The sequence below is a fragment of the Thiomonas bhubaneswarensis genome (genome assembly GCF_001418255.1).
GTDB classification, from domain to species: Bacteria; Pseudomonadota; Gammaproteobacteria; order Burkholderiales; family Burkholderiaceae_C; genus Thiomonas; species Thiomonas bhubaneswarensis.
Genome location: NZ_LIPV01000007.1, coordinates 171,229 through 214,138, shown reverse-complemented (window position 1 = coordinate 214,138; position 42,910 = coordinate 171,229). Strand labels below are relative to the sequence as shown.

The following is a 42,910-nucleotide window of genomic DNA, read 5'->3' as shown; positions in this document are numbered from 1 at the left end:
TGGCCACGCTCGAATGGGTGGCATGGTTCAACCACCACCGGCTGCTCGAGCCCATCGGCTACATCCTGCCAGCCGAGGCCGAGGCCAACTACTGGCGAGGCCAAGACCAGACCGTGCCCGCCATCACGGCTGCCCACGCGACAGCGCAACAGGAGGATTGAGCCATGGAACATGGCCCAACCAGGGGGCGCCTCCGGCGGCCCCTGCGGGGGGGCTGAATGAGAGAGAATCTGAAAACCAACCATCCGCTTGACTGTCAGGCCAACACGGCCCGACTCAAGCCAACAAGCCTCCTCGAAACCCGGTGCGGTTCAGTCAAGAAAACTTGGGGCGGCCCTGCGTTTTCTTGAGAGAATGTCGTCATTCGTTGGCAAATGGGTCATGGAACCAAGAGCTTGCTGATTGGGCCATGGTAAGAGAGTATTGATTTCAAGATGTCTTCCCCTGCGCGTATCCTGATGGTGGTGGATGGTCGCTACCCGGCCACCGGCGGCGCCGAAATGCAAGCTCGGCTGCTGAGCCGTTCGTTTGCTGCGGCGGGGCATCATGTGCGCGTGCTCGTGCCCCGCCTCGATCGCTCGTTGCCCACAGTCGATGACGTTGACGGGGTGCCCGTAGTTCGTCTGGGCTATCCGCGCATCAAGGGTGCAGGCGCTATCCTGCTCAACCTTCGCTTCGCTTTCTGGTTGCTGCGCCATCAGGGCGAATTCGACGCCGTCCACATCCACATGATGCATAACCTCGCTGGCGCCGCGGGTTGGATCAAACGCTGGCTGAAACCGACCGTGATCGTCAAGGTCTCCGGTGCGGCAGAGTTTCAGGGAGGTATCCTGGATCCCTCTCTGAGCGGCAATCTCGTACACCGAGTCTTGCGTGGAGGTGCTCAGCGTCTCGACGGCTATCAGTGCATCAGCCAAAGAACCGCCCAGATCATGGAGCAAGCGGGTTTTGAGAAGAGCCGCCTGTATTTATTGCCTAACGCCGTCGATCTGGCCCGATTTGCTCCACCGCCATCGAGAGATCAGTCCACATTGCGCGCCGTCTTCGTTGGGCGCCATGTTCCGGTGAAGGGCCTGAATGTGCTGCTGGCGGCCTGGGCTAAGGCAGCGCTGCCCGCTGGCGCACAATTGACCGTGGCCGGCGACGGCCCAGAGAGGAACCGATTGGTGGCGCTGGCGAATCAACTGGGTATTGCCCAAAGCGTGGCTTTCCCCGGGCTGGTGCATGACGTGCCGACACTGCTGCGCGCCCACAATCTGTATGTCCAGGCCTCGCACCAGGAGGGATTGCCCAATGCGGTGCTGGAGGCCATGGCCAATGGTTTGCCCACAATCGCCACGCGCATCAGTGGGCACGAGGACGTCGTTACCGATGGCGTCACGGGCCTGCTGGTTCCGGCCAATCAGGTCGATGCGCTTGAGCAGGCTTTGTCAAAACTCGCAGGCGAGCCCGATGCCAGACAGACCATGGGGGCTGCTGCGAGGCATTTTGTCGAACAGAAATATTCCACGGAGTCCGTCATGGAGTCGCTTCTCGCGGTTTACCGTCGAGATAGTGCTTCGATTCCTCAGCATCCGGGCCTGAATATCCATGCAAGTCAGTAAACAAGCCGTGATTGCCACTAAATCGGAGAAACGAGGCGTTCTGGCTCGTTTGTTTCAGCACACATCGAATTATTCGATTGGCAGTGTGCTCGTGATGCTGGCTAGCATCATTTCTTTTCCGATTCTGACGCGTATTTTCACGGTGGCCGAATACGGCACCATGGCCCTGGTGACTTCGACGATTCTGTTTCTGGTCGGCGTGGGCAAGTTGGGTTTGCAGCATTCCGTCGTGCGTTATTACAGTGAAGTCGAGGCGGGAACGCGGTCGAACACGATCAAACAATTTTTTTCGACCGTTCTGTTCGGAATGATTGCGGTGGGACTGGTCGTAACCCTGCTGAGTATCGTAGGTGTGTACTTAACGCCCACTGCATGGCTGGCCAATGAGCAAACAAAATATCTCATTGTCTTGGCGTCGCCGCTCATATTCATTCGGGTTGTGGATAGTGCCATGTATAATCTTTTGCGGGCACAGCAAAAGAGTGGCATTTACAGCGCCTATTTTACAGTCAGAAAATACCTGGGTCTTGCACTCATTTTTTTCGTGCTGTTTTACGTCTCGCGCACGCTTGAAGGATTCTTTCTGTCGTCCATGGCGGGCGAGCTGATCGCCGTATCGGTGATCATTTTTTATTACGCTCGCCAGCGCGTCTTTGCAGTTGGCGAATTCAGCAAGCCGCTGTTCATATCCATGCTTGTTTTTGGCTTGCCGCTGCTGGCGAGCGAGCTTTCCATGCTTCTTTTGAACATGAGTGGACGCTATATCATCAACTACAAGCTGGGGCCGGAACCTCTGGGTGCGTTTTCGGCGGCCTTCAATTTCAGTGATTATTTGCAAGGAGTACTTACGGCATCTTTTGCTCAGGCTGTCGTGCCGATGTATTTCAGAATGTGGGAGCAGCAGGGCCGTGAAAAAACTGTGGCCTTCATTCAACAGGCTCTCAAATACTACATTGCGCTCGCGTTGCCTGTCTTGGGAGGCATGGCTGCCGTGGGGCCCGAGCTGCTCAGGTTGCTGGCGTCATCCAAATATGAAGTCAGCGCTTCGCTGATTGTTTTCATCGTTGCCGGCATGCTGATTTCCGGCGGTACGCCGATTTTCAGCGCGGGCATCTACATCAACAAGCTGACCAAGGTTGTGATGTATTCGGTTTTGACCGCAGCAGCCGTTAACATTGGTCTGACACTCGTTCTGGTCGGGCCATACGGTATCGAAGGCGCGGCCTTTGCGGCGCTTGTGAGCTATCTGGTTTATACCGTACTGGCGGCGTATTATGGCCGTAAGGTTGTCAAGATCACCATCCCATGGGTAGATTTGACGAAGTTCGGAATCTTTACATTGATCATGTATGCAGTGGTGATCAGGGTGAGCCCTGCCGACCTTGTAGTGAGGATTTTCTCGCAGATGGCAGTAGGAGCCTTGATTTACGGTATTTTGATTTCGATTTTCGATAAGGAAATTCGAGGTCTGTTGCAGAAGGGCCTTGCCAAGCTGCGAGGAGCCGACTGAGCCCGCGTGGCGGCAGTGAGGTTGAATACAATCGGGCTCCTTTGATTCTGAGTTGGTGACTTGCTCCCTTTCGGCACCTTCTATGAATGGTGCGCGGGCTGAGCGGCGTTCCTTTTCGACCTCATCCTGCTTGGGGGCTCCTTTGCGTCGGCGCGCCGAGTGCAGCCCAATCGATCTTTTGCTCCCGTATGCCGTTTGCACTATCTGTGGCGCCCATGCTCGATTGGACGGATCGACATTGCCGCTTCTTTCACCGTCTGATCACACAAGAGACCCTTCTCTACACCGAAATGGTGACGACGGGGGCCTTGCTCTTCGGCGATGTGCCGCGCCACCTCGATTTCGACGCTCAGGAACATCCCGTTGCGCTTCAGTTAGGCGGGAGTGAGCCCGCCGACCTGGCTAGGTGCGCCAGGCTGGCGCTGGAATGGGGCTACGACGAGGTCAATCTGAATTGCGGATGCCCGAGTCCGCGCGTGCAGCGCGGTGCTTTCGGTGCCTGTCTGATGGCCGAGCCGACCCTGGTGCGGGATGCCGTGGCGGCCATGCGGGATGTGGTGTCGGGCGCCATCCCCATCACCGTGAAACACCGTATCGGCATAGACCACGAGGATAGTTACGGCTTCGTGCGCGATTTCGTCGGAACCGTGGCCGAAGGCGGCTGCAGAACTTTCATCGTTCATGCACGCGCGGCGTGGTTGGACGGCCTGAGTCCGAAGGAGAACCGGGATGTTCCGCCGTTGCGACCTGAGTTCGTCTCGCAGCTTCGGGCCGACTTTCCCGAACTGTCGTTCGTCTTGAACGGCGGCATCAAGACCGATGAGCAACTGCGAGAGTGGTTACCTCGGGTGGACGGCGTCATGGTGGGGCGCACCGCCTATCAAGACCCCTGGAGCATGGCGCACTGGGATCGTGATTATCTGGGGCAGTCACAGCGCGCCCTGCCTGAGCGCGAAGCCGTCGAAGACAGCATGGCCCGTTATATCGCCGAGTGGAAGGGCAAGGGTCTGCACCCGCAGGCCATCACCCGGCACATGCTCAATCTGTGGAAGGGACAGCCCGGAGGGCGCCGATGGCGGCAGGTCTTGAGCGATGCCAGGCTGCTGGCAAGCCTCTCGGTCGCTGAGTTGTTTGCCACCGCGCGTCGGGCTCGGCTTTCGGCCGAAATCGACGAGCACGCCTCCGAAGATCAGCCGCTGACGACATCGGCCTGCGTCTGAGCAGCAGGCGGCGACGAAGCCTGAGCTGGGCCGTACGCCGCTGCAATCACCTGTTCGGCAGCGCGATCAAACGCTAGCGCGTCGATGCCTTGCAAACGGACCACGGGTGCCGCAGGAAAATGTTCGAAGTTGTTGGACATCGACCTGAGATAGCTCGGGTCGTAGTGGTGCCGCAGGATGTCGGTTGTGAATGTGGCGAGATCGCCCTGATCGATCTGCTCCTGCCAGCGCGATATCGTCTCTGCACCTCGCAAGGCGCGCAGACTGGCCAGACGTTCGAGCAATAAGGGCGGGTCGAGGGAAAGCCTGGCGTAATCGGCCAGCAGCAACTCGACTCGCAGGGGCGTGTCGAGTTCCAGATGAATGCACCTTCCCTGGCGCATCCGCGTCATCAGCACATCGGGGACATGGAGCGAGCCGATTTTCTTGCTTTCCGCTTCCACAAACACCGGACGCCGAGGGTCGAAGCTGCTCAGCGCAGCCCAGATACCGGTTTCGAACAGCTTCTGCGACGGTTGTGTCTGGCCAGGCTCCAGCCCGAGTACCGAGCCTCGGTGCCGAGCCAGCGCTTCGAGATCGAGTACCTGCTCACCCGCGGCCTGCAAGGCCTGCAGCAAGCGGCTCTTGCCGCTGCCCGTTCGACCGCAGATGACGTGAAATGGCAATTGCCCGGGAAGTCGCTCCAGATCGGCGCGAAGGTCTCTGCGCAAAGCGCGATAACCGCCTTGCACCAGGACCACCGAAAAGCCGATGCGCGCCAGAATGTGGGCCATCGCGCCCGAGCGGTTGCCGCCTCGCCAGCAATAGATGAGCGGCGCCCACGACTTCGGCAAGTCTTGCGCATGTGCTTCGATGTGGTTGGCGATGTTGCGCGCAATCAGCGCCGCGCCGCGCTTGTTGGCCATGAAGGGATCGACCTGGGTGTACAACGTGCCAACCTCGGCACGTTCGGCGTCGTCGAGGACGGGCCAGCTCAGAGCGCCGGGCATGTGATCGAGTGCGAACTCCGATGGGCTGCGGACATCGATCACGGCGCTGAAGGTGGACAGCTTCTGCAGCGCCTCGGCAGCGTCGATGACGCGAGGGTTCATGGCGCGCGCTTCTCGGCAGACCGAGCAAGAAGAGGTTTGAGATGGGGCCAGACCGTATCGAGCATGGTGGGTTGCGCTTGCGCGGTGGGGTGGATGTTGTCGGACTGAAACCAGTCAGGGTGCGAGACGACGCCCGACAACAAGAACGGCACGAGTGCCGCATGCGTCGATAGTGCAACGGCGGGAAAGAGGGCCGCGAAACGCTCGGTGTAGGCCGCGCCGTAGTTGGGCGGGATCTGCATGCCGATCAACAGAACCGCTGCGCCAGCCTTCTTGCAGAGGGTGACCATCTTGGTGAGGTTGTTCTTGGTCTGCTGCAGCGACAGCCCGCGCAGGGCGTCGTTGCCGCCCAGTTCGATGATCACCACGGCCGGCTTGTCGCGCGCCAGAAGCGCGGGCAGGCGCGCGAGGCCGCCTGCCGTCGTGTCGCCGCTGACGCTGGCGTTGATCACGTTCCAGCGCGGCCGACCTGCGTCAAGCCGCTGGCGCAACAGGTCTACCCAGCCTTTGCCCGTTTCAAGGCCATAACCTGCGGACAGGCTGTCTCCGACCACCAGCAGGGCAGGGCGGCCGGGGGACGCCGCCTGCGCATAAGCGGCGAAACCCAGGCAGGCGGCCAGCGCCAAGACCTTGCGCCGCGACAACGAGAGCGGGCTTCCTACAATCGGCTGCATTCCATCTTTCCTACAAGGCTTCCATGACGGTCGATGTGATTGTCGCGCAAGATCTGGGCAAGACCGTTGATGATGTCGGCGACGCTCTGACCATTCTGCATTCGGTACAACTGCGGGTTCCTGCTGGGCAAAGTGTGGCCATCACGGGCGCCTCGGGCTCGGGCAAGTCCACGCTCCTGGCTCTGCTCGCCGGCATGGACCGGCCCAGCACCGGACAGGTGAGGATCGATGGCGTCGATCTCGACAGTCTCGACGAAAACGGCCGGGCCGACCTGCGTGCGCAGAAGATCGGCTTTGTGTTCCAGAATTTTCAGCTCATCGACCACTACACCGCGCTGGAGAACGTGGTGCTGCCCCTGGAGATTGCCGGACGTTCGCAGGGCGCAGTGGACGCGGCAACGGCTCTGCTGCATGCGGTCGGACTGGGGCAGCGCATGCATCATCGGCCGACCTTGCTCTCGGGTGGGGAGCAGCAGCGCGTGGCCCTGGCCCGTGCTTTCGTCGGTCGGCCCAAGCTGGTTCTTGCCGATGAGCCGACGGGCAACCTCGATGCCGTGACGGGCCAGCGCATTATGGATCTGATGTTTAGCCTGCGTGCTGAAGCCGGGGCAACGCTGGTGCTGGTCACGCACGACCCGGCTCTGGCCGCGCGCTGTGATCGGGTCTGTCTGCTGCAGGCGGGGCATCTAATCGAACAACCACAGGCGGTGCTGGCATGAAGCCGCTCTATGGTTTTCATGCCGTCGGCGCGCGGCTGCGCGCGGCGCCCGGATCGGTGCACGCGGTGTACGTCGATGCCAGCCGCCGCGATGCGCGCATGCAGCAGTTTCTGCGCAAGGTCGAGGCGTCGGGCGTGACGCTCAAGACCCTCAGCGCCGAGCGTCTGGACGCCCTGGCCGGCACCGATCGTCATCAGGGCGTGGTGGCGCAGGTGGATGACCTGCCGAGCAAGCACGATATGCACGCCGTGCTCGATGCGGTGCAAGGGCCGCCGCTGGTTCTGGCGCTCGACGGCGTGACCGATCCGCACAACCTCGGCGCCATGCTGCGCACCGCCGATGCGGCTGGCGTGCACCTCGTCATCGCGCCCAAGGACCGTGCGGTTGGGATCAATCCCACGGTGGCACGGGTCGCCAGCGGCGCGGCCGAAACCGTGCCTTACCTGATGGTGACCAACCTGGTTCGAAGCCTGGGTGAGTTGCAGGATCGTGGCCTGTGGGTCATGGGTACCGACGAAACGGGCACCGATGAAGTGTTTGCCGCCAACTGGAAGCAGCCGGCGGTGCTCGTGATGGGGGCCGAAGGCTCGGGCATGCGGCGCCTGGTGCGAGAGACCTGCGATCAATTGCTGCAGATTCCCATGCTGGGCGCGGTCGAGAGCCTCAATGTTTCGGTCGCTGCCGGCGTTTGCCTTTACGAGGCCGTGCGCCAGCGACGTCTTTGAAGGGCAACCTCGGTCAGCGCCCTTCGCCTGCGCGCTCCAGCCTGTGGTGCATGCGCTGCAAGCCCAGCCAGACGAGCAGCGCGATGACGGGAATGGACACACCCTCGGCCAGTTTGGGCTTGATATGCAGCCACGGTTCGGCGGCTTCGAACAGATGGCCCACCAGCGAGGCCATGTAATACGTGATGGCCGCAACGGACAGGCCCTCTACCGTCTGTTGCAGCCGAAGCTGCAGATACTGCCTGCGGTTCATCGAAGCGAGTAGGCCGCGATTCTGCTGCTGCATGGCCACTTCCACGCGCGTTCTTAGCAGGTTGCTGCAACGCGACACCCGCTCGGACAAGGCTTGTTGCCGCCGCGCCGCCCAGGCGCAGGTCTGCATCGCCGGGGCCAGACGGCGTTCGAGGAACTGCCCGATGGTCTGCAGGCCGAAAATCTGCTTTTCGTGCAACTCCCCGACGCGACGGTTGACCAGGTCGTAGTAGGCGTTCGCCGCAGTGAACCGTCCATGTGAGGCGGCATAAAGGCCTTCCACGCTCGACGCCAGTTGGGTCAGTCGGTCGAGGGTGCGGTGATCGCGCTGCGGGTCGGCGTCGTCGTTGCGGCCGATCGCGTCCATGATGCTCACCAGATCCTGTTCGTACTGATTGAGTTGAGGCGTGAGCTGCCGTGCCACCGGCAGGGTCAACAAGGACAGCATGCGATAGGTCTCGATTTCGAGCAGGCGCTGCACCAGACGCCCGCGGCGGCGCTCGGACATGGATTTGCTCAGCACGATGAACCGGGTGAAGCCATCCGGGGCCATGCGCAGATCGGTGAACACCTGGGCGTTGCCGTCGGCCACATCCGATCCGACCAGGGCATCGATGTCCAGTACCGCCGAGAAATCAGGAACCGCGTCGCAGGCGATTTCGCCTTCGGGCATGACGGCAACATGATTCGCACAGAGTCTCTGCCCCGGAATCCGCGCGCGCCACTCGGCGGAAATGCGGTCGCACGCGCAGCGATCAAACATCGGATCTTCCGCGCCGAGCTGTTCATGGGTGATGAAGGTGTAGCTGACGAACTCACCGTGGCGCTCCCACCTCAAGCGCACCGGCCCGATCTGTTCGGTGTGGAACATGCTTGCGGGCGAAGGTTGTGGCAGGTGCAGATTGCCGAGCAGCTCGCACAGGTGTTCGAAAGCCAGCTGCGACTCGGCCGGATCGACCAGCATGACCAGATGACTGACCTGCGCAGGTGCGCCAACCCGTTCGAAGGGGCGGGCATGGATCTCATTGTGAAGCTGCTGACGCAGAGGATGTTCGAGCATGAAGGGAGAAGATTGGGGTTGATTCGAGCAGCGGCGCGATGGCCGAGATGTCGCGAAGCTGCTATGATGTTCAGGTTTTGTGCAGCGCAGAATGTCTTCGCCTCGTTTTGCAGCCTTGAGTCGTGAGACGTGGCTGTCGTGGCGTAGGTCAGCGCAGGCACGAAACACGTTCGATGGTACCGAAGTCGTGCGCGGCGATGCGTGCGAAGGTGCCAACTCGCAAACCGGCTCAACCAGGTGTTGGCCGCCGTCAAGTTGCTCAAGGCGACTTGGCGACGTGCTGATCGGGGCCGGATTTCAGACCCAACTTGGATTGGAAACAACATGTCAGTATCGATGCGTCAAATGCTGGAAGCCGGGGTGCACTTCGGTCACCAAACCCGCTTCTGGAACCCCAAGATGGCCCCGTTCATTTACGGCCATCGCAACAAGATCCACATCGTCAACCTCGAAAAGACGTTGCCGATGTACCTGGATGCCCTCAAGTTCGCGCGCCAGCTCGCTGCGCGCCGTGGCACCATTCTGTTCGTCGGCACCAAGCGCCAGGCCGGCGAAATCGTGCGCGAACAGGCCGAGCGTTGCGGCATGCCTTATGTCGACCAGCGCTGGCTCGGCGGCATGCTGACCAACTTCAAGACGGTCAAGACTTCGATCAAGAAGCTCAAGGACATGCAGGCCCAGGCTGCCGAAGGCGTGCTCGAGCAGATGAGCAAAAAAGAAGCGCTGACCTTCCAGCGTGAAATGGAAAAGCTGGAAAAGTCCATCGGCGGCATCCAAGACATGGCGGCTCTGCCCGATGCGCTTTTTGTCATCGACGTGGGCTACCACAAGATCGCCATTTCCGAAGCGAAGACTCTGGGCATTCCGGTGATCGGCGTGGTCGACACCAACCACTCTCCGGTCGGCGTGACCCATGTCATTCCGGGCAATGACGACTCCGCCAAGGCCGTGACCTTGTACGCGCAAGGCATGGCCGATGCGATTCTGGAAGGTAAGAACGATGCGGTCAATGAGGTCGTTCAAGCCGTCGCCGAAGGCGAGGAAGAGTTCGTCGAGGTCCAGGAAGACTCCCCCGCCGCCTGAGATCCTCAGAATGACCTTGCGGCAACGGCCCGATTCACTGGCCTGATTCCGACCCGGGGCTGCGATGAACAGCCCCTTTTTTTCAACCGTATTTCTCGTATTCGACTTCAAGGAGTTCAACGATGGCTGCGATTACCGCAAGCATGGTGGCAGAACTGCGTGCCAAGACCGACGCCCCGATGATGGAGTGCAAAAAAGCGCTCACCGAGGCTGATGGCCAGATGGATCGTGCCGAAGAGATTCTTCGCGTCAAGCTGGGCAGCAAGGCCAGCAAGGCGGCGTCGCGCGTGACCGCCGAAGGCATTGTGACGGCCTACATCAACGGCACCACCGGTGCCCTGATCGAACTGAACTGCGAAACCGATTTCGTCGCCAAGAATGACGACTTCCTCGCGTTCGGCAAAGCCCTCGCCGAGTTGATCGCCGCCCAGAACCCCGCCGACGTGGCCGCGCTGTCCGCGCTGACGCTCGACGGCGAAACCATCGAAGACCGCCGCAGCAAGCTGATCGGCAAGATCGGCGAGAATATGACCATTCGCCGCTTCAAGCGCTTTGCAGGCGACCACAAGCTGGTGAGCTACCTGCACGGGACGCGCATCGGCGTGATGGTCGAGTTCTCCGGTGACGATGTCGCGGCCAAGGACGTGGCCATGCACATCGCCGCGATGAAGCCGGTGGCGCTGTCGTCGTCGCAGGTGCCTGCCGACCTGATCGAGAAGGAGCGCTCCATCGCGACGCAGAAGGCGGCCGAATCGGGCAAGCCCGCTGAAATCATCGGCAAGATGGTTGAGGGTTCGGTGCAGAAGTACCTCAAGGAGGTCTCGCTGTTCGATCAACCGTTCGTCAAGAACGACAAGCAGACGGTCGAGCAGATGCTCAAGGGCGCCAACACCACCGTCCATGCTTTCACCATGTACGTGGTCGGCGAGGGCATCGAAAAAAAGTCGGAGAATTTTGCGGAGGAAGTGGCGGCGCAGATGGCTGCAGCCAAGCAAGGCTGAACGCCGTCGCGAGACTGACCGGGGCCGACCGGCACCCGGCAGCCTGACCGCGGGTTCAGCGTCCTTTCGTTGTTTTCTCCAAGTCCAGCCTTCGCCGCTTCTCTGCTCTCCCAGGAGTCATCATGTCCGGATACAAACGTGTGCTGCTCAAACTCTCGGGTGAGGCCCTCATGGGGGATGATGCCTACGGCATCAACCGCGCCACCATCGAGGCCATGGTGCAAGACATTGCCGAAGTGGTGAACTCCGGCGTGCAACTGGCCATGGTCATCGGCGGGGGCAATATCTTCCGGGGCGTGGCCGGTGGCGCCGTGGGCATGGACCGCGCGACGGCAGACTACATGGGCATGCTGGCCACGGTCATGAATTCGCTCGCCTTGGGCGACGCCATGAAGAACGCCGGTCTGAACCCGCGGGTGATGTCGGCCATTGCCATCGATCAGGTGGTCGAGTCCTACGTGCGGCCCAAGGCGCTGCAATACCTGGAAGAAGGCAAGTCGGTGATCTTCGCCGGCGGCACCGGCAATCCGTTTTTCACCACCGACACCGCCGCCGCGCTGCGTGCCGCCGAGATCGGCGCCGAAGTGATGCTCAAGGCTACCAAGGTCGATGGCATCTATACCGCCGACCCGGCGAAAGACCCGACTGCCGAACGCTATGCCCGCATCAGCTTCGATGACGCCATCGCCCAGCGCCTGCAGGTGATGGACGCGACCGCCTTCGCCCTTTGCCGCGAGCAGAAAATGCCCATCCGCGTGTTCAGCATCTTCAAGCCGGGAGCGCTGATGCGCGTGGTTCAGGGCGAAGACGAGGGCACCGACGTCTTCGTCTGAGTACCATCGCAGTCGTTGAGACCCGCGCCGCTTTCCGCGCAGCGGGTTTTGTTTTTTCCCGATCAGTTTGTGGAGTGCAACATGGGAATCGCAGAGATCAAGAAGACCACCGAAGAAAAAATGCACAAGTCGATCGAGTCGTTGAAGCTCGATCTGGCCAAGGTTCGCACCGGACGCGCACATACCGGCCTGCTCGACCATGTGATGGTGGACTACTACGGCACGATGATGGCGATCAATCAGGTGGCCAACATGAACCTGGTCGATGCCCGCACCATCAGCGTGCAGCCTTGGGAAAAGAAGATGGTGCAGGCGGTCGAGAAGGCCATCCGCGAGTCCGATCTGGGGCTCAATCCCCAGACCCAGGGCGACATCATTCGTGTGCCCATGCCTGCGTTGACCGAAGAGCGCCGTCGTGATCTGGTCAAGGTCATCAAGCAGGAGGGTGAAGGCGCCAAGGTGGCTGTACGCAATCTGCGCCGGGATGCGAACCAAAGCCTCAAGGATCTGGTCAAAGCCAAGGAAATCTCCGAAGACGACGAGCGCCGGGCGCAGGACGAAGTGCAGAAGATCACCGATCGCTGCATCGCCGATATCGACAAGCAGCTGGCGCAGAAGGAAGCGGAGATCATGGCTGTCTGAGATGACGCCATGACAAGAAGCATCGCTCACCGCTGCCAAACGTGAAGCTACTCACCTCGACGGCATGACCAAGAAACCCGCAGCCAAACGCGACCCCGCAACGCTGCCCCAACATGTGGCGGTGGTGATGGACGGTAACGGGCGCTGGGCACAGCGTCGTTTTCTGCCGCGGTCGTCCGGGCACAAGTTCGGCGTGGATGCGCTGAAGAAAATCGTTCGTCACTGCGCCGAGATCGGCGTGGCGCACCTCACGGTGTTTGCGTTTTCATCCGAGAATTGGACGCGTCCGGCCGAGGAAGTGCAGACCTTGATGGACCTGTTCGTCAAGGCGCTGCAAAAGGAGTCGCCGGAGCTGGCGCGTCAGGGCGTGCGCTTGCATGTGGTGGGCGATCTTTCGGCTTTTTCCGCCGAGATGCGAGCCTTGATCGACCAGGCCGAAGCCCTGACGGCCGAGAACCGCAAGCTCGTTCTCAATGTCGCGCTGAACTACGGCGGCCGGTGGGATATCTTGCAGGCGGCGCAAGCGGTATGGGCAACTCAGGATCAGCCCACCGCCGAGGCGCTGGCGCGGCACATGGCGCTGGCGCATTCCCCCGACCCCGATCTGCTGATTCGCACCGGCGGCGAGCATCGCATCAGCAATTTCCTGCTCTGGCAACTGGCCTACACCGAGCTGTATTTCACTGACGTGCTCTGGCCCGATTTTGGTCCCGACGCGTTCGATCTCGCCCTGGCCGACTATGCCAGCCGCCAGCGCCGCTTCGGTGGCGTTCCAGAGCCCAAATCGCCCGCGGCCGCATGAAGCGGCTGCGCCCAGCGTCATGTTGCGACAGCGCGTTCTGACCGCTCTGGTGTTGGTGGCGCTGCTGCTGCCGACCCTGTTTCTGCAAAGTCCGCTGCCCTTTGCGCTTCTTGCACTGATCTTCTGCGCGGTCGGCATGGGGGAGTGGGCGCGTCTGGCGGGGTTCCAAGGGCGCTTCTCGCTTTTGCTGTGGACGCTGGCCTGGGTGGTCTGCTCCGCCGTCCTGCTCTGGCTGATGCAAATGCGCGGGTGGCAGATCACTGCGCAATGGGGTGGCTTCTGGGCGGTGTGCAGTCTGGCCTGGCTGGTGTTGCTGGGTTCGAGTCTGCCGCTGGCGCGTGTGCCTGCCGTATTGCGCGCGCCCATCGTGCTTGCTTTGCTGGGTTTTGCGCTGTTGCAGGCTGCGTGGCTCGCGCTGGTGGCTTTGCGCGTCGAGGGCTCGGTGTTCATGCTGTCCTTGCTGGCCCTGGTCTGGGTCGCGGACATCGCGGCCTATTTTGGTGGCAGAGCCTGGGGGCATGCCAAGCTGGCACCAGCCATCAGCCCTGGCAAGACCCGCGCGGGGGCATGGACGGCGCTGGTCGCAACCCTTTGCTACGCCGCGCTCTGCGCAGGCCTGACTGCGATTCATCCCAATTACTTCTCGCAGTTGAGTGCGCGATTCGGTTGGGCTGGATCGGCGACTCTGGTCGTCGTCCTGCTGATCTTCGCGATTGCAGGCGACTTGTTCGAATCGCTGCTCAAACGCGCGGCGGGCGTGAAGGACAGCGGGCGGCTGTTGCCCGGACACGGCGGCGTGCTCGACCGGATTGACGCGCTCCTTCCCGTTCTGCCGCTTGCGCTCTTGCTGCTGGCCCTATGAAGGCGGTCACCGTTCTCGGATCGACCGGGTCGATCGGCACCAACACCCTGGCCGTGCTCGCTCTCCACCGCGAGCAGTTCCGCGTGTTTGCCTTGGCCGCGCACCGCAACGCTGACAAGCTGTTCGAACAGTGCGTCGAATTTCGCCCGACCTACGCGGTACTCGCCAGCGCGGATGCGGCCATGCGCCTGCAGCATCGCCTGCGCGCAGCGGGCTGCCCCACCGAGGTGCTGAGCGGCCCCAGGGCGCTGGACGACGTGGCTGCCGCGAACGAAGTGGATCTGGTCATGGCCGCCATCGTGGGCGCGGCGGGTCTGTCGGCCAGTCTTGCCGCGGCACGGGCCGGCAAACGCCTGCTGCTAGCGAACAAAGAGTCGCTGGTCGTGGCGGGCGACCTGTTGTTGCAGGCCCTGGCGCAAGGTGGTGGCGATCTTATCCCCATCGACAGCGAGCACAGCGCGATTCAGCAGAGCCTGCCCGACGATCGCCGCCACTGGCCGACCGATGTGCGCAACATCGTGCTGACGGCTTCGGGCGGGCCGTTTCGTCGGCGCGAGGTAGCTTCACTGCGTGAGGCCACGCCGGAGGAAGCCTGCGCTCATCCGAACTGGAGTATGGGCGCGAAGATCTCGGTCGATTCCGCGACTATGATGAACAAGGCGCTTGAGGTCATCGAGGCGCACTACCTGTTCGGCATGCGTCCCGAACAAATCGAGGTGCTGATTCATCCGCAGAGCATCGTGCATTCGATGGTCAGCTATCACGACGGCTCGGTGATCGCGCAGCTCGGTCAGCCCGATATGCGCACGCCCATCGCCTACGGGCTGTCGTATCCCGCGCGCATCGCATCGGGCGCGCCCTGGCTCGACCTTGCCCGCGTGGGGCAGCTCGATTTCGAACAACCCGATCCGCAGCGCTTTCCGGGGCTAGCCCTTGCTTTCGAGGCCCTGCGCATGCCGGTGGGGGCATGCGCCGTGCTCAATGCCGCCAACGAAATCGCGGTGGAGGCTTTTCTTCAGCGGCGCATCCGATTCACCGATATTCACCGCATCAATGCGGAATTGCTCGCAAGCGCACAATGCACAGGCTGTAATTCACTCGAGGCCCTGCACCAACTCGACGCTCAGACGCGGCTTCGGGCGCAGCAGCATGTGGCGCAACTCGCTTGATCCGAGACCATGAACCTGCTCATCACCCTGCTGGCCTTCGCCTTCGCACTCGGCGTGCTCATCACCATCCATGAGTACGGGCATTACCGCGTCGCCGTGGCCTGCGGGGTCAAGGTGCTGCGGTTTTCCATCGGCTTCGGCAAGCCGCTTCTGCGCTGGACATGGGGCGCCGACAAGACCGAATTCACCCTGTCGTCGATTCCCCTGGGCGGCTACGTCAAGATGGTCGACGAACGTGAAGGCGAGGTGGCCGAGCGTGATCTGCCGCGAGCGTTCAACCGGCAGAGCCTGGCCAAGCGCGCGGCCATCGTCGCAGCCGGGCCTGCCGCCAATCTGCTTTTGGCCGTGGTGCTGTTCGCCGTGGTTGCGCTGGTGGGGGTTCGGGAGCCGGTCGCCGTATTGGGGGCGCCACCGGCCCAGTCGGCCGCGGCCATCGCGGGCGTGCGGGGAGGCGAGCGCGTCGTGGCCACCGTGCAAGGCGGCCAGCAGGAGGCGGTGCAAAGCTGGACCGGCCTGCGCTGGACTCTGCTGAATGCCGCCATGAACGGCGAGCGCATCGGTCTCGTCGTCGAGCCTGCCTCGGGCGGACCTCGGCACGACATCTCGCTGGATTTCTCTTCCAGCATGCAGGCAGCGGAAAGCGCCGGTTTTCTGCGCACCTACGGCTTGCATCTGCAGAGCCCGCCTGCCGAGATTCGCGAAGTCGTCAGCGGCGGCCCGGCGCAGCGCAGCGGTCTGCAGGCGGGCGACCGCGTCCTAGCGGTGGATGGCCGGACCATCACCACGGCCGACGCGTTGATGCAGGCCATCCAGGCCTCGGGGGGCAAGACCCTGGTGCTGGAAGTCCGGCGCGATGGCAGTGTGTTTCAGGCCCGGCTTCAACCCAAGGCAGTCGTCGTCGATGGCAAGTCCGTCTGGCGCATCGAGGCCATGCTGGGAGGCGAAGTGCCCATGGTGAAAATCGAGCGCAACCCGCTGCAGGCCATGCAGGACGGGGTGCAGCGCACCTGGGATCTTTCGGTTCTCACCCTGAAGACGCTGGGGCGCATGGTGGTCGGTCAGGCCTCGCTGCAGAACCTCAGCGGCCCGGTGACGATTGCCGATTACGCGGGCAAGAGCGCCGAGCTGGGGTGGGTGGCTTACCTGAGCTTTTTGGCCGTCGTCAGCGTGAGCCTGGGCGTGCTCAATCTGCTGCCTTTGCCCATTCTGGATGGAGGGCATCTCCTGTATTATGCGTATGAGGGGTTGACCCGCCGCAGCGTCTCGCAGCGCTGGCAGGAAAGGCTGCAGCAAGGCGGTCTCGTGGTCATCGCCATGATGATGGCCATTGCCCTCTACAACGATCTGGCACGCTTGCTCGGCCAGATGCACTAATCCAGCTCGAGGTCAATTTGAGGTTTTCTCCCGCACTTCGTTGTGCGACGGCGGTCGTGATCGCTGTTGCAGGCGTGCAAGCACACGCAGCTGACACTTTCACCATCAAGGACATCCGGGTCGACGGTCTGCAGAGAACCGAGCCGGGTACCGTATTCAGCTATCTGCCGTTCCGTGTCGGTGAGACCTATACGCCTGAGAGCGGGGCCGCTGCCATTCGCGCGCTGTTCGCCACGGGTCTGTTCAAGAACGTGCGCATCGAGACCAACGACGATGTGGTGACCATCATCGTCGAGGAGCGTCCGACCATCGCCGGTGTCGAATTCGCCGGCACCAAGGAATTCGACAAGAAGGCGCTGACCACGGCACTGGCCTCGGTCGGCCTTGCTGAGGCCCGTCCATACGACCAGGCGCTGATCGACCAGGCCGTGCAGGAGCTCAAGCAGCAATATCTCGCCAAGGGCTTTTACGGCACCGAGGTCAACGTCACGACCACGCCGTTGCCACGCAATCGGGTCAATGTGCTTTTCACCGTGGTCGAAGGGCAGATTGCGAAAATCCGCGCCATTCGCGTCGTCGGCAACAAGGTGTTCAGTGAGGGCACGCTGCTCGGCCTGTTCACCTTGAGCACCCCCGGCTGGCTGAGCTGGTACACCAAGGACGATCAGTATTCCAAGGCCAAGCTCAACACCGACCTGGAAACCCTGCGCTCGTATTACCAGGATCGGGGTTATCTCGACTTCCGCATCGATTCCACGCAGGTGGCCCTGTCGCCCAACAAGGACGGCATCTACATCACGGTCAATGTGCATGAGGGGCCGAAATTCACGGTTTCCAGCTACCAGCTCGCGGGCAATTATCTGGGCCAGGACAACGAGTTCCGCGCCCTGGTCAAGCTCAAGCCGGGCCAGACCTACAGCGCCCAGGCCCTGAACGACAGTGTCAAGGCCATGACCAATCAGTTCGGCGTCTATGGCTACGCCTTCGCCCGGGTGGAGGCCAAGCCGGTGATCGACCGCCAGACCGATCAGGTCGCCTTCACCATCACGGCCGATCCGGGCAAGCGCATCTATGTTCGCCGTATCGACATCGCGGGCAACACCCGTACGCGCGACGAAGTCATACGCCGCGAATTTCGGCAGTATGAAGATTCCTGGTACGACGCCGACCGCATCAAGCTCTCGCGCGATCGGGTGGACCGACTCGGCTATTTCAAGGACGTGACGCTGCAGCCGCGCGAAGTGCCGGGTACCAACGATCAGGTCGATCTCGACATGAACGTGCAGGAGAAGCCCACGGGCAGCCTGTCTCTGGGCGTGGGTTTTTCGAGCGCGGACAAGCTGTCGTTCAACGCCGGCATCAGCCAGGACAATATTTTCGGCAGCGGCAACAACCTCGCGGTCGATTTCAACACGTCGAGCTACTACCGCACGCTATCGGTGTCGAGCACGAATCCGTATTTCACCGAAGACGGCATCAGCCGCACGGTCAACGCCTATTACCGCACGATCCAGCCCTACACCAGTCAGGGCAGCAACTACAAGATCGTCACGCCGGGCTTCAACCTGCAGTTCGGCGTGCCGTTCACCGAGGTCGACCGGGTGTTCTTCGGCGTCGGTTTCGAGCGCTACACCCTCGATCTTGCCCCGGGCGCACCTGCGTCCTACATCGCCTATGTCAACCAGTTCGGCAAGACGTCCAGCGGCGTTCCGCTGACCATAGGCTGGCAGCGCGACAGCCGCAACAGCGCCCTGGTGCCGACCGACGGCCGCTATCAGCGGCTCAGCTTCGAGATCAGCCCGTTCAGCACCCTGCGCTATGACCGCGTGACCTATCAGTACCAGCAATATCTGCCACTTACGCGCACCACCAACCTCGCCTTCAACGGCCTGGTGGGCTACGCCCATGGCCTGAACGGCCGCCCGTTGCCGGTGTTCAAGAATCTGTATGCTGGCGGCATCGGTACCGTGCGCGGTTTCGAGCAAAGCTCGCTGGGCCCGCAGGATGCACAGGGCAACGCCTTGGGCGGCGCCAAGATGCTGATCGCCGATTTCGAGTACCAGTTCCCCTTCCCGGGTACCGGGGCCGACAAGTCATTGCGGATGTCGATTTTCAATGACAACGGCTATGTCTGGGGTGAGAACCAGAAAGTCAGTCTCAGCGATATGCGTTCGTCCGTCGGCATCGGGGTGTCCTGGATTTCGCCCATTGGTCCGTTGAAGTTCAGCGTGGCCAAGGCGGTTCGCTACAAGTCCACCGATAAACTCCAGCGCTTCCAGTTCACGGTGGGCGCCGGCTTCTAACCTCATTCGATTTCCATGAAATTCCACACCCTTTCTCGCACTCTTCTGGCTGCAGTTTGCGCTACGGCCTTTTTCGCTTGTTCGCCGGTGATGGCCCAGACGGCGGCATCACCGGCGGCGGGGGCTTCGACCAATGCGCCCATCAAGATCGGCTTCATCAACACCGAGCGGGTGTTGAAGGATTCGGCCCTGGCCAAGGCCGCGCAGCAAAAGCTGGAGTCCGAGTTCTCCAAGCGCGACAAGGAACTGCAGGACATGGCCGCCAAGATCAAGGCCGCCAATGACAACCTGGAGAAGAACGGTCCGGTGATGTCGGACGCCGATCGCATCAAGGCGCAACAGAACCTCGTGGACATGAACCGCGAATTCCAGCGCAAGCAGCGTGAGTTTTCCGAAGACCTCAACGCCCGTCGCAACGAGGCGCTGGCTTCGGTGCTCGACAAGGCCAACAAGGTTGTGCGCGACATTGCGCAGAAGGATCACTACGACATCATCTTCCAGGAAGCGGTGTACGTGAATCCGCGCATCGACATCACCGACAAGGTGCTCAAGGCACTGGATGCGCAGTCGGGCAAGTGAGCCTGTCGGTCATGTCGGCTCCCGGCGAAAGCATGGAAGGCCTGACGCTCGAGCAGATCGCGAATCGTCTCGGGGGTGAACTTGTCGGCAGCGGGCAGGTCGTCGTTCGGCGGCTTCGGCCCCTGGCCTCGGCAACGCGTGCAGACATCACCTTCCTGAACCGGGAGAAGCTGCGCCCGCTACTGGCCCAGACCGATGCCGCGGCGGTCATCCTGCCGGAGTCGCTGCGGGGGAGCTTGCCGAAATCGGGCAACGCCATCTTCACCGCAGATCCCTACCTGTACTACGCGCGACTGTCGCAGTGGTTCTGGGCCTTGGCCCAACCGGCTTTTGAACCCGGCTGTCATGTCACGGCGCAGATCGATCCTGCGGCCCGGGTTTCGCCGCAGGCCCGTGTCGATGCCTTCGCCGTCGTCGAGGCCGGGGCCGAGATTGCCGAGGGCGCGCACATAGGGGCGGGGTGCTTCGTCGGGCGCGACGCGGTCATCGGGCCTGGCACCGTGCTGCACCCACGCAGCAGCGTGGCATGGGGGTGCCGTCTGGGGGCGCGTTGCGTGCTGCAGTCTGGGGCCGTGGTCGGAAGCGATGGCTTTGGCTATGCGCGCGACGCCAGCGGTGCCGGCGTGAAAATCGCCCAGGTCGGTATCGCCGTGCTGGAAGACGATGTGGAAGTGGGCGCCAACAGCACCATCGACCGCGGCGCGCTCGACAACACCGAGATCGGCACAGGGGTGAAAATCGACAATCTGGTGCAGATCGCGCACAACGTGCGCATCGGTGCGCATACCGCGCTCGCCGGTTGCGTCGGCGTGTCGGGCAGTGCGGAGATCGGTGCCTATTGCTTCATCGGCGGCGGGGTCGGCATCGCGGGTCACCTGAGCATTGTGGACGGCGTGGTCATCGGCGGCATGTCGCTAGTCTCGCGTTCGGTGCGGCAGCCCGGCATGTATACCGGCGCATTTCCTTTGGATACCCATGCCAACTGGGAGCGCAACGCGGCGACGGTGAGGCAGTTGCATCAACTGCGAGACCGCGTTCGCCATCTTGAACAACACATTGAGTCCTTGAAATCAGAACCTTCGACATGACGACCACGCAAGACATCAGCCAGATTCTCGAACTGCTTCCGCATCGCTACCCCATGCTGCTGGTCGATCGCGTGGTCGAGCAGGTCAATGGCAAGTACATCAAGGCCTACAAGAACGTCACCATCAACGAGCCGTTCTTCACCGGCCATTTTCCGCAGAAGCCCATCATGCCCGGCGTGCTGATTCTCGAGGCGCTGGCGCAGGCCTCGGGCATTCTGGCCTTCGGGTCGGTGGGCAAGACGCCGGCGCAAGGCTCGCTGTACTACCTCGTGGGCATCGACAACGCGCGCTTCAAGCAACCGGTCGTTCCCGGCGATCAGCTTCACCTCTATGTGGAGATGACCCGCAACATGCGCGGCATCTACAAGTTCACGGCGGAAGCATCGGTCGAGGGGCGCGTGGTCGCCCAGGCCGAACTGATGTGCACCGAGCGCAGCGTGTCCTGAAGCCGACATGCCCAAGATTCACGCCACAGCCCAGGTCGATCCGGGCGCGGAACTTGCCGACGATGTCGAGATCGGCCCCTACGCGCTGATCGGCCCCAAGGTGCGCATCGGGCCCGGCACCCGGGTGGGCGCCCATGTCATCGTCGAGGGACGAACCCATATCGGTGCCGACAACCGGCTGCACCCATTCAGTGTGATCGGAGGCGAGCCTCAGGACAAGAAATACAAGGGCGAAGACACGGCGCTGGAGATCGGCGACCGCAATGTGATCCGCGAGTATTGCACCCTGCATGTGGGCACAGTGCAGGACGGAGGCGTCACCCGGGTCGGCAGCGACAACTGGATCATGGCCTACGTGCACATCGCGCACGACTGTCAGGTGGGCAACCACACCACCTTCGCCAACAATGCTCAACTGGCGGGTCACGTCCATGTCGGCGACTGGGCGGTGCTGGGCGGCTACACCGGCGCGCACCAGTTCGTGCGCATCGGCGCCCATGTGATGACCGGCATCAGCTCGGTCATCCTGCAGGACGTGCCGCCCTACACCCTGGTGGCAGGCAATCCCGCCGCTCCGCACGGCATCAATTCGGAAGGTCTGCGCCGCAGGGGGTTCACGCCCGATCAGATCACGGCGCTGCGCGCGGCGTATCGCTTCCTCTATCGTCAGGGCCTGACCCTGGAGCAGGCCCGAGCGGCCGTGTCCGATCTCATGGCTGCGCGGCCGCACGCCGCCGATGCGCTGGCCGTGATGCAGACCTTTCTGGCCGACACCGGTCGCGGCATCGTTCGTCCCTGATCGGGCGATGAAGGGCGATACATGGGCCTTTGTCGCCGGAGAGTCCTCCGGCGATCTCTTGGCCGGGCATGTGCTGCGGGCCCTGCACCATCGGGCGCCCCTGCTGCGTACCGTGGGCATAGGCGGCCCGCGCATGCAGGAGGCGGGCCTCGAAGCCTGGTGGCAGAGCGAGCGGCTCGCGGTGAATGGCTATGCCGACGTGCTGGCACGCCTGCCCGAGCTTTTGTGGATGCGCAGGCGCCTGCGCCAGCGCCTGCTGGCCGACCCGCCCGCAGTATTCGTCGGGGTGGACGCGCCTGATTTCAACCTGCAACTCGAGCGTCGCCTGCGGCAGGTCGGCATTCCCGTGGCGCATCTGGTCAGCCCCTCGATCTGGGCCTGGCGGCGCGAGCGCATCGACCTGATCCGCCAGGCGGTCGATCACATGCTCTGCGTCTTTCCCTTCGAGCCCGCGATTTATGCGGATACCGGCGTCAAGGCAACCTACATCGGCCACCCTCTGGCCGAGGTGATTCCGCTCGAACCCGACCGCGAGGCGGCCAGGCTTGCCCTCGGTCTTCCCGCGCATGGACAATGCCTCGCCGTGCTGCCGGGAAGCCGCAGGGCCGAGGTCAAGCACCTCATGGCGCCCTTCCTGGAGGCAGCGGCCCTGCTGGTGAAACGAGGCCTGATGTCGCAAGTGGTCGTGCCCATTGCGCATCCAGGGCTCAAGCCGATGGTGCAGCAGGCTGCGGCTCAGCATCCAGACTTGCCGCTGCACTTGGTCGATGGCCGGTCGCACCAGGTCATGGCGGCCTGCGATCTGGCCCTCGTCGCCAGCGGCACCGCGACGTTGGAATGCGCCTTGTTCAAGCGTCCGATGGTGATCGGTTATCGCCTGTCTGCGCTGTCATACCGGCTGATGTCGGGCCGCGGTTATCTGCCCGATGTCGGCTTGCCCAACATCCTCGCCGGCAAGCGCCTGGTGCCCGAGTTGCTGCAGCACGAATGCACGCCGCAGGCCCTGGCCGATGCGGCGGGCGATCTGCTCGAACAGCCGGCGATCCTGCGGCAACTGCAGGACAGGTTTCACGACATGCACCTGAGCCTGCGGCGCGATACCGCCTCGCTGGCCGCGCAGGCGCTTCTCGACATGGCGCGTCCATGAGTCAGACCGACTTGTTCGATGCGCAAGCGTCTGGCCAGGTCTCGATGGTCGCAGGCTGCGACGAAGTCGGCCGCGGGCCCTGGGCCGGGCCGGTGGTGGCCGCAGCCGTCGTGCTCGATCCGTCCCGGCCCATTGCCGGACTGGCCGACTCCAAAGCCTTGAGCCCACGCCGCCGCGCCGCGCTCGATGCCCAGATCCGGGAGCAAAGCCTGGGTTGGAGCATTGCCGAAAGCTCGGTCGAGGAGATCGACCGGCTCAACATCCTTCAGGCGACCATGCTGGCCATGCAGCGCGCCGTCGCGACATTGCCCTGTCGCATCGATCTGTTGCTGGTCGATGGCAACCGCACGCCCAGCGTGGCCATGCCCTGCCGTGCCATCGTCGGCGGCGATGCGGCGCACCCGGCGATCAGCGCGGCCTCCATCATCGCCAAGGTCTATCGCGACCGCCTCATGGCCGAACTGGGGCAGCAGTACCCCGGCTATGGTTTCGAGCAACACAGCGGCTATGGAACCGCGGTGCACCGTGCGGCTTTGCTTACACTGGGGCCCTGCGCGGCACATCGCCGCAGTTTTGCTCCCATCCGCCGTTTGTCGGCTCTCCCTCGTTGAAGGACGTCTTGTCGTGAAGCGCATTACCTCGGCTGAAAATACGCTGATCAAGACCCTGCGCAGTCTCTCGACCGAGCCCGGCGCGGTGCGCAAGCTCGGCCAGGTCTGGCTCGAAGGCATTCACCTCATCGAGGCGGCGCTGGCCGCAGGCCATGCCGCCGAGCCCTTGGTGACCACCGACACCGGCCTGCTCGACCCGGAAATCGCCGCCCTGGTCGAAAGGGTCGGCACCAACCAGACCGTCGTCTTGCATCAGGCGCTGTTCAACTGGATCACGGCGGTGGAGAACGGCCCACCGGTCGGCATGCTCATTGCCCGCCCCAAGTCCTCCAAGCCGCGTGCCGGCAGTGCGCTCATCCTCGACCGGGTGCAGGATGCCGGCAATGTGGGCACCATGCTGCGCAGCGCCGCCGCCGCCGGTTGTGGTGCGGTGTATCTGCTGCGGGGTTGCGCCGGCGTGTGGTCGCCGAAGGTTCTGCGCGCCGCGATGGGGGCGCATTTCGTCATTCCGGTCTTTGAGGATCCGCCCTGGGAGCAGGTGCTCAACATCGTACCGCGCCCGATCTACGCCACACACCTGCAGGCCGATACGCTGCTGTACGAGCTCGATCTGAAGCAGCCGGTCACCTGGATTTTCGGCAACGAAGGTCAGGGCATTTCCGACGCCCTGGTCGCCAAATGCTCCGCCCTGGTCCGTATTCCCCAGGCCGATGGCGTGGAGTCGCTCAACGTGGCGGCGTCTGCGGCCATCTGCCTTTTTGAGGGCGTGCGTCAGTCGCAGTTCAGTTAGTGCGTCTCAATCAGCCGCTTTGCGGATGAGTGCCAGCGAGAGCGATTGAGCCGAGGCCCAGACCCGCCCGCCCAGGCTCATGTGGGTGACGTGAAGCTTCACTTCGTGGGCGGCCGCAACCTTCTTCAGAGCCTGCATTTCAGGCCAGTCGCGCAGTTCACGAATGCTGCCGTCGAAACTGAGCTGAATGGCCGGTGCCGCAAGGGTGCCCTGTTCGATGGCCTGCGCCGCAGTCTCGATGACCCGGGTGGCTGCGGCTTTCCATTTGTTGGTTCGTGATTCGAGCCCGAACCGCCCGCTCTTGCAGCTCAGCACCGGATAGCGGTGCATGATCTGTGTCAGCCGCGGGCTGCACGCCTCGACCCAGGGCGACAGGTCAGGATGCTCCAGGCGGCCCAGAGTGAAGGCGACATCGCCGGGATGACCCGGTGCCAGCCAGACCTCGGTGCGATCGGCCAACGACTTGGCCAGATTGAGCAAGCCCGGCACGTCGCCCATGCGCATTTCGGCAGACTGCAGCAGCAGCCGAGCCTGCAGGGCCGGACCGCTCAGCAGCGAGCCGGTCGGAATCACGTGCAGGGCATAGTCGGGCCGCAGGTGGCGCTCGCGGCGCAGATGCGTGATCTCGTCGTGATGATCCTTGAGCATCTGATCCACGCTGCGGCTGGCGTCCACGAGGGCCGGGTGCGTGGCGAGCAACAGCAGCCGGTCGAAGTTCAGCGCCAGGTGCGGGTGCATGCGATAGCTCAGGGCTTCGACCGATGGCGCGCTGACTTCGGCGCTGCGAATGCGCTCGTGGCTGAGCTGGCGCGACACCGTGCGGATTTCGGCGGTGCCCTTGTCGAGCAGCGAACGGCCGGGCCACTGAATGGTCAGCGGCAGAATGCGCACCCGCCGGTCAGCGGCCATGGTGCCCGACAGATCGGTGCCGGCATCGACCATCAAGCCGGTCAGTGGGATCTGCGCCCGATCGGGATCGATGGGCAGCGCCTCTTCGCGCTCCGGCAGTTTCTGCTGGGTCGAGGCAAAGCCCAGCAGGTAGGCGTTCTTTTCGTCGTCGTGCATGGTGTCTCAATACTCCAGGCGATCCGGGCGGATTTGCTGCAGGATGGTGGTGGCAATTTCTTCGATGGACTTATGTGTAGACGACAGCCAGCGGATGCCTTCGCGCCGCATGAGTTTCTCGGCCTCATTCACTTCGTAGCGACAGTTGTCGAGCGCCGCATAGCGACTGTTGGGACGTCGCTCGGTGCGGATTTCGCTCAGCCGCTCGGGGGTGATGGACAGCCCGAACAGCTTGTGCCGCAATCCGTTCAGTGCGTCGGGCAGCTGCATGCGCTCGAAGTCATCGGGGATGAGGGGATAGTTCGCAGCCCTCACGCCATGTTGCATGGCGAGATAGAGCGAAGTCGGTGTTTTTCCGCAGCGCGACACGCCCACCAGAATCACCTCGGCTTCGGTGAGGTTGCGGGTGGACTGGCCGTCGTCGTGCATGAGCGAGAAATTGATGGCGTCGATCCGGTTGTGGTACTGCGGGCTGTACGCCGCGTCGGAAAAACGCCCGATCCGGTGGTTGGACTTGGCGCCGAAAGCGACTTCGAGCGGCTGCACGAAGCTGTTGAACATGTCGAGCACCAGCGCGCGAGCGCCCTGAATGATGTCGAGTACGTCCGGATGCACCAGGGTGACAAAAACGATCGGCGGCTTACCTTCGGCGCGTTCGACCTCGTTGATGCGTTCGACCGCGTGCACGGCCTTCTCCACCGTGTCGACGAACGGCAGTCGGATGCGGTGCGGCTGCAGGTCGAACTGCGCCAGGATGGAATTGCCGAAGGTCTCGGCGGCGATGCCGGTGCCGTCCGAGACGAAAAAAACCGAGCGGTTAGGCATGTGTCAGCCTTCGAAACCTAGAATGGTCTTCATTGTCGGTGGGACTTGCGAAGACGACGACTACAACCCGAACAAGACATGTCATTTTCGCCACAACTCCCCCGAGCCCCGTTTTTTCATTCTATGAAGGACTTTCATCATGACCCAACAAAACACCGCCCACGGCGGCAATGAGCTCATTTTGCGGCTCGATGATGTGCGCATGAGCGACATCGATCAGGTCGGCGGCAAGAACGCCTCGCTCGGCGAGATGATCAGTCAGCTTTCGGGCAGCGGGGTGCGGGTTCCAGGCGGGTTCGCCACCACGGCGCATGCCTTTCGCCAATTTCTGCGTACCGGCGGGCTGGATCATCGCATCCATGCAGCCCTGACCGAACTCGACGCCGACGATGTGCGTGCCCTGGAGCGCTGCGGCGCGCAGATTCGCCAGTGGGTGCTCGAAACACCGTTCCCGGCCGATCTGGAGCAGGCCATCCGTAGCGCCTACGCCGATCTCACCGCAGGCGCTCCCGAGGCATCGTTCGCGGTACGGTCGTCCGCCACGGCAGAAGACTTGCCCGACGCTTCGTTCGCCGGTCAGCAGGAGAGCTATCTGAACGTGAGTGGCATCGACGCGGTGCTGGAGAAGATCAAGCATGTATTCGCCTCGCTCTACAACGACCGGGCGATCTCCTACCGGGTGCACAAGGGCTTTGTGCACAGCGATGTGGCGCTGTCGGCCGGCATTCAGCGCATGGTGCGAAGCGACAAGGCGGTGTCCGGGGTGATGTTCACCCTCGACACGGAGTCGGGCTTCCCCGACGTGGTGTTCATCACCGCGTCTTACGGGCTGGGCGAGACGGTGGTGCAGGGCGCGGTGAATCCGGACGAGTTCTATGTGTTCAAACCGACCCTGAAGGCGGGCAAGGAGGCGGTGATCCGCCGCAATCTGGGCTCCAAGCTTATTCGCATGGAGTTTGCACCCGCGGGTTCGCCGCATCTGGTGCAAACGGTCGACACCCCGTCCGAGCTGCGCAACCGCTACTGCCTGACCGATGCCGAAGCGCAGGAACTGGCACGATTTGCGATGACCATCGAGGCGCATTACCAGCGTCCCATGGACATCGAGTGGGGCAAGGACGGCATCGACGGCCACCTCTACATCCTGCAGGCCCGACCCGAAACGGTGAAGTCCAACGGACACAAGCGCACCGAGCAGCGCTACACCCTCAAGGGCAAGGGCGCCGTGCTTGTCACCGGGCGTGCCATCGGCCAGAAGATCGGCGCGGGGCCGGTGCGTGTGGTGCATTCCATCGCGGACATGCATCTCGTGCAGGCGGGCGACGTGCTGGTGACCGACATGACCGACCCGAACTGGGAGCCGGTCATGAAAAAGGCGTCGGCCATCGTCACCAATCGCGGAGGTCGTACCTGCCACGCGGCCATCATCGCCCGCGAACTCGGCATTCCCGCCGTGGTCGGCTGTGGCCACGCCACCGACTTGCTCAAGGACGACATGCTGGTCACGGTGTCATGCGCCGAGGGCGATACCGGCAAGATCTACGACGGTCTGCTCGAAACCGAGGTCACGGAAGTCCAGCGCGGCGCCATGCCCGAAGTACCGACCAAGATCATGATGAATGTGGGCAATCCCACTCTGGCCTTCGATTTTTCGCAGGTGCCCAATCAGGGGGTCGGCCTGGCCCGGCTGGAGTTCATCATCAACAACAACATCGGCGTGCATCCCCGCGCGGTGCTCGAATATCCCAACATCGACAGCGACCTGAAAAAGGCGGTGGAGAGCGTGGCGCGCGGCCACGTCAGCCCGCGCGCGTTCTATGTGGACAAGCTGGCCGAAGGCGTGGCCACGATTGCCGCGGCGTTCTTTCCCAAGCCGGTCATTGTGCGTCTGTCCGACTTCAAGTCCAACGAGTACAAGAAGCTCATCGGCGGCTCGCGCTACGAGCCGGACGAGGAAAATCCCATGCTGGGTTTTCGCGGGGCGTCGCGCTATGTCTCGGCGGATTTCGCCCAGAGCTTCGAGATGGAGTGCCTGGCGCTGAAGCGGGTGCGCGAGCAGATGGGTTTGGACAACGTCGAGATCATGGTGCCCTTCGTTCGCACCCTAGGCGAGGCCGAGGGTGTCATCAATCTGCTGGGCCGTCACGGCCTCAAGCGTGGTGAAAACGGCTTGCGGGTCATCATGATGTGCGAGGTGCCGTCGAACGCCGTGCTCGCCAAGGAGTTCCTGCAGTATTTCGACGGCTTCTCCATCGGCTCCAACGACCTGACCCAACTCACCCTGGGTCTTGACCGCGACTCCGGGTTGGTGGCGCAAGCCTTCGACGAGCGCGATCCGGCCGTGAAGGTGTTACTGGCGCAGGCTATCGCGGCTTGCCGCGCCGAAGGCAAGTACGTGGGCATCTGCGGCCAGGGGCCGTCCGATCACCCCGATCTGGCGCAGTGGCTGATGGAGCAGGGCATCTCGTCGATCTCGCTCAATCCCGACACCGTGATCGCGACCTGGCAACAACTGGCCAAGCATTGAGCGACTGCATGGCTTTGCCGCACCGGCCCTTGGTGGCGGCAAGCTTTATAGAAAGCTTCCGGCGTTTTCTTGTGGTGCTCTCGCATCCTGTCTATAATGCTGGGTTCCTTGCCGCACCGATCGTTTGCATGAATCGACGCTTCATGCGCCGTCGGGCGGCTTCTATCCACAAGGACAGCACGTCGGCCTCTTTTCCAAGTGCAGGCCGCGCGCCGCCATTACCGAAGGAAACTACATGCGTCATTACGAGATTGTGTTGATCTTCCACCCCGATCAAAGCGAGCAAGTTCCCGCAATGATCGAGCGCTACAAAAGCGCCGTGACCGCCAAGGCGGGCCAGATTCACCGGGTCGAAGACTGGGGTCGCCGCCAACTGGCCTATCCCATCCAGAAGCTTGCCAAGGCGCACTACGCCTGCATGAACATCGAGTGCGATCTGGAAACCCTGCGTGAACTCGAACACAGCTTCAAGTTCAACGACGCCGTGCTGCGCAGCCTGGTGATCAAGACAGACAAGGCCGAAACCGCGCCGTCCATCATGATGAAGCAGGTCGAGCGCGAAGAAGCTCGCAAGGCGCAACAGGAGCAAACGGCCTGATCAATCGGATTGAGCTACAGGGCATTCTTGCCGAGCGTGGCGAACTGCGGTTCACCCCGGCGGGAATCGAAGCGCTGGATTTCGTGCTGCAGCATCAATCGACCCAGACCGAGGCAGGCATGCCTTGCGAGACGCAGCTTCAGATCGCTTGCGTCGGGTTCGGAAAGATCGCTCGCGACATGCATCGCCTAAGCCCGGGAGTCCAGCTTCACGTATCCGGTTTCTTGCGTGCATCGCGTCGCGGCTCGCGCCAGATGAAGTTGCACGTCACACAATACATCGAGGTTTAAATCATGGCACCACCACGCAAATTCGATAAAAAGAACGACCCGAAGCGCGCTCGTCGCAACCAGCAGTCTTCGCTGTTCAAGCGCAAGCGCTTCTGCCGCTTCACCGTCGCCAAGGTCGAGCAGATCGACTACAAGGATGTCGACGTGCTCAAGGATCTGATCGCGGAAAACGCCCGCATCATCCCCGCCCGCCTGACCGGCACCAGCGCGCACTATCAGCGCCAGCTCAACACCGCCATCAAGCGCGCCCGCTTCCTGGCGCTGCTGCCCTACACCGACCTGCACAAGGGCTAAACCGGGGACGACATCATGCAAATCATTCTTCTCGAAAAAGTTCTGAACGTCGGCAACCTGGGTGACGTGGTCAAGGTCAAGGACGGCTATGCCCGCAACTTCCTGATCCCCAAGAAAATGGCCCGCCGTGCCACCGCTGCCGCCATGGCGGAATTCGAGGCGCGCCGTGCCGAGATGGAAAAGCTCGCCGCCGAAAAGCTGGCCCAGGCGCAAGCCTCGGGCGAAAAGCTGAATGGCCTGGTCATCACCCTGGTGCAGAAAGCCGGCGTGGACGGTCGTCTGTTTGGCTCCGTGACCCATGGCGACGTGGCAGACGCCCTTGCCAAGCAGGGCATCGAAGTGAACAAGTCTCAGGTTCGCTTCCCCGCGGGCCACGTCAAGACTACGGGCGAGCATCCGGTTTCGATCGCCCTGCATACCGATGTCGTTGCCGACATCACCCTGCAGGTCAAGGCCGAGGCGATGTAATCACGGCGATGTCTTGGCAGCTTGCTGCCGAACCGAACAAGGGCCGCTCATGCGGCCCTTGTCGTCTCTGCTTCTTCACCGTCAGCATGACCGTCTCGTGCGGCACAATGCCAAGTCGTTTCCTACCTGACGCACGGCCCTTGGCCCGAGTCATCCACCACCATGCAAGACCAAGCCCTTGACGCGATTCGCACGCCGCCGCACTCCATCGAGGCCGAGCAGTCGGTGCTGGGCGGTCTGTTGCTCGACAACCAGGCCTTCGACAAAGTGGCCGACCTGTTGGTGGCCGCGCAGTTCTACCGCTTTGAGCACAGGGCCATCTTTCAGGCGATCGCCGATCTGATCAACCTGAGCAAGCCCGCCGACGTGATCACGGTGCTGGAGGCGCTGCAATCGATCGGCAAGCACGAGGAATGCGGTGGTCTGCCTTACCTAAACGCACTGGCCCAATCCGTGCCCAGTGCGGCCAATATCCGCCGTTACGCCGAGATCGTGCGCGAGCGCGCAGTGCTGCGCCAGCTCGTGACCATCAGCGACGATATTGCGCAGAATGCCCTGAACCCGCAAGGGCGGGGCGTGCAGCAGATTCTCGACGAGGCAGAATCGCGCATCTTCGCCATTTCGGAAGAGGGGGCGAAATCGGCGGCGGGATTCCAGTCGATGAAGAGTCTGCTGGGTGAACTGCTGGAGCGCGTCACCCATCTATCCGAGCGCGGCGGCGCAGACACCACTGGCGTGCCCACGGGTTTTGCCGACCTCGACCGCATGACGGCCGGCCTGCAGCCCGGCGATCTGGTCATCGTGGCGGGACGTCCATCGATGGGCAAGACAGCTTTTTCGATCAACATCGCCGAGCATGTGGCCCTGAACGAGCAATTGCCCGTGGCGGTGTTCAGTATGGAAATGGGTGCATCGCAACTGGTGCTGCGCGTGGTGGGTTCGATGGGGCGGATCGACCAGAGCCATCTGCGTACCGGGCAGCTCACCGAGGACGAATGGACCCGGCTGCCCGAGACCATCGAGCGACTTCAGGACGTGCACATGCACATCGACGAAACTCCGGCGCTCAATCCGCTGGAGTTGCGCGCCCGCGCTCGCCGTCTGGCCCGGCAGTATGGCGGGCGACTCGGGCTTATCGTGGTGGACTATTTGCAGCTCATGTCGTCCTCGCGCGACGGCGAGAACCGCGCGACCGAAATCTCCGAGATTTCGCGTTCGCTCAAGGCGCTGGCCAAGGAACTGCATTGCCCGGTGATCGCGCTGTCACAGCTCAACCGCGATCTGGAAAAACGCACCGACAAACGCCCGGTGATGAGCGATCTGCGGGAATCGGGCGCCATCGAGCAGGATGCCGATGTCATCTTGTTCATCTACCGCGACGAGGTCTACAACAAAGACTCGAAGGACGCCGGGGTGGCCGAAGTCATCATCGGCAAGCAGCGTAACGGGCCGATCGGCACCGTCCATCTGGCCTTCCTCAAACCGCTGACGCGGTTCGAGAACCTGACGCGCGAGTTCTGATTGCGCGTCAGGTCAGCAGATTGGGGTCAGAGCACTTCGCTGGCGTAGTCGGCCAGTCGGCTGCGCTCGCCGCGAGCCAGGGTGACGTGGCCGCTGTGGCTCCAGCCTTTGAAGCGATCGACCACATAGGTCATGCCCGAGCTCCCCTCGGTGAGATAGGGCGTGTCGATCTGGGCGATATTGCCCATGCACACCAGCTTGGTGCCGGGGCCCGCGCGGGTGATGAGGGTCTTCATCTGCTTGGGCGTGAGGTTCTGGGCCTCGTCGATGATGACGTATTTGTTGAGGAAGGTACGGCCCCGCATGAAGTTCAGACTCTTGATCTTGATCTTGGAGCGGATCAGGTCTTGGGTGGCGGCGCGGCCCCATTCGCCGCCGGAGTTGCCACCCTCGCTCTGGTTCAGCACCTCGAGGTTGTCGTCGAGCGCACCCATCCACGGGCCCATCTTCTCTTCCTCGGTGCCCGGCAGGTAACCGATGTCTTCACCCACCGGAACGGTCACGCGGGTCACGATGATCTCGTTGTACCGCCGCGCATCGAGCACTTGCGACAGGCCGGCGGCCAGGGCCAGCAGCGTCTTGCCGGTGCCCGCCTGCCCGGCCAGGGTGACGAAATCAACCTCCGGGTCCATCAGCAGGTTCAGCGCAAAGTTCTGTTCGCGGTTGCGTGCGGTGACACCCCAGACCGCGTTCTTCTGGTGGGTGTGGTCGCGCATGACCTGGAGCACGGCCGTGTTGGCGCGGATTTCCTTCACGCGCGCATACAGCGGCGGCGCGCTGCCACTCTCCCAGTACACCGCCTGATTGACGAGCATCTGAGCCACGAACTTGCCTTGCACCCGGTAGAAAGTGTTGCCGCCTTGCTGCCAGCTCTCGACCGACTTGGCCTGCCGATCCCAGAAATCGGGCGGCAGCACCAGCATGCCGGTGTAGAGCAGATCGGCGTCGTCGAGCGTCTTGTCGTTGGCGTAGTCTTCGGCGTGCAGGCCCAGAGCGCGGGCCTTGACGCGCATATTGATGTCCTTGGACACCAGCACCACAGGGCGTTCGGTGTGGATGTGCGTGAGATCCTGCAGCACCGCCAGGATCTGATTGTCGGCCTTGCCCTGGGGCAGGGCGATGGGCAACTCGACATCGTGGGCACGGGTCTGGAAGAACAGGCGGCCTCTGGCCTCGGCATGGCCTGTGCGGCTCAGGGCGATGCCCTGATCGATGCCGCTGCCGATATCGGCCACCAGCGCATCGAGTTCGCGGCTGACCTGGCGCCCGTTTCGCGCCACTTCCGACAGGCCTTTCTTGTGCGCGTCCAGTTCTTCCAGCGTGACCATCGGCAGATAGATGTCATGCTCTTCGAACCGGTAGAGAGACATCGGATCGTGCAGCAGCACATTGGTGTCGAGGACGAAGAGCTTGGCGGGCTCTTGACGCGCCGCGGCACGCTTGGCTGGCGCGGCCACCTTCTGGGCGCGATCGATCGTCGTCGATCCGGGCTCACCGGCAGGGGCCTTGCGCGTTTGCTGCGCCGTGATGGGCGCTGGGGGTGCGACTGCCGGCTCGGCCATGACGGCATGGGATGCGAGCGAGGCGGAGGATGCCTTGCCGTTCTTGGGGCGGGAGGTCTTTCGCGTTGCCGCAGGGGCCGAAGGAGGTGTGACGGCAGCCTGGCTCAGCAGGCTGCCCATGGACTTGGGTGGGGGAGGCAGTGGCATGGGGCGAGGGATGGGCGGGCGGAGATGGGGTGGCGTATGGTCAGGCAACAAAAAGCCGCTGACCATCCGAAGATGGCTCAGCGGCTGCAGGAGGTAGCACTGAATCAGGTGGAACGCGTCGCCTGCACAAGCTGCAGGGCAGACGCATGCCACGGTGGTGGGGCGGTGTGCTGCGGGGTCTGATGTTCAAGACAAGGCGCCGCGGGTGGGGAGGCTGATCTCAGAGTTTGCGGACGACTTCGAGCACTTCGTCGACATGGCCCGCCACCTTGACCCCGCGCCATTCCTGGCGCAGGACGCCGTCGGCGTCTATGACGAAGGTGCTGCGCTCGATGCCCTTGACCTTCTTGCCGTACATGATCTTGTTCTTCACCACGCCGAACATGTGGCAGAGCTTTTCTTCGGTGTCGGCGATCAGGTCGAAGGGCAGTTCGAGGTGGGCCTTGAACTTCTCGTGCGACAGCAGGTTGTCGCGTGAGATGCCGAAAATCACTGCATTGGCCGCTTCGAACTCGGGGTAGGTGTCGCGAAAGTGCATGGACTCGGTGGTGCAACCGGGTGTCATGTCCTTGGGATAGAAGTAGAGAACAATTTTTTTGCCCAGATAGTTTTTCGGGCTGAACTGCACGCCACTGGTGGCGGCGGCTTCAAAATCGGGAACCACTTTATTCAAGACCAAAGCCATGAAGTCTCCTGCTGGGCTGCTGCATCGCTTCTCCTCGTGATGTTCAGTTATGCGTACTGTCGAGGGAAGCGGAAGGACGTAAAACCTTATTTTATCTTGCGCCGCAAAACTCGACTCATTCGATCATCAGCGCTGCGAGAACCTGACGGCCTTCACCCGCCAAGATGTTGTAGGTGCGGCAGGCCGCCGCGGTGTCCATGACTTCCCAGCCGATGCGCCTGGCCATCAACTGCCGCATCAGCGCGGGCGCCAGCATGTGCTGGCGCTGTCCGGTACCGATCAGCACGACTTCGGGCAGGGGATCGAGCAGCAGCGCGTCGATGTGCGAGGTCTGCAGCGAGGTGATGCGGTCAACGCCCCAGGGCTTCGGCGCTTGCTGTGGTGCAAAAACGCAGGCCTGGGTGTGACGCACGCCGTTGACCTCGACATAGCCTGGCCCGTAGGCCGAGACCATTTGCGTGTCGGGGGCGAAGTCGGGCTGGAGTTTCATGGTGCTGCGCGGCTGGATCATCGACAAGAGAGGAGCCGCGCCCGTAAACCAAGTAAATTATAGGGTTCGCCCTCCGTATGACGGGCGTGGCTTGCGCCGAAACCCCTGGCTGCTTGAAGGGGTGAAGTGGCAAGCCGCGCGTTACAGGAGTGCTTTCCCGGGCCGATTGAGTGAGGTGGTTGTGCGCGAATTCCGAAAATCCGACAAATTGGCCGATGTCTGTTACGACATCCGTGGTCCCGTGCTCGACAAGGCGCGGCAGATGGAAGAAGACGGCCAGCGCATCATCAAGCTCAACATCGGCAATCTGGCCGTGTTCGGCTTCGAGCCGCCCGATGAGATCGTGCAGGACATGATTCACAACCTACCCAGCGCGGCCGGCTACACCGACTCGAAGGGCTTGTTCGCGCCGCGCAAATCCATCGTGCATTACACGCAGGAAAAGGGCATTGCCGGGGTGGGCATCGACGATGTGTTCATCGGCAACGGTGCTTCCGAACTCATCAACATGAGCATGAATGCCCTGCTCAACAATGGCGACGAAGTGTTGATTCCCGCGCCGGACTATCCGCTCTATACCGCCTCGGTGGCGTTGTCGGGCGGCAAGCCGGTGCACTACGTCTGCGACGAGCAGTCGGACTGGTACCCGGACATTGCCGACATCCGCAGCAAGATCACGCCCAACACCCGGGCCATCGTGGTGATCAACCCCAACAATCCGACCGGGGCGCTGTACCCGCGCGAGTTGCTCGAGGAAATCGTGCAGGTGGCGCGTGAGCATGAGCTGATCGTGTTCGCCGACGAAATCTACGACAAGACCTTGTACGACGGCAACACCCACACCAGCATCGCCTCGCTGGCCGACGACGTGCTGTTCATCACCTTCAACGGTCTGTCGAAGAATTACCGTTCCTGCGGCTATCGCTCGGGTTGGATGGTGGTGTCGGGCGACAAGCGGCATGCGCGCGATTACATCGAGGGGCTGACCATGCTGGCCTCGATGCGTCTGTGTGCCAACACGCCAGGCCAGTTGGCCATCCAGACCGCGCTGGGCGGCTATCAGAGCATCAAGGATCTGGTCGCGCCGCAAGGGCGTCTGACCAAGCAGCGCGATCTGGCCTACGACCTGCTCACGCAGATTCCGGGCGTCAGCGTGGTCAAGCCGAAGGCCGCGCTGTACATGTTCCCGCGGCTCGACCCCAAGATCTACCCGATCGCCGACGACCAGCAGTTCGCCTACGACCTGCTGGCGCAGGAGAAGGTGCTGATCGTGCAGGGCACGGGCTTCAACTGGCCGCAGCCCGATCATTTCCGGCTGGTCTTCCTGCCCAATGCCGACGATCTCACCGAGGCCATCGGCCGCATCGCCCGCTTTCTCGAACACCTCCGCAAGCGCCATCGCTCTGTTGCCGCGGTCGCGGCCTGATTCCCACTTCCGTTCTCTATGAAACCTTTACAGATTGCCCTTCTCGGCGCGGGTACCGTCGCCAGCGGTGTGGTCAAGGTGCTGGCGCGCAACCAGGAAGAACTGCAGCGCCGGGCCGGGCGCGGCATTGCGATTGCCGCCATTGCCGCGCGCAACCCCGACAAGGCGCGTGCCGCTCTGGGCGATGCGCTGCCCATCACCACCGATTTCATGGCCCTGGCGACCCGGCCTGACATCGACATCGTGGTCGAACTCATGGGCGGCATCAGCCCCGCGCGCGAGCTGGTGATGGCCGCTATCGCTGCGGGCAAGCATGTGGTCACGGCCAACAAGGCGCTTCTCGCGCTGCATGGCAACGAGATCTTCGCCGCCGCGCAGGCCAAGGGCGTGATGGTGGCCTTCGAGGCCGCGGTGGCCGGTGGCATTCCCATCATCAAAGCGGTGCGCGAAGGGCTGGCGGGCAACCGCATCGAGTGGATCGCCGGCATCATCAACGGTACCACCAACTTCATCCTGACCGAGATGCGCGACAAGGGGCTGGACTTCGCCACCGTGCTGAAACAGGCGCAGGCGCTGGGCTACGCCGAGGCCGATCCGACCTTCGACATCGAGGGCGTGGACGCGGCGCACAAGGCGACCATCCTCTGCGCCATTGCCTTCGGCGTGCCGGTACAGTTCGACAAGGCCTATGTGGAGGGCATCACTGCGCTGCAGGCCGCCGACATTCGCTACGCCGAGCAGCTCGGCTACCGCATCAAGCTGCTGGGCATCACCCGGCAGACCGCCCAGGGCATCGAGCTGCGGGTGCATCCCACCCTGATACCGGCTACCCGCCTGATCGCCAACGTCGAGGGGGCGATGAACGCAGTGGTGGTGCAGGGCGACGCCGTGGGGCCGACGCTGTATTACGGCAAGGGCGCGGGTTCGGAGCCGACGGCTTCGGCCGTTATCGCCGACCTGGTGGACGTGACCCGGCTGCATACCGCCGATCCCGAGCACCGCGTGCCGCATCTGGCCTTCCAGCCCGATGCCATCAGCGACCAGCCCATCCTGCCGATGGACCAGGTGGTCACCGCGTATTACCTGCGGCTGAGAGTGGCCGATCAGGCCGGTGTGCTGGCCGAGCTCACCCGCATCCTGGCCGAGGAAGACATTTCCATCGACGGCCTGATCCAGCGCGAGGCGGGGGAGGGCGAGCATCAGACCGACGTCATCATCCTCACGCATGACACCGTCGAGGCGCGCATGAACACCGCCATCGCGCGCATGCAGACCCTGCCCAGCGTGCACGCACCGATCGTGCGCATTCGCAAAGAGGAGTTGCGCTGATGCGTTATCTGAGTACCCGCGGCGAGTCCGCGACCCGAGGTTTTTCCGACATCCTGCTCGAAGGCCTGGCGCCCGATGGCGGGCTCTACCTGCCCGAGCAGTATCCGCAGATCGACGCGGCCACGCTGGCGCAGTGGCGCGGGCTGCCCTATGCCGATCTGGCGTTCGCAATCCTGTCGCGCTTCATCACCGACATTCCTGCCGACGATCTGCGCGGCTTGATTGCCAAGACCTACACGTCCGAGGTGTTCGGCGGCCATGCCGAGATCGTGCCGCTCAAGCCGCTCAAGAGCGAGCCGGGCATGGCTCTGCTCGGGCTGTCCGAGGGGCCCACGCTGGCCTTCAAGGACATGGCCATGCAACTGCTGGGCAACCTGTTCGAGTACGCGCTGGCCCGCCAGCGCAGCGAGCTCAACATTCTGGGTGCGACTTCGGGCGATACCGGCAGCGCCGCCGAATACGCCATGCGCGGCAAACGTGGCATTCGCGTCTTCATGCTCTCGCCCTTCGGCAAGATGAGCGCGTTCCAGACGGCGCAGATGTATTCGCTGGCCGACGCCAACATCCACAACATCGCGGTGCAGGGCGTGTTCGACGATGCGCAGGACATGGTCAAGGCCGTGTCCAACGATCTCGACTTCAAGCGCCGCTGGCGCATCGGCACGGTCAACTCGATCAACTGGGCGCGGCTGGCGGCGCAGATCGTCTACTACTTCGCCGGCTACTTCGCCGCCACGCGCAGCAACGACGAGCAGGTGAGCTTCACCGTGCCGTCGGGCAACTTCGGCAATATCTGCGCCGGGCACGTGGCGCGCATGATGGGTCTGCCGATCCGCAAGCTGGTGCTGGCCACCAACGAGAACAACGTGCTCGACGAGTTTTTCCGCACCGGCGTCTACCGCCCGCGCAAATCGGCCGAGACGCATCACACCTCCAGTCCTTCGATGGACATCTCGAAGGCCTCGAACTTCGAGCGCTTCATCTTCGATCTGCTCGGGCGCGACGCCGCACGGGTGCACGATCTGTTCGCCAACGCGCTGGGCCGCGAGGGCTTCTTCGACCTGTCGTCCGACCCGGCCTTTTCCCGCATCGGCCCCGATTACGGCTTTGCCTCGGGCAGCAGCACCCACGCCGACCGGCTCGCCACCATCCGCAGCGTGTGGCAGGGCAGCGAGCGCCTGATCGATACGCATACCGCCGATGGCGTGAAGGTCGCACGCGAACATCGCGAGCCCGGCGTCCCCATGCTGGTGCTGGAAACCGCGCTGGCGGCCAAGTTCCCCGAAACCCTGCAAGAGGCGGTCGGTGTCGAGCCCGCGCGGCCTGCCGGTCTGGAAGACCTCGAACGTCGCCCACAGCGCTTTGCGGTCATGCCGGTAGAGGTGGATGCGGTGAAGTCGTACATCGCGATGCACTGCGCGACAGGGGCTGCGGTGGCCTGATGAAAGTCGTCGGGTTCGCTGGTTTTTCCGGCAGTGGCAAGACCACCCTGGTCGAGACGCTGGTCGCGCTGTTCGTGCAGCGCGGGCTGCGTGTTTCGGTGCTCAAGCACGCGCATCACCGCTTCGAGATCGATCATCCGGGCAAGGACACCTGGCGCCATCGCCAAGCCGGCGCCTACGAGGTGCTCGCCGCCTCCGACAGCCTGATCGCGCTGCAGCGGCGCCTGCCGCAGCCGGTGGAACTCGATGTGCCCGATCTGCTGCCCATGCTCGATCCGAGCGTCGATTGGGTGTTCGTCGAAGGCTTCAAGACGGCCCGTCTGCCCAAGATCGAAATCTGGCGTGCCAGCACCGGTCGGCCGGTGTGTTACCCGCAAGACCCGTTGATCCGCGCCATCGCCACCGATTCGCCGGGGCAGCTTCCGCCACCTGCCCCTACCCATGTCCTCGACATCAACACGCCGCCCGCCGTGGCCGACTGGTTGATGGACAATGCCATAGCGTTCGAGTACCAGCCATGACAGCGCAACCGCCCCCCCTGATCGACCCCGACATCGCCTTGCAACGTTTGCTTGCCGCAGCCCGCGTGCTCCCCGATGTCGAAACCCTGCCCACGTCGGCCGCGCTGGGCCGCGTACTGGCGCAGGACGTGCGCTCCACCATGGACGTGCCGCCGGCCGACAACACCGCGATGGATGGCTACGCCCTGCGCAGCGCCGACGTGTCCGCGCCGGGCCAGCGCCTGCCGGTCAGCCAGCGCATTCCTGCTGGCGCCGTGCCGCAGCCGCTGCAGCCGGGCACCGCGGCGCGCATTTTCACCGGCGGACTTATGCCTCCCGGAGCCGATGCCGTGGTGATGCAGGAGCAATGCACGGCCGACGGCGATGCGGTGCAGGTCAACCACCAGCCCAAGGCGGGCGACTGGGTGCGGCGCCGCGGCCTCGATGTGCAGGCGGGCGGCGTGGTGCTGCACGCGGGGCAGCGTCTGCGCCCGCAAGACCTGGGCCTGGCGGCATCGGTCGGCGTGGCCACGCTGAGCGTGCGCCGCAAGCCGCGCGTGGCCATACTGTTTACCGGCGACGAACTCGCCATGCCCGGAGAGCCGCTACGACCAGGTGCCATCTACAACTCCAACCGCTTTGTCATTCAGGCGCTGCTGCAGGCTGCGGGCTGCGAGGTCACCGATTTCGGCATCGTCCCGGACTGGCTCGACGCCACGCGCGCCATGATGCGGCGGGCCGCGCTGGGGCACGACCTCATTGTTTCCACCGGCGGCATGTCGGTGGGCGAGGAAGATCATGTCAAGCCCGCAGTGCAGGCCGAAGGCGCGCTCGATCTGTGGCAGATCGCCATGAAGCCGGGCAAGCCGCTGGCCTTCGGCCATGTGCGCCGCGAAGCGGGGCAGGGCGAGGCGGCGTTCATCGGCCTGCCGGGTAATCCGGTGTCGAGCTTCATCACTTATCTGCTGTTCGTACGGCCTTTTCTGCTGGCCATGCAGGGGGCGACGCAGACCGCGGTGCAGGCGCTGCCGGTGCGCGCCGCGTTCGACTGGCCCAAGCCCGACAAGCGCCGCGAATACCTTCGGGTGAAGCTCAACGCCCAGGGCGAGGCCGAGCTGTACCCGTCGCAGAATTCCGCCGTGCTCACCTCCACCGTCTGGGCCGACGGCCTGGTGGACAACCCGCCGCAGCAGGCCATCGCCCGTGGCGATGTGGTGCGCTATCTCCCGCTTTCCGCTTTGCTGCAGGGCTGAAACATGCGCGTGCACATCCGTTATTTCGCCAGCGTCCGCGAGATCGTCGGGCTGTCGCAGGAGATCCACGACCTGCCGGAGACGGTGCAGACCGTGGGTCAGGCGCGCGACTGGCTGCGCGCGCAGGGCGGGCGCTACGCCGTGGCAATGGCTGCCGACAAGCCCCTGCGCATGGCTTGCAACCAGGTCATGTGCGACGCACAGACGCCGCTTTCACCCGGCTGCGAAGTCGCGTTCTTCCCGCCCGTGACCGGGGGCTGATCCATGGTGCCGATCACCGTTCGCATTCAGACCGCGCCGTTCGATCAGGCCGCCGAACTGCAGGCCTTGCGCGCCGGGCGGCATGACGTGGGCGCGATCGCCAGCTTCGTCGGCCTGTGCCGCGATCATCATCCGGGTGCATGTGCTCCGGGCCATGTGCAGGCGATGGAGCTGGAGCACTATCCGGGCATGACCGAGCAGGCCATTCAGGGCATGGTCGCGCAGGCTCAGGCGCGCTGGCCGCTGCTGGGCGTGACGGTGATCCACCGCGTCGGCCCGCTGCTGCCGGGCGACGACATCGTGCTGGTGGCCGTGGCCAGCGCCCACCGCGCCGCAGCGTTCGCCGCCTGCGAATTTCTCATGGACTATCTCAAGACCCAGGCACCGTTCTGGAAGAAGGAGACTACGCCCGAGGGCGGCCACTGGGTCGATGCGCGCGAATCCGACGACGCCGCGCTGCGCCGATGGGGCGTGGCGTCAGACAACGCCGCCTGATCGCAGGCGCGGGCCGCTCAGGCCCATTTTTGCGCAGGCTCAGGAAAAACCCGCACGAACGGTCGTTCGTTTGCGTTTGTTTTCGTCTGTCGCATCTGGAAACACGAATCTGTAAAGCCTTGGACTAATCTGCGACGGTCAGTGCATCGGTATCGACCACCGATGAGCAAAACCAAGGGCGGCCGCCACGAACGCGCCGCATCTTTTCGGAGACCGTTCCATGTCCACACCCAAAAAACTGGGGCCGCTGCAGTTCATCCTGCTGGCGATTCCCTGCATCGCCGTGCTCGTCGTGCCGTTCTACAACACCCTGGAGCCCAGCGTGTTCGGCATTCCCTTCTTCTATTGGTGGCAGCTGGTCTGGGTGCCGCTGTCGGGGGTGTTCATCGCCATCGTCTACAAGATGGTCGTGCCCAGCGGAAGCGGAGACTAAAGCCATGAACATCGTCGCTACCGTCGTCTTCATCGCGCTGTTCCTGTTCATCACCATCCTCGGCTTCGTCTCGGCGCATTGGCGCAAAGGTGATCTGAACCATCTGCACGAGTGGGGCCTGGGCGGCCGCCGCTTCGGCTCGTGGATCACCTGGTTTCTGATCGGCGGCGACCTCTACACCGCCTACACCTTCGTCGCGGTTCCCGCGCTGGTGTTCGGTGCCGGGGCGCTGGGCTTCTTCGCGCTGCCCTACACCGTGCTGGTCTATCCGATGGTGTTCGCCATCCTGCCGCGGCTGTGGATCGTCGCAAGGAAGCACAACTTCATCACCGCGTCCGACTTCGTCGCCGGCCGCTACGGCAGCCCGGGTCTGGCTCTGGCCATCGCGGTGACCGGTATCGTCGCCACCATGCCTTACATCGCGCTGCAGCTCGTGGGCATTCAGGTGGTGATCGGCGGGCTGGGTTTTTCCACGCATGGGCTGATGGGTGACCTGCCGCTGATCATCGCTTTTGTCATTCTGGCCGCCTTCACCTACACCAGCGGGCTGCGCGCTCCGGCGTCGATCGCGGTGGTCAAGGATCTGCTGGTCTACATCACGGTCATTGCGCTGATCATCGTCGTGCCTTACAAGCTCGGCGGCTTCGGCAGCATCTTCGCCGCCATCCCCAAGGAGCACCTGCTGCTGCCGCCGGTGAAGGAGGGCAATCTGGGCCTGCAGTCGTTCTATCCCACGCTGGCTTTCGGCTCGGCGCTGGCGCTGATGCTGTATCCCCACGCGACCACCGCGGTGCTTTCCGCGAAGGGCCCCAACACCCTGCGCCGCAACTGGGTGTTTCTGCCGGCCTATTCGTTCATGCTGGGGCTGATTGCCTTGCTGGGCTATATGGCCTACGCCTCGGGTATTGCCAAGCT

The 42,910-nt window shown here is 63.1% G+C and carries 44 protein-coding genes (1 of these 44 cut by a window edge); 36 read left to right on the top strand and 8 right to left on the bottom strand.

Annotated elements, in window-relative coordinates:
• Nucleotides 1-434: 434 nt before the first annotated feature.
• The 3 genes from ASC45_RS11030 (at nucleotide 435) to dusA (ending at nucleotide 4,334) form a co-directional block, all read left to right on the top strand.
• A complete protein-coding gene (locus tag ASC45_RS11030; RefSeq protein ID WP_055451082.1) occupies nucleotides 435-1,604 on the top strand; it encodes a glycosyltransferase family 4 protein in 1,170 nt (389 codons plus the stop codon).
• The gene (locus ASC45_RS11025) at nucleotides 1,591-3,114 is read left to right on the top strand and encodes a lipopolysaccharide biosynthesis protein (protein ID WP_055451081.1); all 1,524 of its coding nucleotides are present in this window, start codon (nucleotides 1,591-1,593) and stop codon (nucleotides 3,112-3,114) included. The genes ASC45_RS11030 and ASC45_RS11025 overlap by 14 nt, the downstream gene beginning before the upstream one ends.
• 188 nt (nucleotides 3,115-3,302) lie before the next feature.
• Nucleotides 3,303-4,334 carry a tRNA dihydrouridine(20/20a) synthase DusA gene (gene dusA, locus ASC45_RS11020; RefSeq protein WP_055451080.1) on the top strand — a complete coding sequence of 344 codons (1,032 nt, stop codon included), beginning with the start codon at nucleotides 3,303-3,305 and terminating at the stop codon, nucleotides 4,332-4,334.
• On the opposite strand, the gene mnmH is transcribed toward dusA, so the two are convergent.
• Nucleotides 4,304-5,425: a tRNA 2-selenouridine(34) synthase MnmH gene (gene mnmH, locus ASC45_RS11015; RefSeq protein ID WP_055451079.1), complete on the bottom strand. Its 1,122-nt coding sequence runs from the start codon at nucleotides 5,423-5,425 to the stop codon at nucleotides 4,304-4,306. The two genes, dusA and mnmH, sit on opposite strands and share 31 nt — an antisense overlap.
• Nucleotides 5,422-6,099, bottom strand: coding sequence for an arylesterase (locus ASC45_RS11010; protein ID WP_072243043.1), 678 nt, complete (start codon nucleotides 6,097-6,099; stop codon nucleotides 5,422-5,424). The genes mnmH and ASC45_RS11010 overlap by 4 nt, the downstream gene beginning before the upstream one ends.
• 23 nt (nucleotides 6,100-6,122) lie before the next feature.
• On the opposite strand from ASC45_RS11010, the gene ASC45_RS11005 reads away from it, so the two are divergent.
• Both ASC45_RS11005 and rlmB read left to right on the top strand, forming a co-directional pair.
• On the top strand, nucleotides 6,123-6,818 hold the full coding sequence (locus ASC45_RS11005; protein WP_055451078.1) for an ABC transporter ATP-binding protein: 696 nt from the start codon (nucleotides 6,123-6,125) through the stop codon (nucleotides 6,816-6,818).
• Nucleotides 6,815-7,543 carry a 23S rRNA (guanosine(2251)-2'-O)-methyltransferase RlmB gene (gene rlmB, locus ASC45_RS11000; protein ID WP_055451077.1) on the top strand — a complete coding sequence of 243 codons (729 nt, stop codon included), beginning with the start codon at nucleotides 6,815-6,817 and terminating at the stop codon, nucleotides 7,541-7,543. Before ASC45_RS11005 ends, rlmB begins: the two co-directional genes overlap by 4 nt.
• Nucleotides 7,544-7,556: 13 nt before the next feature.
• Here the strand turns inward: rlmB and ASC45_RS10995 are convergent, their stop codons facing one another.
• Nucleotides 7,557-8,855 carry a DUF3422 family protein gene (locus tag ASC45_RS10995; protein ID WP_055451076.1) on the bottom strand — a complete coding sequence of 433 codons (1,299 nt, stop codon included), beginning with the start codon at nucleotides 8,853-8,855 and terminating at the stop codon, nucleotides 7,557-7,559.
• Nucleotides 8,856-9,179: 324 nt separating this feature from the next.
• Here ASC45_RS10995 and rpsB point away from each other — a divergent pair, with 324 nt between their 5' ends.
• The 16 genes from rpsB to ASC45_RS10915 all read left to right on the top strand — a co-directional run bounded on the left by rpsB (nucleotide 9,180) and on the right by ASC45_RS10915 (nucleotide 24,384).
• A complete protein-coding gene (gene rpsB / locus ASC45_RS10990; RefSeq protein ID WP_055451075.1) occupies nucleotides 9,180-9,938 on the top strand; it encodes a 30S ribosomal protein S2 in 759 nt (252 codons plus the stop codon).
• A gap of 122 nt (nucleotides 9,939-10,060) precedes the next feature.
• Entirely contained in the window at nucleotides 10,061-10,939 is an 879-nt protein-coding gene (tsf, locus tag ASC45_RS10985; RefSeq protein ID WP_055451074.1) for a translation elongation factor Ts, read from the top strand.
• A 122-nt stretch (nucleotides 10,940-11,061) separates the two neighbouring features.
• Nucleotides 11,062-11,772, top strand: a complete 711-nt coding sequence (gene pyrH / locus ASC45_RS10980) for a UMP kinase (protein WP_055451073.1) — start codon at nucleotides 11,062-11,064, stop codon at nucleotides 11,770-11,772.
• Nucleotides 11,773-11,853: 81 nt separating this feature from the next.
• The gene (gene frr, locus ASC45_RS10975) at nucleotides 11,854-12,414 is read left to right on the top strand and encodes a ribosome recycling factor (RefSeq protein WP_055451104.1); all 561 of its coding nucleotides are present in this window, start codon (nucleotides 11,854-11,856) and stop codon (nucleotides 12,412-12,414) included.
• A gap of 64 nt (nucleotides 12,415-12,478) precedes the next feature.
• Nucleotides 12,479-13,216, top strand: coding sequence for a polyprenyl diphosphate synthase (uppS, locus tag ASC45_RS10970; protein ID WP_055451072.1), 738 nt, complete (start codon nucleotides 12,479-12,481; stop codon nucleotides 13,214-13,216).
• A 19-nt stretch (nucleotides 13,217-13,235) separates the two neighbouring features.
• On the top strand, nucleotides 13,236-14,078 hold the full coding sequence (locus ASC45_RS10965) for a phosphatidate cytidylyltransferase (protein ID WP_055451071.1): 843 nt from the start codon (nucleotides 13,236-13,238) through the stop codon (nucleotides 14,076-14,078).
• On the top strand, nucleotides 14,075-15,247 hold the full coding sequence (ispC, locus tag ASC45_RS10960; RefSeq protein ID WP_055451070.1) for a 1-deoxy-D-xylulose-5-phosphate reductoisomerase: 1,173 nt from the start codon (nucleotides 14,075-14,077) through the stop codon (nucleotides 15,245-15,247). Before ASC45_RS10965 ends, ispC begins: the two co-directional genes overlap by 4 nt.
• Nucleotides 15,248-15,256: 9 nt before the next feature.
• Nucleotides 15,257-16,621, top strand: a complete 1,365-nt coding sequence (rseP, locus tag ASC45_RS10955) for an RIP metalloprotease RseP (protein ID WP_055451069.1) — start codon at nucleotides 15,257-15,259, stop codon at nucleotides 16,619-16,621.
• A complete protein-coding gene (bamA, locus tag ASC45_RS10950) occupies nucleotides 16,621-18,924 on the top strand; it encodes an outer membrane protein assembly factor BamA (protein ID WP_425427624.1) in 2,304 nt (767 codons plus the stop codon). Before rseP ends, bamA begins: the two co-directional genes overlap by 1 nt.
• A 15-nt stretch (nucleotides 18,925-18,939) precedes the next feature.
• Nucleotides 18,940-19,503, top strand: a complete 564-nt coding sequence (locus ASC45_RS10945) for an OmpH/Skp family outer membrane protein (protein WP_174514716.1) — start codon at nucleotides 18,940-18,942, stop codon at nucleotides 19,501-19,503.
• Nucleotides 19,500-20,591 (top strand): UDP-3-O-(3-hydroxymyristoyl)glucosamine N-acyltransferase, encoded by a 1,092-nt coding sequence (lpxD, locus tag ASC45_RS10940; protein WP_425427622.1) that lies wholly within the window; start codon nucleotides 19,500-19,502, stop codon nucleotides 20,589-20,591. The genes ASC45_RS10945 and lpxD overlap by 4 nt, the downstream gene beginning before the upstream one ends.
• Complete coding sequence (gene fabZ, locus ASC45_RS10935; RefSeq protein ID WP_055451066.1) at nucleotides 20,588-21,037, top strand: 3-hydroxyacyl-ACP dehydratase FabZ; 450 nt, start codon at nucleotides 20,588-20,590, stop codon at nucleotides 21,035-21,037. The genes lpxD and fabZ overlap by 4 nt, the downstream gene beginning before the upstream one ends.
• A gap of 7 nt (nucleotides 21,038-21,044) precedes the next feature.
• A complete protein-coding gene (lpxA, locus tag ASC45_RS10930) occupies nucleotides 21,045-21,836 on the top strand; it encodes an acyl-ACP--UDP-N-acetylglucosamine O-acyltransferase (RefSeq protein WP_055451065.1) in 792 nt (263 codons plus the stop codon).
• Between the two features lie 7 nt (nucleotides 21,837-21,843).
• Entirely contained in the window at nucleotides 21,844-22,983 is a 1,140-nt protein-coding gene (gene lpxB / locus ASC45_RS10925; RefSeq protein WP_055451064.1) for a lipid-A-disaccharide synthase, read from the top strand.
• Nucleotides 22,980-23,594 (top strand): ribonuclease HII, encoded by a 615-nt coding sequence (rnhB, locus tag ASC45_RS10920; protein ID WP_055451063.1) that lies wholly within the window; start codon nucleotides 22,980-22,982, stop codon nucleotides 23,592-23,594. The genes lpxB and rnhB overlap by 4 nt, the downstream gene beginning before the upstream one ends.
• A gap of 13 nt (nucleotides 23,595-23,607) precedes the next feature.
• Nucleotides 23,608-24,384, top strand: coding sequence for a TrmH family RNA methyltransferase (locus tag ASC45_RS10915; RefSeq protein ID WP_055451062.1), 777 nt, complete (start codon nucleotides 23,608-23,610; stop codon nucleotides 24,382-24,384).
• 6 nt (nucleotides 24,385-24,390) lie between these two features.
• Here the strand turns inward: ASC45_RS10915 and ASC45_RS10910 are convergent, their stop codons facing one another.
• On the bottom strand, nucleotides 24,391-25,449 hold the full coding sequence (locus ASC45_RS10910; RefSeq protein WP_055451061.1) for a DegV family protein: 1,059 nt from the start codon (nucleotides 25,447-25,449) through the stop codon (nucleotides 24,391-24,393).
• Nucleotides 25,450-25,455: 6 nt separating this feature from the next.
• Nucleotides 25,456-26,274 (bottom strand): posphoenolpyruvate synthetase regulatory kinase/phosphorylase PpsR, encoded by an 819-nt coding sequence (ppsR, locus tag ASC45_RS10905; RefSeq protein ID WP_055451060.1) that lies wholly within the window; start codon nucleotides 26,272-26,274, stop codon nucleotides 25,456-25,458.
• 139 nt (nucleotides 26,275-26,413) lie between these two features.
• Between ppsR and ppsA the strand changes: the two genes are divergently transcribed.
• The 6 genes from ppsA to dnaB all read left to right on the top strand — a co-directional run bounded on the left by ppsA (nucleotide 26,414) and on the right by dnaB (nucleotide 31,972).
• Complete coding sequence (ppsA, locus tag ASC45_RS10900) at nucleotides 26,414-28,801, top strand: phosphoenolpyruvate synthase (RefSeq protein ID WP_055451059.1); 2,388 nt, start codon at nucleotides 26,414-26,416, stop codon at nucleotides 28,799-28,801.
• 235 nt (nucleotides 28,802-29,036) lie between these two features.
• On the top strand, nucleotides 29,037-29,399 hold the full coding sequence (rpsF, locus tag ASC45_RS10895; RefSeq protein ID WP_055451058.1) for a 30S ribosomal protein S6: 363 nt from the start codon (nucleotides 29,037-29,039) through the stop codon (nucleotides 29,397-29,399).
• Complete coding sequence (gene priB, locus ASC45_RS15535) at nucleotides 29,396-29,689, top strand: primosomal replication protein N (RefSeq protein ID WP_342665701.1); 294 nt, start codon at nucleotides 29,396-29,398, stop codon at nucleotides 29,687-29,689. The genes rpsF and priB overlap by 4 nt, the downstream gene beginning before the upstream one ends.
• Before the next feature lie 3 nt (nucleotides 29,690-29,692).
• On the top strand, nucleotides 29,693-29,983 hold the full coding sequence (rpsR, locus tag ASC45_RS10890; RefSeq protein WP_013106369.1) for a 30S ribosomal protein S18: 291 nt from the start codon (nucleotides 29,693-29,695) through the stop codon (nucleotides 29,981-29,983).
• A gap of 15 nt (nucleotides 29,984-29,998) precedes the next feature.
• The gene (gene rplI / locus ASC45_RS10885; RefSeq protein WP_055451057.1) at nucleotides 29,999-30,451 is read left to right on the top strand and encodes a 50S ribosomal protein L9; all 453 of its coding nucleotides are present in this window, start codon (nucleotides 29,999-30,001) and stop codon (nucleotides 30,449-30,451) included.
• A gap of 162 nt (nucleotides 30,452-30,613) precedes the next feature.
• Complete coding sequence (dnaB, locus tag ASC45_RS10880) at nucleotides 30,614-31,972, top strand: replicative DNA helicase (RefSeq protein WP_055451056.1); 1,359 nt, start codon at nucleotides 30,614-30,616, stop codon at nucleotides 31,970-31,972.
• A 26-nt stretch (nucleotides 31,973-31,998) separates the two neighbouring features.
• Here the strand turns inward: dnaB and ASC45_RS10875 are convergent, their stop codons facing one another.
• The 3 genes from ASC45_RS10875 to ASC45_RS10865 all read right to left on the bottom strand — a co-directional run bounded on the left by ASC45_RS10875 (nucleotide 31,999) and on the right by ASC45_RS10865 (nucleotide 34,856).
• On the bottom strand, nucleotides 31,999-33,681 hold the full coding sequence (locus tag ASC45_RS10875; protein WP_055451055.1) for a PhoH family protein: 1,683 nt from the start codon (nucleotides 33,679-33,681) through the stop codon (nucleotides 31,999-32,001).
• 220 nt (nucleotides 33,682-33,901) lie between these two features.
• Nucleotides 33,902-34,366: a peroxiredoxin gene (locus tag ASC45_RS10870; protein WP_055451054.1), complete on the bottom strand. Its 465-nt coding sequence runs from the start codon at nucleotides 34,364-34,366 to the stop codon at nucleotides 33,902-33,904.
• A 115-nt stretch (nucleotides 34,367-34,481) separates the two neighbouring features.
• Entirely contained in the window at nucleotides 34,482-34,856 is a 375-nt protein-coding gene (locus tag ASC45_RS10865) for an Mth938-like domain-containing protein (protein ID WP_055451102.1), read from the bottom strand.
• Nucleotides 34,857-35,031: 175 nt separating this feature from the next.
• On the opposite strand from ASC45_RS10865, the gene ASC45_RS10860 reads away from it, so the two are divergent.
• From ASC45_RS10860 to mctP, 9 genes are all read left to right on the top strand, one after another.
• Nucleotides 35,032-36,282 carry a pyridoxal phosphate-dependent aminotransferase gene (locus ASC45_RS10860; protein WP_425427623.1) on the top strand — a complete coding sequence of 417 codons (1,251 nt, stop codon included), beginning with the start codon at nucleotides 35,032-35,034 and terminating at the stop codon, nucleotides 36,280-36,282.
• 18 nt (nucleotides 36,283-36,300) lie between these two features.
• Entirely contained in the window at nucleotides 36,301-37,611 is a 1,311-nt protein-coding gene (locus tag ASC45_RS10855) for a homoserine dehydrogenase (RefSeq protein WP_055451052.1), read from the top strand.
• On the top strand, nucleotides 37,611-39,053 hold the full coding sequence (gene thrC / locus ASC45_RS10850) for a threonine synthase (RefSeq protein WP_055451051.1): 1,443 nt from the start codon (nucleotides 37,611-37,613) through the stop codon (nucleotides 39,051-39,053). The genes ASC45_RS10855 and thrC overlap by 1 nt, the downstream gene beginning before the upstream one ends.
• The gene (gene mobB, locus ASC45_RS10845; RefSeq protein WP_055451050.1) at nucleotides 39,053-39,574 is read left to right on the top strand and encodes a molybdopterin-guanine dinucleotide biosynthesis protein B; all 522 of its coding nucleotides are present in this window, start codon (nucleotides 39,053-39,055) and stop codon (nucleotides 39,572-39,574) included. Before thrC ends, mobB begins: the two co-directional genes overlap by 1 nt.
• Nucleotides 39,571-40,806, top strand: a complete 1,236-nt coding sequence (locus tag ASC45_RS10840; protein WP_055451049.1) for a molybdopterin molybdotransferase MoeA — start codon at nucleotides 39,571-39,573, stop codon at nucleotides 40,804-40,806. Before mobB ends, ASC45_RS10840 begins: the two co-directional genes overlap by 4 nt.
• A gap of 3 nt (nucleotides 40,807-40,809) precedes the next feature.
• Nucleotides 40,810-41,067, top strand: coding sequence for a molybdopterin converting factor subunit 1 (gene moaD, locus ASC45_RS10835; protein WP_055451048.1), 258 nt, complete (start codon nucleotides 40,810-40,812; stop codon nucleotides 41,065-41,067).
• 12 nt (nucleotides 41,068-41,079) lie between these two features.
• On the top strand, nucleotides 41,080-41,562 hold the full coding sequence (gene moaE, locus ASC45_RS10830; RefSeq protein ID WP_174514717.1) for a molybdopterin synthase catalytic subunit MoaE: 483 nt from the start codon (nucleotides 41,080-41,082) through the stop codon (nucleotides 41,560-41,562).
• Nucleotides 41,563-41,782: 220 nt separating this feature from the next.
• On the top strand, nucleotides 41,783-41,995 hold the full coding sequence (locus ASC45_RS10825) for a DUF3311 domain-containing protein (protein WP_055451046.1): 213 nt from the start codon (nucleotides 41,783-41,785) through the stop codon (nucleotides 41,993-41,995).
• Between the two features lie 4 nt (nucleotides 41,996-41,999).
• Nucleotides 42,000-42,910, top strand: the 5' portion of a protein-coding gene (gene mctP, locus ASC45_RS10820) for a monocarboxylate uptake permease MctP (protein WP_055451045.1). 628 nt of this gene lie beyond the right edge of the window; only the first 911 of its 1,539 coding nucleotides appear in the window; its start codon is at nucleotides 42,000-42,002; the stop codon falls past the right edge of the window.

Bases quoted from the DNA above. Each gene is read 5' to 3' on its own strand.
- ASC45_RS11030 (WP_055451082.1), top strand. From the start codon at position 435: ATGTCTTCCCCTGCGCGTATCCTGATGGTGGTGGATGGTCGCTACCCG.
- ASC45_RS11025 (WP_055451081.1), top strand. From the start codon at position 1,591: ATGCAAGTCAGTAAACAAGCCGTGATTGCCACTAAATCGGAGAAACGA.
- dusA (WP_055451080.1), top strand. From the start codon at position 3,303: ATGCCGTTTGCACTATCTGTGGCGCCCATGCTCGATTGGACGGATCGA.
- mnmH (WP_055451079.1), bottom strand. From the start codon at position 5,425: ATGAACCCTCGCGTCATCGACGCTGCCGAGGCGCTGCAGAAGCTGTCC.
- ASC45_RS11010 (WP_072243043.1), bottom strand. From the start codon at position 6,099: ATGCAGCCGATTGTAGGAAGCCCGCTCTCGTTGTCGCGGCGCAAGGTC.
- ASC45_RS11005 (WP_055451078.1), top strand. From the start codon at position 6,123: ATGACGGTCGATGTGATTGTCGCGCAAGATCTGGGCAAGACCGTTGAT.
- rlmB (WP_055451077.1), top strand. From the start codon at position 6,815: ATGAAGCCGCTCTATGGTTTTCATGCCGTCGGCGCGCGGCTGCGCGCG.
- ASC45_RS10995 (WP_055451076.1), bottom strand. From the start codon at position 8,855: ATGCTCGAACATCCTCTGCGTCAGCAGCTTCACAATGAGATCCATGCC.
- rpsB (WP_055451075.1), top strand. From the start codon at position 9,180: ATGTCAGTATCGATGCGTCAAATGCTGGAAGCCGGGGTGCACTTCGGT.
- tsf (WP_055451074.1), top strand. From the start codon at position 10,061: ATGGCTGCGATTACCGCAAGCATGGTGGCAGAACTGCGTGCCAAGACC.
- pyrH (WP_055451073.1), top strand. From the start codon at position 11,062: ATGTCCGGATACAAACGTGTGCTGCTCAAACTCTCGGGTGAGGCCCTC.
- frr (WP_055451104.1), top strand. From the start codon at position 11,854: ATGGGAATCGCAGAGATCAAGAAGACCACCGAAGAAAAAATGCACAAG.
- uppS (WP_055451072.1), top strand. From the start codon at position 12,479: ATGACCAAGAAACCCGCAGCCAAACGCGACCCCGCAACGCTGCCCCAA.
- ASC45_RS10965 (WP_055451071.1), top strand. From the start codon at position 13,236: ATGTTGCGACAGCGCGTTCTGACCGCTCTGGTGTTGGTGGCGCTGCTG.
- ispC (WP_055451070.1), top strand. From the start codon at position 14,075: ATGAAGGCGGTCACCGTTCTCGGATCGACCGGGTCGATCGGCACCAAC.
- rseP (WP_055451069.1), top strand. From the start codon at position 15,257: ATGAACCTGCTCATCACCCTGCTGGCCTTCGCCTTCGCACTCGGCGTG.
- ASC45_RS10945 (WP_174514716.1), top strand. From the start codon at position 18,940: ATGAAATTCCACACCCTTTCTCGCACTCTTCTGGCTGCAGTTTGCGCT.
- fabZ (WP_055451066.1), top strand. From the start codon at position 20,588: ATGACGACCACGCAAGACATCAGCCAGATTCTCGAACTGCTTCCGCAT.
- lpxA (WP_055451065.1), top strand. From the start codon at position 21,045: ATGCCCAAGATTCACGCCACAGCCCAGGTCGATCCGGGCGCGGAACTT.
- lpxB (WP_055451064.1), top strand. From the start codon at position 21,844: ATGAAGGGCGATACATGGGCCTTTGTCGCCGGAGAGTCCTCCGGCGAT.
- rnhB (WP_055451063.1), top strand. From the start codon at position 22,980: ATGAGTCAGACCGACTTGTTCGATGCGCAAGCGTCTGGCCAGGTCTCG.
- ASC45_RS10910 (WP_055451061.1), bottom strand. From the start codon at position 25,449: ATGCACGACGACGAAAAGAACGCCTACCTGCTGGGCTTTGCCTCGACC.
- ppsR (WP_055451060.1), bottom strand. From the start codon at position 26,274: ATGCCTAACCGCTCGGTTTTTTTCGTCTCGGACGGCACCGGCATCGCC.
- ppsA (WP_055451059.1), top strand. From the start codon at position 26,414: ATGACCCAACAAAACACCGCCCACGGCGGCAATGAGCTCATTTTGCGG.
- rpsF (WP_055451058.1), top strand. From the start codon at position 29,037: ATGCGTCATTACGAGATTGTGTTGATCTTCCACCCCGATCAAAGCGAG.
- rpsR (WP_013106369.1), top strand. From the start codon at position 29,693: ATGGCACCACCACGCAAATTCGATAAAAAGAACGACCCGAAGCGCGCT.
- rplI (WP_055451057.1), top strand. From the start codon at position 29,999: ATGCAAATCATTCTTCTCGAAAAAGTTCTGAACGTCGGCAACCTGGGT.
- dnaB (WP_055451056.1), top strand. From the start codon at position 30,614: ATGCAAGACCAAGCCCTTGACGCGATTCGCACGCCGCCGCACTCCATC.
- ASC45_RS10875 (WP_055451055.1), bottom strand. From the start codon at position 33,681: ATGCCACTGCCTCCCCCACCCAAGTCCATGGGCAGCCTGCTGAGCCAG.
- ASC45_RS10870 (WP_055451054.1), bottom strand. From the start codon at position 34,366: ATGGCTTTGGTCTTGAATAAAGTGGTTCCCGATTTTGAAGCCGCCGCC.
- ASC45_RS10865 (WP_055451102.1), bottom strand. From the start codon at position 34,856: ATGAAACTCCAGCCCGACTTCGCCCCCGACACGCAAATGGTCTCGGCC.
- ASC45_RS10855 (WP_055451052.1), top strand. From the start codon at position 36,301: ATGAAACCTTTACAGATTGCCCTTCTCGGCGCGGGTACCGTCGCCAGC.
- thrC (WP_055451051.1), top strand. From the start codon at position 37,611: ATGCGTTATCTGAGTACCCGCGGCGAGTCCGCGACCCGAGGTTTTTCC.
- mobB (WP_055451050.1), top strand. From the start codon at position 39,053: ATGAAAGTCGTCGGGTTCGCTGGTTTTTCCGGCAGTGGCAAGACCACC.
- ASC45_RS10840 (WP_055451049.1), top strand. From the start codon at position 39,571: ATGACAGCGCAACCGCCCCCCCTGATCGACCCCGACATCGCCTTGCAA.
- moaD (WP_055451048.1), top strand. From the start codon at position 40,810: ATGCGCGTGCACATCCGTTATTTCGCCAGCGTCCGCGAGATCGTCGGG.
- ASC45_RS10825 (WP_055451046.1), top strand. From the start codon at position 41,783: ATGTCCACACCCAAAAAACTGGGGCCGCTGCAGTTCATCCTGCTGGCG.